The organism is Nocardiopsis lambiniae (assembly GCF_031845465.1).
Taxonomy (GTDB): domain Bacteria; phylum Actinomycetota; class Actinomycetes; order Streptosporangiales; family Streptosporangiaceae; genus Nocardiopsis; species Nocardiopsis lambiniae.
Map to the genome: position 1 here is coordinate 115,344 of NZ_JAVREP010000013.1, position 40,434 is coordinate 155,777.

Sequence of the window (40,434 nt, forward strand, 5' to 3'; positions counted from 1 at the left end):
GCCGCCGCGTCCCCGGGGGCGGGCGTCACCGCTCCGCCCCTCACCCGTGATCACCCCGTGCGCGGGCGACGGTGCGCGTCATCGTCGATGGTCCTCGAAACGTCGGTGGGATCCCGGGCCCCCGGTCCGGGGTCCCACCGACGTTAACCCGTCAAGGCCCGGCTGAGGGGCACGGAATGTGCCCCCCGCCAGGTAAAACTCAGGCCGGTAGGCCCACCCGGTCGGCCAGGGCGCCCGCCGCCGCACGGTGCTCGCGCGACCGCAGACCCTCGATGATCATGGCGCGGGCGTGGCCGTTGTAGCGGACGGTCTCCGGGGCGGTGGCGTGCGCCTGCGCCAGCAGCCGCAGTGCCTCGCCCTCCCGGCCGTCCGACCGGTGGGCGCGGGCCTGCTCGATCCGGTGCCGGGCGCGGCGCGGACGCGACGGGATGACGTGCGCCTCCGAGCGCATGGCCTGGCGCACCCCCTCGCCGCCGTTGCGCAGCTCTACGGCCACGGTGACCGCGTGCGCGCCCATGATCGCCTTCGAGAAGGAGGTCACCGGGTGGTAGAACCCGGCGGGGAGCCGTTCGGCGACCCGTCGTGCCGTGTCCCACCGCCGCCAGGCCGTACCGCTCTCGCCCCGGCGGGCCGCGGTGTACCCGGCCTCGAACTGGAGGGCGCCCCACAGCGACAGCAGCTCGTCGGAGTCCCGCTCGGTCATCAGGGCACCCAGGTGCGCCAGCGCGCCCTCGGCCACCGCGTCGGCGGCGTCCCAGTCGCCCGCGTCGCGGTGCGCCTGGGTCATCAGCCAGGCGGCGATGCCCAGGGCGCGCGGGTCGTCGGACTCCCGGGCCGTCACCACCGCGCGTTCGCACACCCGCCACAGCAGACTCTGCGCCGGCTGGTAGGCGATGAAGAACTGCGCCAGCGAGTACACCTCCGACAGCGCCGCGCGGGCGGCGCGCCGGTCGGACTCCCCGTCGGCCCCGTGCACGGCCGCCTGGGCGTCCTCGATCAGGCCGGGCAGCAGGGCGCCCAGCACCTCGCGGTGGTCGGGCGCCGCGTGCCGGGCCCGCCATGCTCCCCGCAGGCGGGACCGCAGGTGGGGGAGGGTGGGCGGGGGCCGGTCGGTGAGCGGTATGAACGCGTTGATCGCGGCCCGCACGGCGGGCAGCCGCGGGTGCCCGGGGCCGCTGAACGGTTCCACCGGGATCGATCGGGCCCCGGTCAGCGCGGCCAGGTCGCGTACCCGCAGCGCCTCGGCCAGTTTGAGCAGGAGCGGCAGCTTGGGGGTGCCCAACCGGCCGGTCTCCAGCGCCTTCACCCAGGAGGCGGACCGGCCCACCATCCCGCCCAGGACCTCGCGGGTCATGCCCCTGCGGGTGCGGTGCAGTCGCAGGCGGGTGCCGAAGGGGATCTCGGGGTCGACGGATTCCCCGACGCCGTCGAAGGTCACGTGTCGTCCTTCCCGGTGTGCCGCGCCCTCGGGGGCGGCGTCCCATGACACTCCCCCGTGGGGGAGGGCACCAGAGTAGGGGCGACGGGCACGCTCCGGGAGGGTTTCGGCACGATCCGTCGCCGGCGCATCGTTCCGCCGCCGCGCTCGCGCCCCCACGGGGGACGGTCGATCACCCCGGACCGGTCGGCGAAGGACGGTGGACACGGTTCGCGAGGTGGGGGCGCGAGCGCGGCGCGCACCGGCGGCGAGCGCCCCCGGGCACGGCGTCGGCCGTGTCCGGACACGGTGGCCCCGGCCGTACCGGTGCCCTCCGGTGAGGATCCGGTGACGGGTGTCGGTCGCGGTGAACGGGAGACCCTTGCCGGTCGTCCCGCCGCCGCGAAGGCGGGTCGATCGGCGCGGACGGGAGGGGCAGGGGTGCGGGGTCCGGCCCTCGTGCCGCGGTGACGGGCCCCTGGCCACAGGCGGCCACGGGGCACCGGGACCCCCGGTGTTCAAGGGGGAGAAGAGTAGAATGTCCGATTACCGTGTTGGCGGCCGGCGTACCCTGCGACCCTCGCGAAGAGCCGCGGAACTCCACACGGGCAAAGGTGCCGGTCGATGCGACGCCCCGCCGTCGGGCGGGTGGACCACCCCTGACCGAGGAGCCCGTGATGACCACGCAGACCACAGGGCAGGCGCTGGACCGGGACGCGGTGGAGGAGTTCTCCGGTCGGCTGATCGGCTTCATGGACTCCGGCAGCGCCGCCCTGTTGTGCGGTCTGGGACACCGGCTGGGTCTGTTCGACACGATGGCGGGCCGAGGCGCGATGACCGGCCCGGAGGTGGCGCACGAGGCCGGTCTGAACGAGCGCTACGTGCGCGAGTGGCTGGCCGGCGCGACCATGGCCGGGGTGATCGAGTACGACCCGCCGTCCGGTACCTACCTGCTGCCCCCCGAGCACGCCGCCTGTCTGACCCGCGCGGCCGGGCCCGACAACCTCGCCCGGCTCCTGACGGTCCTGTCGATGCTGGCGCGGGTGGACGAGCAGGTGGAGGAGGCGTTCCGCAAGGGCGGTGGCGTTCCCTACAGCGCCTATGAGCGGTTCCAGGAGATGATGGCCGAGGACAGCGGTGTACTGGTGGACGCCTCCCTCATCGACACGACACTGCCGTTGGTGGAGGGCCTGCCCGAACGGTTGGCCCTGGGCATCGACGTGGCCGATGTGGGCTGCGGGCGAGGCCGCGCCCTCAACGTGATGGGCCGGACCTATCCGCGCAGCCGGTTCGTCGGCTACGACTTCTCCCCGGAGGCCGTCGCGTTCGCCCGGGGGCAGGCCGACGCGATGGGGCTGTTCAACGTGCGGTTCGAGCTGCGCGACGTCTCCACGCTGGACATCGAGGACGGCTACGACCTCATCACGGCCTTCGACACCATCCACGACCAGGCGCACCCCGCCCGGGTGCTCGCCGGGGTCCACCGGGCGCTGCGGCCCGACGGAGTGTTCCTCATGGCGGACGTCAAGGCGTCCAGTGACCTGCACGAGAACGCGGGACTGCCGTGGGCGACGTTCCTCTACACGGTCTCCCTCATGCACTGCATGACGGTGTCCCTGGCCCTGGGCGGCGATGGCCTGGGCACGGCGTGGGGTGAGCAGAAGGCACGCGCCATGCTGGCCGAGGCGGGGTTCGGCCGGGTGCGGGTCGAGGAGAACGACGTCGACCCGTTCAACAACTACTACGTCTGTGCCCAGGGCTGACCCGGGCGGCCCTCGGTCTCGGCGGGCCGGGAAGTGCGGTAAGGTTCTACCTGTTGGCGACGTCGGAGACGACGGTCGTCCGGCGGACGGGACGTAGCGCAGCTTGGTAGCGCACTTGACTGGGGGTCAAGGGGTCGCAGGTTCAAATCCTGTCGTCCCGACAGAGGAAGGGCGTTCACCACGGTGAACGCCCTTTTCGCATGTCCGGGGCCTTTCACCCTCCGCTGGACAGGCCCGCCTCGGGCCGCGCGTGAGCGGTGGGCAGGGCGGCGAGGACGGCGCGGGTCCCTTCCAGGACGGTGTTGAGGACGCGCTCGGCGGCTGCGGTGTCGTCGGCGGACAGGCGCTCCCAGATCGGCTCCGTGAGTTCGGCGACGCGTTCCCCGGTCCGGCCGAGGAACACCCGGCCCGTGTCGGTGATCCTCCCGTCGGAGACCAGGCCGCGTGCGGTCAGGTCGGCCAGCAGGGAATCGGGGTCGGGGAAGTGGGTCTGGTCGCGGATGTGCGCGGACAGGTCGCCGGGCCCCTCGAAGTGCTCGGCGACGCGGAGCGCGACCCACTGCGGCTCGGAGAGTCCGCTGTCGGCGAGGACGGCGGTGAGGAGCGCGCTGAGGGCCTTCTCCGTGCGACCGATGAGTCGGGTTCCGAACGGGATCACGGCGACCTCCTTGATTGTTGGTCCGACCAACATTACATGAGTGTTGGTATCGCCAACAAGCGGCGGTATCGTGGGCGGCATGGTTCGGCGACTCGACGATCGGGCGACCTGGCTGGTGGGCCGGGCGCACCTGCGTTCCCACCGGCTCCTGCACGAGGCGTTCGCGGAGGCCGGTGCACGCCCGTACCACTACCGCGTGCTCGCCGCCCTGGAGGAGTCCGGCCCGCTGAGCCAGGCCGACCTGGGGCGGCTCACCGATCTCGACCGCAGTGACGTCACGACCTCGCTCGACGCCCTGGGCCGGAGCGGCTTCACCGTGCGCCGGCCCGATCCGGCCCACCGCCGGCGCAACCGCGTCTCCATCACGGAGGCGGGCCGCGCGGAACTGCTCCGGCTCGACGCCGTGCTCTCCGGCGTCCAGGACCGGTTCCTGGGCCCGCTCTCGGAACCGGAGCGCGCCGTGTTCCTCGACCTGGCCGCCCGGCTGGCGGGTGACGGCGCGCCCGGCGGTCCGGGACGGAGCGGGTAGACCGAGCTCGGACCGATCGGGCTCCGGGTTCCGAACCCCGTGGCACGCGGCGGGACGCGGCGGAGTCGTGACACCGGTCGGGGCACGATGTCGTGTTCGTCCACGTCACGCCGGTCAACGGGGCCCGGCGGCACCTGCGGTTCCCACGGCGGGCGGGCGGGTAGGTGGTCCGGCATGCTGGAAAGTCTCTTCGGTGTCGCCCTCGACGGACTGTTGCTGATCCTGTTCTCCGCGGTCGGCATCTTCGCCACCGTCATCACCTACACGCGTATCGCGGGGCTGCGCAGCTTCTCCAAGATGTCGAGCTTCGACTTCGCCATGACGGTCGCCGTCGGATCGCTCGTGGCGACGGTCGCGGTGGCGCAGGTGACGCTCGTGGAGGGCATGACGGCCCTGGCGGTGCTCTACCTTCTCCAGGTCGTCATCGCCCTGCTGCGCCGCTTCTCCCCGTTCCAGCGGGTGGTCGACAACGCCCCGCTGCTGCTCATGTCCGAGGGCACGATGCTCCAGGACAACATGAGGAGGTCACGGATCACCGAGGACGACCTGCGGTCGACACTGCGCGGAGCCGATGTCGGGAGCATGGACTCGGTGCGCGCGGTCGTGCTGGAGACGACCGGGGACATCAGCGTGCTCCGGGGGCGGGAGGTGGATCCGTGGCTGCTGGAGGGCGTACGGAAGGGCCGAGGGCGGTGACCGTCCGGAATTCCGGACGGTAGGCAGGTTCGGGTTTTCGGAAATCCCTTTTTCGTGGTGTGCGCATCTCTTTTTCGGGCGTCACCGTGTTCGAAAAAGGAGGGTCCCGCCGATATCGACGGGACCCTTTTCATGCGTATCGGGTCAGACCCGGCGCAGCCACAGGTAGACGGTGGCCCCGCCGTCGCAGAGATAGTCGGAGTATCGGGCGTTCTGCACCTGCTTGCGGCCCTCCGCGTGGCAGGCGGAGTAGGTCCAGTACCAGGAGTAGTACTCCCAGCAGGGGCTGACGTTGCCGTTGTGCTCGCACTGCGGCTGCGGTTCGACCGCGGCGGCGGGGGAGGCGAGGCCGAGGGTGACGACGGCCGTCATGGCGGCGACGGCGAGCGTCTTGGCGAACTTCACTGGACACCTCTTCTGTGTTCCCGTTGAAGGGCGTCCGGAATCGATCACCGTGGGGGCGATGGTGCGCGGTCGCGCTTTTCCGGATCGTGAGGATCATAGAATCCGTTGGGTCAAAGCAAGGGAAAAGCAAGAGCAAAGCGATGGTCAAGTGCATTCGCCTATGTGAATTCTGTGATTTCGTGCCGTTGTGTTCCCGCCGGGGGCCGACCGCGGCCGAGGAGGGCCTCGCCCGGCGGGGTGCGGGTGTGCGGGGTCCCGTTCCCTGCCGTCTCGCCTGCGCCAGGTGGGCCGGCACGGCGCCGCCGGGCGGTGGGAGGCCCTCGACACCGCCACCGGACGGCCGCGCATCATGCGCGCGCCTCCGACACCCCCGTCCAGGAGTGCGAGGACCCCTCCTGAACAGCGGGGAAGAAACCCGGGCGCGCGTTGTTGCCCTTGGACGGTGGACGACGCGAAGGGGGACACCATGACGGCTGACGCGCCGGTGGCGCCGGAGGAGACCGACGTGGTCGTGGTGGGCGCGGGCCAGGCCGGGCTCTCGGTGGCCTGGCACCTGCGCCGCCTGGGCCTGGTCCCCGGAACCGACGCGGTCGTGCTCGACCGGGGTCCCGCCCCCGGCGGGGCCTGGCAGTTCCGCTGGGAGGCGCTGCGCCTGGACGACGCCCACAAGGTCGACGACCTGCCGGGCATGCGGGACCTCGGTCTGAGCTTCGCCACCGCCGACGGCACCCGACCCGCCCGGGACGTCGTCCGCGAGTACTACGACCGCTACGAGCGCGCCTTCGACCTGCGGGTGCGCCGACCGACCACGGTGTCCCGGGTACGGGAGGCCGGGGACGGCCGACTCCTGGTGGAGACCGACCGGGGCGCGCTCCTCACCCGGGCGCTGGTCAACGCGAGCGGCACCTGGGCGCGGCCGTTCCGGCCCTCCTTCCCGGGGGCCGCGGACTTCCGGGGCGTGCAGGTGTCCACGCCGCACTACCGGGCGGCGGAGGACTTCTCGGGGCTGCGGGTGCTGGTCGTGGGCGGGGGCACCTCCGCCGTCGGATTCCTCCACGAACTGGAGGGGGTCGCCGCCGAGACGATCTGGGTCACCCGTCGCCCGGTCCGGTTCGTCGACGACCCCGGAGCCGGGATCGCCGCGGTGAACCGGGCCGACGAGGCCGCCCGCGCCGGACGACCGCTGCCCAGTATCTCCAGCGGTACGGGACTGCCCGCCACCGAGCGGAACCTGGCCGCCGTCGAACGCGGCCTGCTGGTGGCCCGCCCCCCGTTCACCGCGATCGAACCCCACGGGGTGCGCTGGGCCGACGGCTCCTTCTCGCCGGTGGACGCCATCATCTGGGCCACGGGCTTCCGCCCCGAGCTCACCCACCTGGCCCCGTTGGGGTTGCGCGAACCCGAGGGCGGGCTCAAGGTCGAGCGGGGCCGTTCGGTGCGCGACCCGCGCGTGTTCCTCGCCGGGTACGGACCCCAGGCCAGCACGATCGGCGCCAACCGGGCGGGACGGACCGTCGCCCGACAGGTCGTGGACCACCTGCGCGCCCCGGTCGCCGCCTGAGGTCCCGGTCGTGGAGCCCCCGACCTCCGCCCGGCTCCCCGCCGACTACATCGCCGTCAGGATCGCCGCCAACGGCTCCGGAACCCGGTCCGGGTCCAGCGCCCGGGCCATCGCACGGGCGTACCGTTCCTTCTCGTTGCTCATGAACCCGTGCAACTGCCGGTCGGCCGGTCGGCTCCGGTGCGCCGGCTGCCGACGGTAGGTCCACAAGGACCGTTCGCGGCCCTGTCCGGCGATCACCCGTTCCACCCCGGCGACGCCCAGGGCCCGGATCAGCTCGTCCTCCAGGTCGGCCACGCACACGTGGAAGTCCCGCCCCAGCCCCGCCTGCGCGAAGGCCCGGTCGAAGTGCCGTTCCTCTCCCGCGTCGCACAGTCCCACCAGGCGCGCCCCCGCGCCCCGCGGGCCCAGTCGGGTCACGAAGCGGCTGATGTTGGTGGCGCCGCCCATGGGCACGATCACGGCGCCCCGGGCCGCCGGGTCCACCCCGAGCCGCTCCGCCAGGGTGACCAGGGCCGCGCGATCGCTCTCGCCCTCGACGAGGATCGCGACGTCGAACCCGTTCAGCCCTTCCACGCGCGCCACCCTACGGCCTCGCGCCCGTCCGGGGGGAGTGCTTTTCCGGCACGGGGCATGTCCGGTCATGTGACGTCACGCTTGGACAACGGCCGAAGCGATCCCCGATCGACGCCGATGCCGCATCGCGCACCATGGAGGTGTGAGGTGGTGGGCGGCCCGGGGAGGCGCGACGGTGAGCAGGCAGGGCTTGGGCGGGTTATTGGAGGACGACCAATGGGACGCCCTCGTGCGGTCCGGATCCGTGCGGGTGCACCGCGCCTCGGAGCCGATCATGGGCCAGGGGGAGCGTGACGACACCGTCCACGTCCTCCAGGGCGGGGACGTCAAGATCTCCGTGCTGCTGCGCGACGGCACCGAGGCGCTGATGGCGATGCGCGGCCCCGGCGAGGTGCTGGGGGAGATGTCGGTGCTGTCGGGGCTGCCGCGCACCGCGACGGTACGGGCCGCCCGCGGGTCCTGCACCACGTACGTGATCGCCGGGGACCGGTTCCGGACCCTGGTGCGCAACATGGGCCTCGAACGCCTCCTGTGGGAGCACATCGTGCGCCGGCAGCAGGAGAGCGAGTCGCTGCGCACCGAGATGGCCAAGCTCACCTCGCGCGAGCGGCTGGCCGAGACCATGCTCCGGCTCGCGGGCCCCTCCGGAGGTGCGGGGCGGGGACCCATCGAGCTGCACCTGACCCAGCGCGAACTCGGTGAGGCCGTCGGCCGATCCCTCTCGTGGGTCCAGGGGGAACTCCGTCGGCTGCGCGAGGCCGGGGTCGTCTCCACCGACCGGGGAAGCCTGGTGATCCACGGCGCGGAGCGACTGCGCCGGGCCCTGTCGGACGGCGACGTGGGTGTATCGACCGAATCAGGGACACATCCGGGAAGAACGTCCCTCCGGATGCACAGTTCTGGGTAAAGGGACGGTCATCCCCGGGTGACAGTGGTGGCCATGCGGTCCGAGAGGGCCGTGTGCGTCCCTCATTCGTCACTCAGGAGTCAACAGACCATGGCGGAGACGTCTCGTCGTGCCCGTCGCACGAGCCTCACAATGCCGCCGCAGCGCGCCGTGCTGGCACTCGACGCCGAAGGGTTCTCCCGTACCCCCTCGCGCCACCAGGGGATCCTCAACACCACCGTGCGGGACGTGCTGGCTGAGGCGTTCGACCGCGCCGGCCTGGCCGACCTCTGGCGGGACTGCTCGTTCCCCCAGCACACCGGCGACGGGTACGTCGTCGGTGTCCCCTCGGAGTACCTGCCACTGCTCGTCCACCCGCTGATGGACGAACTCCACGGTGTCCTGACCGACACCCAGCCGCACCTGGCGTTCGAGGACCGCGGCCTCTGGTTGCGGCTGCGCGCCGCGATCGGTCTGGGGCCGCTGCCCGACAGCGGCGGCGTCCGGCCCGGCGACGGTGTCGGCAGCGCGATGACCGAGACCCACCGGCTGCTCGACGCCGCCCCGCTGAAGGCCGCCCTGGCCGACAGCGACCCGGAGATCACCCTGCTGGTCGTCGGGTTGACCGCGCGGGCCCACGAGGACGCGGTCCTGGGCGGGTACACCGCCCTGTCCCCGCGTGCCTTCCGTGACATCGAGGTGTCCCACCCGGCCAAGGGCTACCGGGCCACGGGGCACCTGTACGTGCCGCGCCCCTCCGCCCGCCCCCGCGCCGCCGCGACCGGGAACGCCGCGCACGAGGGCGATGCGACCGGGGCCGCCCGCCCCGCCGCCCGCCGCCCGGATCCGGGGACGGTCGTCTTCGAGGCGGTGCGGGATGTCTGAGGCGCCCACCCGGGCCCTTCCCGTCCCTGGGGAGGGACCCGACGGCCCGGACCGACCGGAGTTCGCCTACGAACCGCCCACCGGCACCTCCCCCGAGGTGACCCGGCTGATGTGCCTGGCCGCCTACCTCGACGCGGCGTTCCGCCGGGTCGTCCTGGCCCGGCTGGTGGACGACCCGCGTCGGGTCGTCGCCCCCTCCTACGGGTTCGACCTGGTGCCGGTGATCGCCCACTGCCTGCGCGCCCGCGACATCGACGAGGAGTTCTCCCGGAAGCTGACGTTCGCCCGGGGCGTGTGCCTCTTCACCCTGACGATCATCGCGGTCCTTCTGGTCGTCGGGTGGTTCGACATCGTCGTCCGAGGCAGGGAATCCGCCCTGCCCCTGGTCGTGATGGTGGTCGTCCTCCTCGCCCTCTGCGCGCGGGTCGGTGTCCACTTCCTGTCCGGCGATACGGGCCGGACCGCGGTGGAGTGGGCCCGAGAGGTCGATGTCCTCTTCCTGCCCTGGCTGGCGTGGCGCGACCACCGGGAGCGGATCAAGCGCATCCTGGCCCGGGAGCTGAGCGAGGAGACCTTCACGGGCGGTCCTCCCGTCCCACCGTCCACGAAGGACGGGTCACTGCTGCGCCGGGTCGCCCGAGAACAGCACTCCGCGCTGATCCCGTACCGGCTCGACTCCCCCTTCCGCGGCGCGGGTCTGGAACTGAACATGTGGTCCCTGGCCTTGGAGTTGCGCAGGCGCGGGGCCGGCACCCGGGAGGAGCCGGGGCGTCCGCTCGACGAACGCGCCATCGTCGACCTGATCCGGCCTCAACTGGAGTCCCTGACCCTGTCGGCGGCCGGGGGCGGTCGCGATCGGCTCGGGGCGCTGGAGATCTCCGAGTGCGTGTTCCTGCCGGGCACCCTGCCGCACGGGGCCCTCCGGAGCGGGCTCCCGGTGGGGGCACCCGACGACGCCCGGGTGGCCGGCCACCTCCGTGCCGCCGTCGCCGAGGGCGGCGAACAACGCCGGCACTTCCTGCGCATTCGGGTCGGCGGCTGGGACGAACAGGTGGTCGTCACCGTCTTCGTGCGGGTCCACACCCAGGGCGGCGTACTCCTGTTGGAGATCGTCCCCTATCTGTTGGCGCCCTTGAACGACGACTTCCATGTCGTGTCCGCCGTGGTGGAGGCGCTCACCTCCGGTGTGGACGTGGACGACGTCATCGACGAACTGATGTCCCGCAACGCCGGGATCCGGAAGGTCCTCGACGTCCTGTCGCGGACCTCGAAGCCGGGCGGGTCCGGCCGCAATTCCGACGACGAGGACCGGCGGATCCGGGGACCGGTGTTCTCGGTGCGCCAGTACGCGGCGGGCGGAGGTCTCTCCCACTTCCAGCGGATGGACGTCATCCGTTACGTCAAGACCATCGAACTGCGCATCGCCGAGGGCGTGAACCAGGCGCTCGAACAGGCCGGATACGAGACCGAGGAGTTCCGGCGGCGGGCCGTCCACCTGGGGAACGGGGCCGTCTTCATCGGCGGTTCGATGACCGGCGGCGCCATCTCCACCGGGTCCGGCTCCCACGCGGAGGACAACTCCACCGACGGGTCCGTTTCACAGAGTGAGAGGGGAAGCACATGACGCGACACCACGACGATCCCGAACCGGAGGAGACCGCCCCGGCCGGGGGCGGGCTCTACGTCGGAGGGTCCGTTACCGGCGGCGCGGTGGTGACCGGCGCCCGCGGCCGTGCCGAGGACCGTTCCCGTACCGAGGGGGCCGTGGCCCCGCTTCCCCCGGTCACCGCCCGACCGGTCAGCGCGCCACCGGGACAGGCGGTGATCGCCGGGCACATCACCGGCGGTGCCCTGGTCACCGGTGAGGACGGGGTGGCGGTGAACGCCTCCGTCCGCGTCGACGCGGTGACCGTCCAGGTCCTGGACGATCTGGCCGGGGTGCGCGCCGCCCTCGGCCGCCGGCCCCGGACCTTCGAGGTCGAGGCGGTCGACGACGCGCTGGCACGCGCCGAAGGGGAGATCACGGACACCGGCGAGGTCGGTCCCGGGCTCCTGCGGCGTCTCCTGGCCCTGGTGCGCGGAGGCAGCGCCGTGGTCAGCGAGGTGGCGCGCACCACCCGAGCGGTGGAGGACCTGCACTCCTCCCTGTGCGTGATCGAGGGACGCCATGGCGGCTGAACCGGACCCGCTCGTACGGACATGGACGGCCGGACCCGGTCGGAACAAGGAAGAGGGGACACGATGACGACGACACCGCGCTGGGACGACGAGCGCCAGCGCTGGGAACGACCGGCCGAGACACCGTTGCCCGAACCCGAGGAGGCCGGGGCTCCCTGGTTGCCCGCCGCGGGCCTGGCGGTGGTCGCGCTCGTGGGAGCCTCCCCGGCGCTGGCCGGCACCCAGGAGGACCCGGGGGCCTACCTGGCGGAGTCCACCGGAACGTACGGCGACGGCCCCCTGCTGGAGACCGCACCCCACGACGAACCGTCGGCGACCACGACCGACCCCCTGCCCCGGACCGACGGCGGTCTCCCCGACGGCTCCTCGTCCTCCGGTGACCACGGTGGCGGTGGGGGCGGCACGACCGGAGACGGTTCCGGTGGGGACGGCCCCGCGCGCGACCCCGAACCCGGCGGCTCCGGGGGCGACGCCCCCGAGGACACCGCGTCGGACGAGCCTGCCCCCTCCGACGAACCGTCCCCCGAACCCTCTCCCTCCCCCGACGTTCCGCCCTTCCTGGACCCGGACGTGTGGGAGCCGGTGGAGGACGGGGACGGGGACGGGGAGCGGGTCTTCACCCTCATCGAGGACGACGCCTTCGAGGCGGTCCTCACCTGGGACGACGGCGACGAGACCGACCTGGAGCGCGTCCTGGAGGACCGGGTCCGTGTGCCCGCCCGCGAGGAGGAGGGGTACGAGGAGATCTCCGCCCTCGCGGAGGGCGCGTGGGAGCAGGGCGAGCCCGCGTTCGAGTACCTCTACGGCACCGGATCCGACCGGCACGCCCTGGCCACGGCCCTGGTCGACGGCGACCGGGTGGTGACCCTGACCCTTCGCGGCCCCGCCGAGGAGGGGCGACAGGCCCTCGAAGGGCACCTGGTGGAGGTGCTCGATCCGCTCGGCGTGAGGGAAGGGGAGTGACCCTCGCCGAGGACGCCCCCGGGAGGGAGTGACCCGGGGGTCGGGCGGGCGCGTGTCCGAGGACGGAGGGAACGCGCCCGCCCCTGTGGCCGGACCCGAACGGATACGATGCGGCACTGAGCGCACCGTCACGTCCGGAAGGGGAACGGGATGCGGGGCAACAAGGTGCCCACCGAGGAGATCAAGCGGGATCCGGCGGCCTTCGCCGACCGGGTCACCGCCGACGGGAGGTTCGGCCGGTCGGCCGAGGCCGGGCGCTACCGGCTGGTGATCAACCGGGCCTGCCCCTGGGCGCACCGGACCGTCATCGTGCGCCGCCTCATGGGGCTGGAGGGGGCGATCTCGCTCGCCGTCACCGATCCCCGCCAGGAGATCATCGAGGGCGACCCGCACTGGGTGTTCACCGAGGAGACGGGGAGCCCCGGCGGCCTCGACCCGGTCTTGGGCATCCACGCCCTGCGGGAGGCCTACCTGGCCCGCGATCCCGGCTACGACGGCGGGGTGAGCGTGCCCGGCCTGGTCGACGTCACCACCGGCCACCTGGCCACCAACGACTACGACCGGCTCTGTCTGGACCTGGCCACCGAGTGGGGCCCGCTGACCCGCAAGGACGCCCCCGACCTGTACCCGGAGGCGCTCCGGGCGGAGATCGAGGAGGTCGGCGCGGAGGTCTACCGCGACCTCAACAACGGTGTCTACCGCGCCGGGTTCGCCCCCGACCAGGCACGCTACGACCGGGCGGTCGCCGGGGTGTTCGCCCGGCTGGACGACCTGGAGGCGCGCCTGTCCACCCGCCGCTACCTGGTGGGGGAGTCCCTGACCCTGGCGGACATCCGGCTGTTCACGACCCTGGTGCGGTTCGACCCCGTCTACCACGGCCACTTCAAGTGCAACATCGCCAAGCTCACCGAGTACCCGGCGCTGTGGGCCTACGCCCGCGACCTGTTCCAGACCCCCGGGTTCGGCGACACCACCCACTTCGACCACATCCGGGTCCACTACTACTGGGTCCACACCGCCATCAACCCGACGCGGATCGTCGCCGCCGGCCCCGACCCGCAGGGGTGGCTCACCCCCCACGGGCGCGAGGGACTCGGCGGGTCGCCCTTCGGGAAGGGCGCCGCGCCCGGTCCGGTCCCCGCCGACGAACGGGTCCCCGGGATCTCCTAGGAGCGCCGTCCCGGGATCCGGGTCGGGTCTTCAGAGCGCTCCGACGTGGGCGCGCAGGACGCGGACCGTCTCGGTGACGGCGGGGCGGCGGGAGGTGCCCTCGCGCCACAGCACCGCGATGCCGCGCACCGGCGTCGGATCCACGGGCCGCACCGCGACGTCGTCGGGGAGCGTCCCCCGGCCCAGCCGGGGGACCACGGCGATGCCCAGACCGGCGGCCACCAGCGCCACCTGCGTCTGGTACTCCGCCACGTAGTGGGCGATGTCGGGTTCGGTGCCGATGGCGCGCATCGTGCGGGTCAGCCAGTCGTGGCACACCGTGCCCGGGGGTTGGCAGATCCATCGCTCACCGGCCAGGTCGGCGCGGGTCAGTGTCGTGCGGGCGGTCAGCGGGTGGTCCGGCGGCAGCAGGACGTCGCACCGGTCCTCGCCGACGCGCTCCCTCACCACCCCCTCGGGGACGCTCATGGGGGCGATGTCCCAGTCGTGGACCACCGCCAGGTCCACGGTGCCCTGGGCGACCATGTGCGGGGTGGCGTGCGGGTCCTCCTCGAACAGCCGCACGTCCAGGGCCGGGTGGGCGGCGGCCAGCTCGGCCAGCACCCCGGGCAGCAGACCCCGCGCGGCGGTGGCGAACGAGGCGACGGTCAACCGGCCGTGGGGCCGCCCGCGCCGCTCCTCCAGGCACACCTCCGCCTCCTCGACCAGGGCCAGCACCCGTCCCGCGGTGCCCACGAGCATGGCGGCGGCGTCGGTGAGCACGACACCGCGCCCGCGCCGTTCCAGCAGCGGTGTGCCGGTCTCACGTTCGAGTTTGCCGACCTGCTGGGAGATCGCCGAGGGGGTGTAGCCCAGGGCCTTGGCGGCGGACGCGACGGAACCGTGGACGTGCACGGCGTGCAGGGCGCGCAGGCGGGACAGGTCGAGCACGGGGGCGCTCCTTCCGGGAGGACCCCACCATTATGAAGCAGACGTGAATCCAACGGTGTAGGAATCTTCGCTGGTGCTTAATCCGTTCGGCCGCCATCATCGAATCCATGCGTCCCCTCCACCTGTTCCTGGCCGTGCTCGTCGCGGCGATCTGGGGTGTCAACTTCGTCGTCATCGAGGTCGGCCTCGACCACTTCCCTCCCCTGCTGTTCACCGCCCTGCGCTTCCTCGTCGCGGCCGTCCCGGCGGTCTTCCTCGTCAAACGGCCCGAGGTCGCCCTGGGGTGGATCGTGCTGGTGGGGCTGACCCTGGGGGTGGCCAAGTTCGGCCTGGTCTTCACCGGCATGCACCTGGGCATGCCCGCCGGGCTCACCTCCCTGGTGCTCCAGGTGCAGGCGGTGTTCACGGCGGTCTTCGCGGTGGTGTTCCTGCGCGAACGACTGCGGCCGGTCCGCTATCTGGGCATGGCGGTGGCCCTGGTCGGGATCGGCGTCGCCGCCTGGGCCCAGGGCGCCTCGGGCCCGCTCACGGCGTTCTCGATGATCATCGCGGCGGCTGCGTTCTGGGGCCTGGCCAACGTCCTCACCCGCAGGGCCGCCCCGCCCGACGCCCTGGCGTGGACGGTGTGGGTGAGTCTGGTGCCGCCGCTGCCGTTGTTCGTGATGTCCCTGCTGGTGGAGGGCCCCCGGGCGGGCCTGGTCGCGATGCGCGACCTGGACCCGACCGGGGTGGCCGCGCTCCTCTTCGTCGCCTGGGTGGCGACCGTGTTCGGGTTCGGCGTATGGGGCTTCCTGCTGCGCGAGCACGACGCCTCGGCGGTCGCCCCGTTCACCCTGCTCGTCCCGGTGTTCGGGATGCTCTCCGCGTACGTGTTCCTGGGCGAGGAACTCACCCCGCTCAACCTGACGGCCGCCGTGCTGCTGGTGGGCGGTGTCGCCCTCACCGCGCTGGGTGGCGGCCGTTCCCGGGTCACCCGACCGGACCCGGGGGAGCGGGGCGACGGCGGGCGAACCCCGGAGCGTGCTCCGACCGCAACCCCAGACCGATGAGGCGGGCGGGGACGGCCGACAGGAACGGCAGGTGCTCCATGAGCGCCACCAGCGTCGCGGGCGGTCCCACCCTGCGGCCCTGGATCATCGGCTCCGCCATGACCTTCTCCATGGTCCGCTGGAGGCGCTGGACGACGGCGGTCGGCAGCAGCCTGCGGGCGCGCACCCGGGCCAGGTCCCGGTCCTGGACGGCGCCCGCGCGGAGGGGCTCGGCGAGCAGGGTCGCCGCCGCCACCGCGTCCTGCACGGCCAGGTTGATGCCGACCCCGCCCATCGGGGACATCGCGTGCGCGGCGTCGCCGATGCACAGCACCCCCGCGCCGTGCCAGCGGCGCAGCCGGTCGAGCCGGATGTCCAGGTGTTTGACGTCGTCCATGGACTCCAGGGAGTCCACCCCGTCGGCCAGTTCCGGGACCAGCGCGGCGATGTCGGCGCGGAACGCCTCGACGCCCCGGGCCCGCAGTTCGGCGTCGCTCCCCTTGCGGCCGATGTAGGCGATCTGGAGGTAGCCCTCGCGCGGGATGACGATGAGGAACCGGCCCCGCCCGCCCCGGGGGGTGAGCGCCATCTCCCGCCCCGTGGCGGCGGTCAGCCGGAACCACCAGGCGTCGATCCCGACCGGGAACTCCCGCGGGACCAGTCCCGCCTCGCGGCGGACCAGCGACCAGCGGCCGTCGCACCCCACGGTGAGGGCGGCGCGGATCTCGCCCTCGCCGTCGGGCCCCCGGTGGCGGACCCCCGTCACCCGGCCGTTCTCGCGCAGCAGGCCGGTGACCTCGGTGCCCATCCGCAGGGTGAACGACGGTTCCTCCCCGCCCGCTTCGGCGAGCAGGGTGAGCAGGTCCCATTGGGGGACCATGGCGATGTGCCGGTAGGGGCGGGGCAGGCGTCGGAAGTCCGCCATGGTCACGACCCGCGTCCCGCCGATGGGGAAGGCGACGTGGTCCAGGGGGGTCTGGGGCAGGGCGGCGAAGCGTTCGCCCAGGCCGAGTTCGTCGAGCAGACGGATGGTGGAGGGGTGCACGGTGTCGCCCCGGAAGTCGCGCAGGAAGTCGTCGTGCTTCTCCAGCACGGTCACCGCCACACCCGCGCGGGCGAGCAGCAGGCCGAGCACCATTCCGGCGGGGCCGCCACCGGCGATCAGGCAGGTCGTGCGTTCGGACATGGGGGTCCTCCCGTTCCCGGGACGGTCGGGGCCGTCCCCGTTCAGTGCGGCGGGTCGGTCGCCACGGCCCGGAGGAAGGCGTCGCGGAGCACGGCGCAGGTCTCCTCCACGTCGGGGAAGTCGATGCCCGGCACCCCGGTCAGGGCCGGGCGCAGGGCGAAGTGGACGAACACGGGCGCGATCAGCTGCTGGACGAGCAGGGGCAGGGGCAGGTCGCGGAGGCGTCCGGCCGCGACCTCCCGGGACAGCCAGCCGCCCAGGGCCGCCAGGGCCCGGGGGAAGAAGCGGGTGGCCAGCATGTCCCGGGTGGGGCCGGTGGGTCTGGCGAACACGTCCGCCAGGATCGCGGGCATCACCCGGGGTTCGCGGCCGAACGCCCGGGCCAGTCGCAGGTGGACGCCGTGGACGGTGGCGGCCAGGTCGTCACCGGTGTCGGCGAGGAACCCCTCCAGCTCGGGCAGCGGGCTGTGCCGTTCGAAGACCGCGGCCAGCAGGCCGTCGCGCGAACCGAAGACGGCGTACAGGCTGTGCACCGAGCAGTCGGCGGCGAGCGCCACCGCCTCCAGCGTGGTGGCGGCCAGGCCCAGGTCGCCCAGGAGGCGGGCCCCGGCCCCGATGGCCCGTTCCCGTACCGGTGGTCGCCCTCCGGGGTCCACCCCGGCCGCGCGCACCGCCTCGTCCAGCGCGCCGCGCGTACCCCCGAGGCGGCGCAGGAGGGTGCTGCGGGAGATTCCCGCCTCCCGCGCGATCTCGACCAGGGGCACGTCGGCCACATCCCTTCCCGTCCGCTCCGCCGCGCGGATCGCCGCGCCCACCAGATCGTCCGGCACCCGTACATGATCGATATTTGACATCATGAACAAGGTAACCCGTAACCGGGTTCCAGGCAAGGGTTCCGGTGACGGTGCGGTCACCGGGGGCAGGGGCGAAGGGGGCCGGTCAGGAGAGGAAGCCGCGCATGAGGGCCTCGCTGCCCTCCAGGTGCTCGCTCACCGCCCGCCGCGCCGCGCCCGGGTCCCCCGCGCGCACCGCGGCCACGATCGCCCGGTGCTGGGCGCTGCTGTGCTCCAGGTTCCTCACCAGCATCGGCATGGCGTCGAGCAGGTCGTTGATCCGCATCCGCACGTCGGTCAACGCCGCCGCCAGCGAGGGCGAGCCGGTCAGCTCGGCCAGGGTCAGGTGGAACACGGTGTCCAGCCGCCGGTAGTCGCCGACCTCCGCGCCGTCCACCGCCATCGAGCGCTCGGTGAGCAGCCGATCCTGCTCCTCGGTCAGCCCGCGCTCCGCGAGCAGCGTCGCCGCGCCGATCTCCAGGGCGCGCCGGAACGCGAACAGGTCGTCCAGGTCCACGTCCATCCCCTGGAACACCCGCCGGGCCTCGGCCCGACTCGGCCGCGGTCGCACGTAGGTGACGAAGGTGCCGCCGGTGCGGCCCCGCCGCGACTCCACGTACCCGGCCTCCTGGAGGGCGCGGATCGCCTCGCGCAGGGTGATGCGGCTGACGCCCAACCGGGCGGCCAGTTCGCGTTCGGCCGGGAAGCGCTCCCCGTGGGGGACCACGCCCAACCGGATCGCCGACAGCAACCGCTCCACGGTCTCCTCGAAGGCGTTGCCCGCCCGCACCGGCCGGAACACCGCCTCGGCCGCCGGTCCCGCGTCCTCGACGGTGGGCTCGGCGTTCGTCCTCACCACGGTCCTCTCCATCGTGCGCCCCGCGCGCTGGTACGACCAGCCTACGGGCGGGCGGGACCGGAGCCGGTGCGGCCCCGGTCCCGCCGCCTCACTTGAGCTCCGACTCCGCCTGTTCGATCAGCGCGAACTCCTCCTCGGGCGCGTTGGCGACCAGGTGGTGGCGCGAGTGGAACCAGAAGTAGGCCAGGAACACCGCGAAGATCCCCGCCGTGATCGCCGCCCCCACCATGTCCACGAAGAACGTGGCCACCACCGCGCACAGCGCCAGCACGAACGCGATCCCGGTGGTGACCGTCCCTCCCGGGGTGCGGTAGGGGCGCTCCAGGCCCGGTTCGCGGCGGCGCAGCACCATGTGCGACAGGGTCATGAGCACGTAGGAGACCGTCGCCCCGAACACCGCGATGTTGATGAGCCGGTCTCCGTCGGCCACCGTCACCGCCAGCGCGAACCCGATGGTGCCGGGCACGATGAGCGCCAGGTAGGGGGTGCGCCGACGTCCGGTCACCGACAGCCACCGGGGCAGGTACCCGGCCCGCGACAGGGCGAACAGCTGCCGCGAGTAGGCGTAGATGATGGAGAAGAACGACGCCACCAGCCCGGCCAGGCCCACGTAGTTGACGAAGTCGGCGAGCGGCGTGTTGCCGCCGTAGGCCTCGCGCAGCGCCTCGGGCAGCGGATTGGACGACTCCGCCATCACCGATGCGCCCGCCCCGCCCGGGGCCAGCAGCAGCATGCCGGTCGCGGTGAGCATGAGCACGATCATCGCGACGATGATGCCGCGCGGCATGTCGCGCCGGGGGTCGCGGGCCTCCTCGGCCGCCAGCGGCACGCCCTCCACCGCGAGGAAGAACCAGATGCCGAACACGAACGCGCCCAGGATCCCCACGTACCCGTAGGGCAGGAAGGAACTGGCCCCCAGGGCCGTGGTGGGCTCGATGTCGAACAGGTTGGCGGGGTCGAACCGGGGGACCATGCCCACGATGAACGCCACCAGGGCCACCATGGCCACGGCCGTGATCACGAACATCACCCGCAGCGCCTCACCCACGCCCCACAGGTGGATGCCGACGAAGATCAGGTAGCAGGCGAGGTAGACGGGCCAGGCCTGGGTGAGTCCGAACAGGCCCAGCGCCTCCACGTAACCGCCGATGAACACGGCGATCGCGGCGGGGGCGATGGCGTACTCGATGAGGATGGCGGTCCCGGTGGCGAAGCCGCCGAGCGGGCCCAGGGCGCGCCGGGCGAACCCGTACCCGGCACCGGCCGTGGGCAGGGCGGAGGCGAGTTCGGCCAGGCCCAGCACCATGCACAGGTACATGGTCCCCATGAGCAGGGTGGCGATGAGCAGACCACCCCAACCGCCCTCGGCCAGGCCGAAGTTCCACCCGGCGAAGTCGCCGGAGATGACGTAGGCGACGCCCAGGCCCGCGAGCAGGACCCATCCGGCCGCGCCCCGGCGCAGTCGGCGTCTCGCGAGGTAGTCGTCGTCGGCGCGGGAGAAGTCCGCGCCCTGGATGCGCAGGGGACTCTTGTCGGGATCGGGCATCGGTTGCTCCCCAGGGGGTCGGTGGGTGCGCCCGTCGGGACCGGCCGGTGGATCAAAGGTCTGAGTCCGGTCCTTTTGGGTTGTCGCAGATGCTCCGCTCTCGCCTACTTCCTTGTCAAGAGGGTTAACGCCCTATTGACACGTACTTAGGGTGCTGGTTATCTGGCCCTGGATAAGGTCTGATCTCGAACCAATAGTGGCCGCCCCGGCGCCTCTGCGGACAAGGAGCCCCCCAGGTGAGAGCGCACGACGCACCCCGCCGCCCCCCGCTGACCGTGGACGCCCTGCGCGCGGCCGTCGCCGAGGGCGACGTCGACACCGTCCTGGTCGCCTTCCCCGACATGCAGGGCCGACTCCAGGGCAAACGCCTGTCCGGCCGGTTCTTCCTGGAGGAGGTTCTCGAACACGGCACCGAGGGCTGCAACTACCTGCTCGCCGTGGACGTGGACATGAACACCGTCGACGGCTACGCCATGTCCTCGTGGGAGACCGGTTACGGCGACTTCGCGATGGTCCCCGACCTCGCCACCCTGCGCCCCACCCCCTGGGCGGAGGGCGCGGTCATGGTCATCGCCGACCTGACCTGGCACGACGGCACTCCCGTGGTGGCCTCGCCGCGCGCCGTCCTGGACCGCCAGCGCGCACGTCTCGCCGAACGCGGGTGGACGGCGATGGTCGGCACCGAACTGGAGTTCGTCGTCTACCGCGACAGCTACGAGCAGGCCTGGGACCGCGCCTACCGCGACCTGACCCCCGCCAACCGGTACAACGTCGACTACTCGGTGCTGGGCGGCGCCCGCGTCGAACCCCTGCTGCGGCGCGTCCGCAACGAGATGACCGGCGCCGGACTGTACGTGGAGTCGGCCAAGGGCGAGTGCAACCTCGGCCAGCACGAGATCGTCTTCCGCTTCGACGAGGCCCGCGCCAGCTGCGACAACCACGCGATCTACAAGAACGGCGCCAAGGAGATCGCCGCCCAGGAGGGTATGTCGATCACCTTCATGGCCAAACCCAACGACCGCGAGGGCAACTCCTGCCACATCCACATCTCCCTGCGCGACGACCACGGTGCACCCGTCCTGGCCGAGGGAGACGGGCTGTCGGAGGTCGGCCGGCACTTCCTGGGCGGACAGCTCGCCGCCCTGCGCGAGTTCACCCTGCTGCTGGCGCCCAACATCAACTCCTACAAGCGCTACGTGCCGGGCAGCTTCGCGCCCACCGCCGTCGCCTGGGGCCACGACAACCGCACCTGCGCCCTGCGCCTGGTCGGCCACGGGCCCTCCCTGCGGGTGGAGAACCGGGTGCCCGGCGGCGACGTCAACCCGCACCTGTCCGTGGCCGCCCTCATCGCCGCCGGGCTGTACGGCATCGAGAACCGGATCGAGCCCGGCGAGCCCTTCGGCGGCAACGCCTACTCCTCCGGGCTGCCCACCGTCCCCACCACCCTGCGCGAGGCGCTGGAGCTGTGGGAGGGCGGCGACCTCGCCAGGGAGGTCTTCGGCGAGGAGGTCGTGGCCCACTACGCCAACAACGCCCGGGTCGAACTGGCCGCCTTCGACGCCGCCGTCACCGACTGGGAGATGTTCCGGGGCTTCGAACGCCTCTGACCACCGGACCCGGGGCCACCGGGCCCGAGTCCGTCGCACGTCACCACCGCACACCGACAGGGGGAACCGTGGGCACCGCCACGCCACCGCCCGACGACGCACCGGTCGTCCACCCGGTCGTCGATCCGGCCACCGAGCGGGTCATCGCGACCGTCCCGCTCGCGACCATCGCCGACACCGACGCGGCCGTCGCCCGTGCCCGTGCCGCCTTCCCGGCCTGGCGGGCGACCGCCCCCGGCGAACGCGCCCGCCTGCTGCGCGCCGTAGCCGACGCCATCGACGCCCACCTGGACGAACTCGCGGACCTGGAGGTCGCCAACGCCGGCCACCCCATCGGCCAGGCCCGGTGGGAGGCCGGCAACGCCCGCGACGTGTTCCGTTACTACGCCGGCGCGCCCGAACGCGCCGGCGGACGGCAGATCCCCGTTCCCGGCGGGTGGAGCGTCACCTTCGCCGAACCCCTCGGCGTGGTCGGCGTCATCGTCCCGTGGAACTTCCCCATGCCCGTCCTGTCCTGGGGGGCCGCGCCCGCACTGGCCGCCGGCGACACCGTCATCGTCAAACCCGCCGAACTCACCCCCCTCACCGCCCTGCGCATCGGCGAACTGGCGCGCGGGGCCGGTCTGCCCGAGGGCGTGCTCCAGGTCCTGCCCGGCGCCGGACCGGTCGTCGGGGAGCGGCTGGTGCGCCACCCCGACGTCGCCAAGATCGTGTTCACCGGCTCCACCCGGGTCGGCAAGGGCGTCATGGCCGCCGCCGCCGACGACCTCACCAGGGTGACCCTCGAACTCGGCGGCAAGAACGCCAACATCGTCTTCGCCGACGCGGACCTGGACAAGGCCGCCGCCACCGCCCCCTACGCGGTGTTCGACAACGCCGGCCAGGACTGCTGCGCCCGCTCCCGGCTGCTGGTCCAGGCGAGCGTGTACGACCGTTTCCTGGAGCTGCTGCGACCCGCCGTGGAGGGCGTCGTGGTGGGCGACCCGCGCGACCCCGCCACCGAGGTGGGGCCGCTGATCTCCGCCGCCCAGCGCGATCGTGTCGCCGCCTACGTCGACGGCGCCACCGTCGCCTTCCGGGGCCGGGCGCCCGAGGGGCCCGGCTTCTGGTACCCGCCCACCGTGCTCACCACCACCGACCCCGCCGAACCCGCCTTCCGGGAGGAGATCTTCGGGCCGGTGGTGTCCGTCCTTCCCTTCGAGGACGAACAGGACGCCGTGCGCATCGCCAACGACACTCCGTTCGGACTGGCCGGATCGCTGTGGACCCGTGACATCGGTCGCGCCCTGCGGGTCTCCCGCGCGGTCCGCGCCGGGAACCTGTCGGTCAACTCGCACTCGGCGGTGCGCTTCTGGACCCCGTTCGGCGGCATGGGCCAGTCCGGCATCGGCCGTGAACTGGGTCCCGACGCCCTGGACGCCTTCACCGAGACCAAGACCGTCTTCGTCTCCGACGACACCTGATCCCCCGCACACCGGGGACCCCGACCACATCCGAGCAGGGAGCAGCCAGATGAACCGTTTCGAGGACCGCGTCGCGGTCATCACCGGGGCCGCCGGGGGCATCGGCCGGGCCACCGCGCGCCGGCTCGCCGCCGAGGGCGCCCGCGTCGTCGCCGCCGACCTCGACGAGGAGGCGGGCCGCGCGGTCGCCGAGGAGGTCGACGGGACCTTCGTGCGCGTCGACGTCACCGACGAGAAGGAGGTGGAGGCGCTCTTCGCCGCGGCGAGGGAGACGTACGGGAGCGTGGACGTCGCCTTCAACAACGCCGGGATCTCCCCGCCCGACGACGACTCCATCCTCACCACCGGCCTCGACGCCTGGCGCCGGGTCCAGGAGGTCAACCTGACCTCGGTCTACCTGTGCTGCAAGTACGCCCTGCCGTACATGCGCGAACAGGGGCGGGGGTCGATCGTCAACACCGCCTCCTTCGTCGCCACCATGGGCGCGGCCACCTCCCAGATCTCCTACACCGCCAGCAAGGGCGGCGTGCTGGCGCTCAGCCGTGAGCTGGGCGTGCAGTTCGCGCGCGAGGGCATCCGGGTCAACGCGCTCTCCCCGGGGCCGGTGAACACGCCGCTGCTGCGCGAGCTGTTCGCCAAGGACCCCGAGCGGGCCGCCCGCCGTCTGGTGCACGTGCCGTTGGGCCGGTTCGCCGAGGCCGAGGAGATCGCCGCCGCCGTGGCGTTCCTGGCCAGTGACGACGCCTCCTTCATCACCGCGTCCAACTTCCTGGTGGACGGCGGTATCTCCGGGGCCTACGTCACCCCGCTGTAACGGTCCGTCACGGAAGGGAGGGCGTCGTGACCGCGCCCGTCATCGGTATCTCCGCCTACGCCGACCACGCCCGGTGGGGGGTGTGGGACACCCGCGCCACCCTGCTGCCGCAGGAGTACGTGGACGCGGTCGCCGCCGCGGGCGCGGTGCCCGTCCTGCTGCCCCCGGTCGCGAACACGGCCGGGGCGGTCCCCGCCCTGGACGGACTGCTGCTGGCGGGCGGCGGCGACATCGCCCCCGCCCGCTACGGCGCTCCCGTCGGCGAGCGCACCGCCGGCGTCCAGGACTTCCGGGACGCCGCCGAGAGCGCGCTGCTGGCCGCCGCCCTGGGGCGGGGGATCCCCGTGCTGGGGATCTGCCGGGGCATGCAGCTGCTCAACGTGGCCCGCGGCGGCACCCTGCACCAGCACCTGCCCGACGTGGTCGGCCACGACGGACACCGGCTCCGCCTCGGCGTGTTCGACCCCCACCCGGTCACCGTCGCCGAGGGGTCGCGCACCGCCCGTGCGCTGGGCCGCACCCGGTTGGAGGTGCCCTCGTACCACCACCAGGCCGTCGCCGAACCGGGCGCGGGGGTGACGGCGACCGCCTGGGCCGACGACGGCACGGTCGAGGCCATCGAGTACGACGACACCGACGCGGTCCTGGGGGTGCAGTGGCACCCGGAGATGGGCGCCGACCCGAGCCTGTTCGCCTGGCTCACCGCGGGGGCGTCGGCCGGCGACCGGGTCCCGTCGCGCTGAACGGGGCCGATCGGGACGGGGGTCCGCCCGGCCGCCCTCGGCACGGGCCACCTCGCCCTCGGCCCGTGTCACCCTCGCCTTCGGCGTCGTGCCCCTCGCCCGGACCGTCGCCCGCGCCGTCCTCGGTCCGCCTCCGTAAGCAGGATCTCCATGACCGGATCCCGTGACGACGTCGTCGTGGTGGGCGGCACCGGCGTGGACACCCTCGTCCGCGTCCCCGACCTCGCCGTCCCCGAGGGCGACTCGGCGCAGGTCCCGCCGGTGCGCGGCCACGTGGGGCACACCGGCAACGGCGTCGCCCCGGGGCTGCGCCACCTGGGCCCGGCCACCGGGTTCGTCGACTTCCTCGGCGACGACGTCCAGGGCCGCGTGGTCCTGGACCGCTACGCCGAACCCGGCCCGGACTTCTCCCACGTGGTCTCCCCGCACGGCACGCCCCGCGGCGTCGACCTCGTCGACGACCGGGGCGGACGGTTCTCCTTCTACGACGCCCGCCACCCTGCCGACCTGCGCCTGCCCCGTGAATTCGCGCCGCCCTTCCTGGAACGGGCCCGCCACGTGCACCGGGCGATCTCCAGGCGGAACGCCGGGGTTCTCGGGTCCCGCGCGCCCAGGACCCGGGTGAGGTCGGGGAGCGGGAGCGGGGACTCCCACGGCGCGGCCCCGTGGTCACCGCGTTCGCTCAGCCGGTGGGAGATCTCGAACCGCCTGGTGAGGGTGTCGGGGGGATCGCGGCCCGGGACCCGGATCCGGTCGGGCGGCGACCGGCAATGTTCGGCCAGGGCCGCCCCGTGATCGCCCGGGCCGAAGAGGGGATGGGCGACGTTCTCCCGGGCGGTACGGGCACGGGCGGGGTCCTTCGGGCGTCGATCTCGGTCACTCCATGATCCCCGCCCCGGGCGCCCCCGGTGTCACCGATTTCACCGGGAATAAGGAAGATCGAAATACGTTCCGGTCGTTTCGCCGGGCAGAGTGTGAACCAGGGCGTGTTCGGCGGACGTGTACGCCGCCGCACGACGCCCCGGCACACCCGCCCGGCCACCCCTGGAAGGTCCGGCGGTCCACGGCCGCCCAGATCCCTTCCGCGGTGTTCCGGCCGACGGGGGGACACCGCCCCGACCCCCTCGCCGGCCTCGCGGTGAACACACCGGGACGCCGCTCGCGACGAGCGGCGTCCACCGAACACGATCTAGTCCAGCCCGCTGGGAGGATTCTTGAGCGACACCTGGTTCGACCATCGCACCTATCGGCACACCGACTGGACCGTGCAGCGGCTCGTCGACCTCAAACGACGCCGGGGCCTCACCGTCAGCCTGGTGATCCCCGCCCGCGACGAGCAGGCCACCGTCGGGGGCATCGTCTCCCGGGTCCGGGCCGACCTGATGGAACGCGCGCCCCTGCTCGACGAGATCGTCGTCATGGACTCCGATTCCACCGACGACACCGGGCGGGTGGCCCGGGAGGCCGGCGCCGTCGTCCACCGGGTCGTCGACGTCCGACCCGACCTGGGGCACCGCAGGGGCAAGGGGGAGGCGATGTGGAAGTCGCAGTTCGTCACCTCCGGGGACGTCATCGCCTTCCTCGACGCCGACCTCGTCGAATGGGGTCCCCACTTCGTCTCCGCCCTGCTGGGTCCGCTGCTCACCGAACCCGGCGTGCGGCTGGTCAAGGGCTTCTACGACCGGCTGCTCGACCTGCCGGGCGGCGGGCGCGTCAGCCACGAGGGCGGCCGTGTCACCGAACTGGTCGCCCGCCCCACGCTGGCCCTGCGCTGGCCCGCCCTGTCCGGGGTGGTGCAGCCGCTGTCCGGCGAGTGGGCGATCCGCCGGGACCTGTTCGCGCAACTGTCGGTGCCCTCCGGGTACGGCGTCGAGTTGGCCGTGCTGGTCGACACCCACCTGCGGTGCGGTGTGGACGCCATCGCTCAGGTGGACCTGGGCCGGCGCGCCCACCGGCACCAGTCGCTGCGCGGGCTGGGCGCCATGGCCACCGAACTGCTCGCGATCGCCGACCGCCGATCCGGCATCGACCACGGCTCTGAAGTGCCGATCCGCTGGTTCGACACCGCCGACGAGCAGGGACGTCCGCGCACCGGTACGGTCGGTATCGTGGAGCGCCCACCGGCCGTCGGGGTCGGCCCGGAGCGACCACGCGTGCTGGGAGGAGCTGTCGGTCGGTGATGAGACTGCGGGGTCGGGAGTACGGTGCGCACGAGACGCTGGTGATGGCGATCGTCAACCGGACCCCCGACTCCTTCTACGACAAGGGCGCCACCTGGGACGACGGCCCCGCCTTCGAGCGGGTGCGCAAGGTCGTCTCCGAGGGCGCCGACATCGTGGACATCGGGGGGATCAAGGCCGCGCCGGGTGAGGAGATCGACGCCGACGAGGAGAAGCGCCGGGTCGTCGACTTCGTCGCCGCCGTCCGCGCGGAGTTCCCCGACCTCGTCATCAGCGTCGACACCTGGCGGGCCTCGGTGGGGCGCGCCGCCTGCGAGGCCGGTGCCGACCTCCTCAACGACGCCTGGGGCGGATACGACCCGGAGTTGGCCGAGGTGGCCGCCGAGTACGACGCCGCCCTGGTGTGCACCCACACCGCGGGGGTGACCCCGCGCACCCGACCGCACCGGGTGCGCTACACCGACGTCGTGGCCGACGCCGTCTCCTACACCGTCGGCCTGGCCGAACGCGCCGTGTCCCTGGGGGTGGACCCGGCGTCGGTGCTCATCGACCCCGCCCACGACTTCGCCAAGAACACCTGGCACTCCCTGGAACTGACCCGGCGCCTGGACGAGATGACCGCCACGGGGTGGCCGGTGCTGGTGTCGCTGTCCAACAAGGACTTCGTCGGTGAGAGCCTGGACCTGCCGGTGGGGGAGCGGCTGACCGGGACGCTGGCGGCCACCGCCGTGTGCGCCTGGCAGGGCGCCCGGGTGTACCGGGTGCACGAGGTGCCCGAGACCCGGCAGGTACTGGACATGGTCGCCGCCATTCGCGGGGTCCGACCTCCCGCGCGGACCGTGCGGGGACTGGCGTGAGGAGGCCCCGTTGATCGTCGCCACCGCTGTGTGCCCACAGCCCCCGCTGCTGCTGCGGGAGTTGACCGGGGGCCGGGACGTGGCCGCCGACCTGCGCAAGGCGTGCGAGGAGGCGGTCGGCGTCCTGCTGGAGGCCGCCCCGGACGTCATCGTCGTGCTGGGCGCGGACATCCGTTCCGCCGACCGGGTCGAGGGGCGCATCGCGCTCTCGGCGTTCGGTGGCCCGGGGGAGCGGGTGCCCGGGGACGAGGCGCTGCCGACCTCCCTGGCGGTGGCCCGCCGCCTGCTGGACGACCTCGACGCGCGGGTGCCGGTGGAGATGGGCACGATCGCCGCCGACGCCGACCCCGCCGAGGTCGCCCTGCGGGGCCGGGCCCTGGCGGAGCGCCCCGAACGCGTGGGGCTGCTGGTCATGGCCGACGCCGGGGCCCGGCGCGGCCCGCGCGCCCCCGGGCACCTGGACGAGCGCACGTTCGCGGTGGACGACACGATCCGCGCGGCCCTGGCCGGCGCGGACCGGGCGTCCCTGCTGGCGCTGGACCCCGACCTGTGCGCGGAACTGCTCATCGGTGGCCGTGCCGCCCTCCAGGTGATGGCCCGGGCACTGGACGACTCCGTCGTCACCGCGCCCCGCCTGCTCTACGCCGACGATCCCTTCGGGGTGCTGTACCTGGTGGCGTCCTGGCCGGGGCAGGACGCGTGAGGGTACTGCTCAACGACCTGGTCCCCGAGGCGGCGGCCCCGGGCGCCACCGTCTCCGACGGGACGCTGGCCGCGCTGTACGCCCACCCCGAACACCGGACGCGCGCCAACATGGTCGCCACCCTCGACGGCGCGGGCGCGGGGACCGACGGGCTGACCGGGTCCATCAACACCTCGGCCGACCGCGAGGTCTACACGCTGCTGCGGGACCTGGCGGACGTGGTCCTGGTGGGCGCGGGCACCGCCCGCGCCGAGGACTACGGGAGGCCGGGCCCGCGGACCCGGCCGGGCCGCACCCGCTGCCCGGAGCTGGCGGTGGTCAGCCGTTCGGCCGCGGTGCCCCCGTCGCTGGCCGAGGCCGCGCCCGACCGCGGCGGGGTCCTGCTGATCACCCGCCGCGGCGCGGGGGAGGCCGCGCTGGTCCGCGCCCGCGACCTGCTCGGCGCCGACCGGGTGCTGGTCCACGGCGACGCCGAGGTCGACCTGGCGGCGGCCGTGGCCGACCTCGCCGCCCGAGGTCTGTCACGGGTGCTGTGCGAGGGCGGACCGTCGCTGCTGGCCGACATGGCCGCCGCCGGTCTGCTCGACGAGCTGTGTCTGACCACGGTCCCGTTGCTGGCGGGCGGGGACGCCCACCGGATCGCCGTCGGCGCCCCGGCCGGTCTGGAGCTGGTCCCGCGCCTGATCCTGGAGTCCGAGGGCACCCTCCTCCACCGTTTCACCCGACCCGCCTCCTGAGGAGCCCCCGCATGGACGTGCTGCGCGAACGGCTGATGGAGGTCGTGCTGAACCCGGGCCACGTCGACCTGCCGATGCTCGCCGCCGAGGCGTTGGCCCGGGGCCTGGACTCACCGAGCCTGCGGGAGGTGGCCTGGCTCGGTCGCACCGACCCGACCCTGGTCCTGTTCGATCGGGCCCTGGACGAGCTCGGTCTGGCCTGGCCGACCGGGGACGAGGCGCACCTGTACGCGGCCCGTCGGATCTGTGCCCGCCTCCTCGACGGCGATCCGGACGCGTCCGCGGCGGTCGGGGCCGCCGAGGACGTGTACCACCACCTGTGCGGGGCCGCCGCGGAAGGCGCGCGGACCCACGACCACCTGCTCTTCCTCCACGTGTTCCTGGAGTGGGACGCCGCCATGGCCCGCGGCGTCCCGCCCACCCCGGAGGAGGAGCGGTCCGTCGTCGCCCGGGTTCGGGAACTCGCCGGGCGACTCGCCCGGGAACCGCTCGACGCGAGCACCCCGGGACACGCGGAAGGGGCCGGGGAGCGGCTCTGATCCTCCCGGCCCCTCGGACACGGGTGCGTCAGTCGCCGTGGGTGAAGGCGCGGTCCTCGGCGACCTCCACCATCCGTTCCTGACGTTCGCCCACCTGGGCGCGTTCGTCCTCGGCCACCGAGTGCAGCGCCTTGCGACGCCCGTTCCGGCGGGCCAGGGCGATCGCCGCCGAACGGCGGATGCCCAGTTCCTCACCCTCCTCGGCCAGTGCCCGGCGTACCCGGCGGCGGTGGACGTCGCGCGCCACGAAGTACACGATCATGGCGATCGCGAAGTTGAACAGGACCTTGACCACGACGCCGCCCGAGCCGCCGAGCAGCGGCGCGTCGAACAGCCAGTGCATCGCCATCGCCGTCAGCACCAGCGCCAGCGCACCCAGCGCGCGGCGTCCGCTCGGCCGCCAACCGGCCGCGGCCACCAGGCCCACGGCGGTGCCCGCGACCGCCGACATCGCCCAGTGCGAGCCCGGACCCGTCAGGAGCAGTCGGACGAGGGTCGTCTGCGTCACGGCCTCCGCGCCGTTCACCCCGCCCGCCTGGAACACGGCGTTGATCGCGTAGATGAGGTTCTCGGTCACCTCGAAGCCCAGGCCGACCAGGGCGCCGATGACGAACCCGTCCACGGGTCCGCGCACGGCGCGCGGGAAGGCGATGGCCACCAGGACGATCCCCACGAGCTTCAGGAGCTCCTCGTTGACCGGCGCCGTCATCGCGGCGCCCCAGACCCCGCTGAACTCCAGACCCATGGTCTTGGACCAGATCCCGTTCAGCGACCCGTTGGCGAGCAGCGCGCCGCCGGTCGCCGCCGTGAGTCCCCAGGCCACCGCCACCAGCGAGGCGGGCAGCGCGGGGGCGCGCACCGGTCGGATCCGGCGGAACAGCCAGAACCCGAAGAGCAGGGTCGCCGTGGAGAACACCAGCCCCAGTGCGGCCTCGCCGAAGAAGATCCGCACGGCGCCCGCGAACCGGAGCGTCAGCGCGATCAGCCCGAGCAGACACGCCAGGCCGATGAGGAGCATCGAGACCAGCGCGGGCAGGTGGTACCCCAGGACGGTGCGCTCCTCCTCGCGCGGCATCGGCACCCGCCGGGGACCGGGCGCGTCGGCGTGGGAGCGGCGTTGGGACGGTACCGCTCCGGCCGTGGTGTCCGGGAGGCGGGGTTCGTTGGGTGCCTGGCTCATCGGCCGCCCTCCTCGGTGAAGGTGATGGCGCGGGCGACGTCGGCGACCGCCTCCAGGTCGGCGGGGGTCGCGTCCCGCCCGCCCAGGGTCATCTCCACGGCGAACACCCCGTCGGGGGAGGTGTACAGGGTGGCCGCGCCCTCCTCGGTCCGGCTCCGCAGGACACCGGTCAGCCCCTCGGAACCGTCCTCGGCGGTGATCACCGCGGGCTCTCCCAGCCGAGAGGTGGGGTCCCCGGCACGGGCGAGGTCGCCCATGCCCTCCCACAAGAGCTTCGCGTCGGGCAGGGGGTCGCCGACGGGCGTCACCGTGATGACGGTCAGGTCGACGGTCCCCCGGTGGAACCGGTAGGACTCTCCGAGCCGGCTGGATCCGACGTCGAGGGTCCATCCGTCCTGGGGCAGGGTCAGGGACGCCCGGTATCCGCCGCCCTCGCCGATGACGATCTCGTCTCCGGCGCGGACGCGCTCGGACCCCGGAACGAGGGCGTTGAGCAGGGACCAGCCCACGAGCAGCAGGACGGCCATCGCGGCGGCCAGCCCCAGCGGGATCCAGTGGTTCCGGGCCGTCCCCGGCGCCGTATCGATCGGCTGCGCCATGGCGCCCCTCTCGTCACTCATGGTGATGGCCTATCGGACAAGCGAAACACCGATGAGCGCGCATGGTGCGGAGAAAGGGGGTACTTGGCGCATTTTGGTCGAAATTTCACCGCCCCCTGGGGAGCGCGCGGCCCCTCCATCGCCCCGTCCCGGCCGGCCCGCCGGGGCGGGGAGGCCTCAGGGGTGCACCAGGATCTTCACGTGGCGGTCGCCGTGGGCGAGCAGCTCCTCGTACCCCCTCTCCCGTGCCTCCTCCAGGGAGATGCGGTCGGTGATCAGGGGTTTGGGGCTCAGGTTGCCGATCCGAATCGACTCGATGACGGCGGGGAAGTCCGGCCCGTCGTAGCCGAAGCTCCCGGTGAGGTCGATCTCGGCGAGCATCAGGACGGTGGGGTCGAACTCCACGGGGCGCCCCTGGGAGACCGTCACCGCCCGGCCGCCCTTGCGCAGGGATCCGATCATCGTGAGGAGGGCGGGGGTGCCCGCGCCCGAGGCCTCGAACGCCATGTCGACCCCGCCCGGGGCGCGTGCGCGCACCTTCGAGACCACGTCCACCTCCGTGGGGTCGAGCACCAGGTCGGCGCCGAAGTCGACGGCCTGTCGCCTGCGGGTCTCCGAGATCTCGCTGACGGTGATGTGACCGGCGCTCCACGCCCGGGCGACCATGAGCAGTTCCAGCCCGACGGGACCGGCCCCGACGATCAGCACCGACTCACCGGGGACCAGGCCCGCGCGGCGCACGGCGTGCCAGGCCACCGCCATCGGCTCCACCAGCGCCGCGACCGTGGGGGAGATGCCCTCCGGCATCCGGTGCACCCGGTCGGCGGGCACCACGGCGTACTCGGCCAGGCCTCCGGCTCCCCCCATCAGACCGATGAAGCCGAAGTTCTCGCACAGGTTGTACGCGCCGCGCCGACAGGCGGCGCAGGTGCCGTCGAACACCAGGGGCTCCACGACCACCACCGCGCCCTCGGGCAGGCCCTCGACGTCGGAGGCCGCCTCGACGATCCGTCCCGAGAACTCGTGCCCCTGCACGTGGGGACCGTGGGTGCGCAGCACGGGGTGCAGGTACTCGTCGGGCATGGCGGGGTGCAGGTAGTTGTTCAGGTCGGAGGCGCAGAGGCCGTTCCACTCGACCCGGATCTTCACCGACCCGGGGGCGAGTCGGGGTTCGGGCACCTCGTCCAGCCGAAGATCCCTCGCCCCGTGCAATCGCAACGCCCGCATGTCGCCCCCGCTCCGCCGGTCCCGCCCTTTCCCCTGGTTCCTGCCCATCCGCCCGCCCGTCCTTGGACGATCCCGCGTAAACACTTCCCCTGGCACGGGTGTGGCGGGGCACCGCGGGCGGGGCCCGGACGGCCCCCCTCACACTCGCCCGGCCGCCGCCAGCTCCGCCCGCCACACCTTCGGCACCGGACCCGAGCAGGTCACCGCCCCCGCCCCCGCGAATCCGGCCAGGTCGCCGACCGCCTCCGCGATCGCCGCGCCCGCGGAGTCGTCGACCACGTGCTCCTCGGCGTACACGCCCTCCAGGTCCAGCACCCCGCGTCGGCGGTCGACCCGGGCGGCGATCCGCCCCACCAGCCGGTCACCGTGCAGGATCGGCAGCACGTAGTACCCGTACCGCCGTCTCGCCCTGGGGGTGTACATCTCGTTGACGTAGGTGAAGTCCCACAGCAGCGCCGTGCGCTCCCGGTCGCACAGCAGGTTGTCGAACGGCGACAGCACCGTCGTCCGCCCGCCCCACTCCTCGCCGGCGACCTCCTCGACCAGCGGTAGGACGTCCACGTGCACGAACCACGGTTCGGCGTCCCCGAACCCCGCCACCCGGGCCCGCGCCACCCGGCCCGCCGACTCCAGGCGCGCCAGCACCCCCGCCGGGTCGGTGTGGCGTTCGCGCACGAAATGTCGGCGCACGTCCCGGGCCCGCCCCGCGCCCAACGCGCGCAGCGCGTGCTCCACCGACCGCTCCTCGATCTCGGCGTCGTCCCACTCACCCCGGTCCGCCCAGGGCGGCAGACACCGGTCGGTCAGGTCCCACATCCGGGTGCGGCCCCGCCGCCCGGCCACCATGATCCGCCCCTGGGTCCACAGCAGGTCGAGCATCCGCTCCACGTTGCGCCCGGCCGTCCAGCCGGTGGACTCCCACGCCACGACCGCCCGGTCCTCGAACCCGTCGGTGGGCAGCGGTCCGGCCTCCGCCAACCGGCACAGGACGTGCTCGTGCAGCTCCGCGTTGACCCGGGCCCACTCCGCGAGCCGCGAGTCCGCGCGCGGATACCGGCGCATCAGTCCCCGGTGCAGCGGCAGATCCTCGGTGAGCACCATCGACGCCGCGTGCGCCCAGTACTCGAACAACCACCGCTCCCGCCACCGCAGCGACTCCAGGTCGGCCGGATCGAACCGGCCCACCCGGCTCCACAGCACCAGCAGGTGGCTGGGGGCGACCACACCGATCGGGTCCATCTGGAGGCAGCGCAGATCGCGCAGCACCTCGCGCAGCCCGTCGGCGCCGGGCCCGGGGCGGGGACCGGCCAGGCGCTGACGGCGGACGGCCAGTCGGCGGACGGTGCGCGGATCCAGGTCGAGGGTGTCCACGGCGACTCCGGGGGACGAGGGAGGGTTCGGGGCCGTCAGTGAACCGCACCCCACCGACATTCCCCGCCCCGGGGCGCCACGGGAGCGGGATCGCACGAGCGCGTCCACCCCCGCCCGCGAACACCGGCGGTGCCGGCCCGCTCGTCCCGACGACCGTTCGTGGACCGCCGGGAAAACCGAACACGACCGTCGCGCGTCGTATGGTCGGCGCATCCGCGCCCGGGACGTGAGGAGACGCGCGTGGTCGAGGATCGGACGATCGTCGAGGACGCACGGACCACCTCCTCGCGCGGCCCGCTGGGCTGGTGCGGTGTCGGGCTGGTCCTGGGCGGGGCCACGCTGTCGCTGGCCCCCGGGGTGCCGTCCTGGGCCGGGCTGTCCGCCGCCGGGGCGGGCGTGCTCCTGGTCGTCGCCGGACTGCGCCGGATGCGGTCGCTCCCGGCGCGCCGCTCCCTGGTCCCGGCCGCCGCCGGACTGGCCTGCGCCCTGATCGCCGGATTCGGGGTGCGCGCCCTCACCCTGTCCCTGGCCGTGGAGCACACCCTCGCCGAGTCCGTCCCCGATACCGCGCCGCCGATCCCCGCCGAGGTCACCACCACGGCCTGGACCCGGACCCTTCCCGGGGACGACACCCTGGTGCGCGTCGTCCCCGGCACCCTCGGCCCGATCGTCGTCCTGGACGACGGGGTGGTGGCCCTGGACGGGATCACCGGCGACGAGCTGTGGCGTTACCGGCTGCGCGGCGCGGACGCCCGCGCCACCGTGTACGGCGGCGGCACCCGGATCCACATCGCGCACGGCGACCCCGACGACCCCGATCGCACCGGAGCGTCGACCTGGGTGGAACTCGACACCGCCCGAGGGGGCACGGTGGAGACGTTCACCGTTCCGCCCCCGCCCGCCGGGACCACGACCACGGTCCTGACGGTCGCCTCGGGCGTGCTCGTCCACTCCCGGACCGAGGACGACGACACCCCCCGGATCGTCGCCCACGACACCGCCACCCTCCGGGAGGCCTGGTCGTTCACCGTCCCCGAGGAGCCCGGCCGGGTCTGCGCGCCCTGGCAGGGGTGGAACGCCGACAACACCCTGCGCACGACCGACCTGTTCCTGCTCGCCTACGCCTGCGTTCCCGAGGGGCGGGCGCGCGACACCGACCCGGCGAGGATCGCCGACACCCCCGGCGCGCACCTGACCGGGGTGGTCACCGCCCTGGACCGGCGCGACGGTCGGGTGCGCTGGACCCGGGAACTGCCCGGTCTGGAGGAGTTCCCGGCCCTGCGCGTCGGCGGTCCGGTCATCGACGCCGACACACGCCCCGTGATCGTGGTCGATCCCCTCATGGGGGAGGACGCGCCGGTGATCCTGGACCCGCGGGACGGGTCGCACGCGGTGCGGATCACCGCCGAACCCTGGACCGACGGCCGGTCGGTGCTCGTGCGCGCCGACACCGGGGGAGCGGTCGTCACCGAGACGGCCGCCGACCGGCTGCTGGTCCACCGGGTGTCGCCGGAGGGCGGGATCGTCGTCACCGCCGCCCTGGACGCCGCCGACCTGCCCGGGTACGGTCCCGCGTCGGCCGTGGCGCTCTCCGACGCGGTCGTCGTCCCCCTCTCCGCTCCGGACGCGGACCGGGAGGTGCCGGCGGTGTGGTCGGTCCCCTTCGACGGCGACCCCCGGTTCTCCGTCCTCGATCCGGTGGGGGAGGCGGGGCCGCTGCCCCTGGGGAGCGGGGCCGACCACCACCGGGCCGTGGCCGTTCCCGGCGCGCTCGTCACGGTGGCGCGCGGTGCCGAGGCGGTCCGGTTGCACGGCCTGCTGCCCTGACCGGCCGGCCGAACCCGGGAAAACGCCTGCGCCCGGCCGGGCGCGCTGGTAACTTCGCCGCATGCGGGAACCGTTGACAGACCTCCACGAGGACCGCGTCGGCGAAGCCCTGGGCGCCTGGGGGATCCGTCCGGCCGCGTTCACCCATCTGCCCGTCGGTTTCGCCGACCACCACTGGAGTGTCACCGACACCTCGGGGCGGCGCTGGTTCGCGACCGTCGCCGACCTCGCCCACAAGGCCTACCTGGGCCCGACCCCGGCCGCCGCGCGGGAGCGGTTGGCGGCGGCCATGGACACCGCCGCCCGGTTGCACGACGAGGCCGGACTGGGGTTCGTCGTGGCCCCGCTGCGCACCCCCGAGGGGCGCACCATCCGGGCGGTGGGCCGCGACCGGGTGCTCAGTGTCTTCCCCTACGTGGAGGGCGCCTCGGGCGGTTTCGGCCGGCACGCGTCCCCGTACCTGCGCGGCCTGTTGTTGGACACCCTCGCCCGGCTGCACCGGCGCACACCGCCCCGGAGCGCGGCCCTGTCCCCGCCGGCGATCGCGCACCGCTTCCACCTGGACACGGTCCTGGAGGAACCCTCCCGGATGGGGGCCGGCGGACCTTTCGCCGAACCCGTCGCACACCTGCTGGCCGAGCACACCAAACGGGTGCGCGCCCGCCTGGAGGAGTACGACCGGCGGGCGGCCGAACTGGCGGGCGCCCCGGTCGTGGTGACCCACGGCGAACCCCACCCGGGCAACGTGGTCTGGCGGGGGCCGAACCCCCTGCTCGTGGACTGGGACACCGTGGGGCTCGCCGTCCCCGAACGCGACCTGTGGCTGGTGGTGGAGGACGACGCCGACCTCGAACGCTACGCCGACGCCTCCGGACACACCGTCGATCCGGCCCGGCTGGAGCTGTACCGGTCGAGGTGGGACCTCCAGGACGTCGCGGAGTTCACGGAGGCGTTCGCGCGACCGCACATCCGCGACCGCGACACCGAGGAGGCCTGGCACGCGCTGGTGGAGATCGTCGACCGGCTGTGACCCCGGCGGGTCGTCCCCGCCTCCACATGGTGACCCTGGGTAGCATTCACATTGCCCGGAGTCATCTATCGGTTCGGTTCACGGAGACGACATGCGACTGCCCCTGAGCATCGGCGACCTTCCCCTGCGCGTGGCCACCGGCGCGTTCATCCTCAACTCGGGGCTGGACAAGTACGACGTCGACGAGGACACCGCCCGCGGACTGCACGGGATGGCGGTGGGCACCTATCCCTTCCTCAAGGACGTCGACCCCGTCACCTTCGTCAAGCTCCTCTCCGCGGGGGAGATCGCCCTGGGCAGCGCCCTGCTGGTGCCGCTGGTGCCCGGCAGGCTCGCGGGCGCCGGACTCACCGCGTTCGGCGCCGGCCTCCTCGGCATGTACCTGCGCACCCCCGGCCTGCGCCGTCCCGGGAGTCTGCGGCCCACCCCCGAGGGCCTGCCCATCGCCAAGGACTCCTGGCTGGTCGGCGCCGGCCTGACCCTCCTCATCGGCGGCCGTGCCCGCGGACGCCGATGACATCGGTCAGGGCCGCTCGGTCCTGGGGACGAACACCCGCAGCGCCCCCGGCCGCTTGGTGAACCGCACCGTTCGCGACGCCTCCATCACCTCGCCGTCCACCGCCAGCAGCCGCGGCTCCTCGGGGAGCGTCAGGACCAGCTCCCGTGCGGTCCTCTCCCGGTAGCCCTCGCCCCGCTGGTGGCGGCCGAACAGCACGTCCCGGACGGCGCGCAGCCGCGGGAACGGGCTGCGCGCGCCCAGCACCCGCACGTCCAGCCGACCGTCCACCAGGCTCTCGCGCAGCGCCGGGACCCGGGCGTGCGTGCGGTAGCGGCAGTTGCCCACGAACGCCCACCACACCTTCGTCGGTCGGCCGTCCACCACGGCCGGGGTGGGGGCGACCTCCCGCAGGTCGTGCCACAGGGCCCAGGCGAACGCCGGCCACTTGCCGATCCGGGGCGCCCACCGGTCGCGCCGCTCCACCATGCGCGGGTAGGAGCCGAACGAGGCGGTGTTGAGGAACAGGTGTCCGTCCACCTCGCCCACGTCCACCCGGGCCAGCCGACCGTCGGAGAACGCGCGCAGCGCCACGTCCACCGACGTCAGTCCGAGGGTCCGGGCGAAGTTGTTGAGGGTGCCGTCGGGGATCACCAGCAGCGGCCTGTCGTTGTCGATGGCGGCGCGCGCCCCCGCGTTGACGGTGCCGTCGCCGCCGGCCACCGCCAGCACCTCGCCGGCCTTGGCCGCCCGGTCCATCACCTCGACGATGTCGTCGTCCTCCGAGAGGGAGACGATCGTGGCACCCGGTAGCGCCCGTGCGATCCGGGAGGGGGTGCCGATGGCGTTCGACGCGGTCGCCCCCTCGGCCACCGCGGCCGGGAGCACGTCGGCGGAGCGGGGATTGCACACCACCGTCACCCCCGTTCCGGGCAGGGTCCCGGTGGCGAGAGCCTCTCCGCCGGCCTCCCCGGGGTGGTGGACGTCCTCGGGCAGGGTCGTGGCCCCGTGGGTCAGCTCCGGACGGGGCGGCACCATGGCGCGGGCCGCCAACGAGGCGCCCAGGCCGATGAGGGCCCCGCCCAGCACGTCGCCCGGGTAGTGGACGCCGCTGTGCACCCGGGACACCGCCACCGTCCCGGCCAGGGCCGCGACCAGGGCCGCGAGCGGGCGCGGGGCGTCGGCGGCGATCCCGGCCGCGTAGCCGACGGCGGCGGCCGTGTGCCCGGAGGGGAACGAGGAGCTGCCGTAGTCGCGGTAGGGGAGCCGGGACCGGGGCACCCCGGACACGTCCGGGCGGGGGCGGTCGGTCAGGTGTTTGACGCCCGCCGAGATCGCGTTGGCGCCGGCGGCGGCGATCATGGCGCGCAGGGCCGTGCGCCGGGCCCGGGGCCCGCCGGTGGCGGCCATCGTCGCCGATATCAGGAACCACGGCGCCATGTTGTCCGTGGCCTGGACGAACTTGGGCGTATAGGGGTCCAGGACGGGCGCCCCCAGGCCCGTCACGAGACGGTGGAGTCGTCGGTCCAGCCGGTCGATCGGTCGTAGTACACGCATTCGTCCACCGTGCTGTGTCCACGGCCGGATGTCCAGAACCCACGGGATCTTCCCCTGCTCCTCACCACCCTTGGTGACTCACATCACAGGCCGGTCGGGCGATCGCACCCATCCGCGCGCCCACCTGATCCGAATACCCGATATCAGCCCCCAGGGAAGGGACATCCGTGGTCCAGGACAGGCACATCCCCCGACGCAGACGCGTCGCCGTCATCGGTTCCGGCGTCTCCGGACTGACCGCCGCGCACATCCTGCGAGAACGGGCCGAGGTGACGCTGCTGGAGGCGGACGACCGCCTGGGTGGGCACGCCCACACTCATCGGATCACCGACGAACACGGCGCCGAACTCCTCGTGGACAGCGGGTTCATCGTCCACAACCGCCGCACCTACCCGAACCTGATCCGCCTCTTCGACGAACTGGGCGTGGACACCCGCCCCACCGAGATGAGCCTGTCCGTGGCCTGCGACGGCTGCGGCCTGGAGTACGCCGGCTCCCGGGGGCCGCGCGCCCTGCTGCCCACCGGCCCCCGGGCCACCGGCGCCCACGTGCGCATGCTCACCGAGATCCCCCGCTTCCACCGGGCCGCCCGCGCCCTGCTCGACGCACCCGACGCCGACCCCGGGCCCACCCTGGGGGAGTTCGCCGCGCAGAGCGCCCTGAGCCCCTACACCGTGGCGCACTTCGTCGTCCCCCTGGTCTCGGCGGTCTGGTCGTGCCCCCCGGGCACCGCCCTGGACTACCCCGCCCGCTACCTGTTCGCCTTCCTGGCCAACCACGGCATGCTCGGGATCTGGGGCTCGCCCCGATGGCGCACCGTCGTGGGCGGATCCCGGTCCTACGTCGAACGCGTCGCCAAGAACCTCGACGTCGTGCGCACCGGGACCCCCGTGCGCTCGGTGGAGCGCGTCCCCGACGGGGTCCGCCTGCGCCTCGACGGCCGTGAGGAGGACTTCGACGCCGCCGTCATCGCGGTCCACGCCGATCAGGCCCTGGCCCTGCTGCCCCGGCCCACCCCCGCCGAGCGCGAGGTGCTGGGCGCGTTCCGCTACTCCCGCAACCGCACCCTGTTGCACACCGACGCCTCGGTGCTGCCCCGTGACCCGGCGGCGCGGGCGAGCTGGAACCACCGACTGCCCTCCTGCGACCCCGACGCCGGACCCGTGCGGGTCAGCTACGACATGAACCGGCTCCAGCACCTGCCCGGCCGCCGACGCCACCTCGTCACCCTCAACGACGACGGGCGCGTCCGCCCGGACGACGTCCTGGCCGAGATGGACTACGAGCACCCGGTGTACACCCCCGCGGCACTGGCCGCGCAACGCCGGATCGCCGACCTGGACGACGGCGTCATCGCGTTCGCCGGCGCCCACCACGGATGGGGCTTCCACGAGGACGGGTGCGCCTCGGGGGTGCGCGCGGCGGAGAGCCTGGG

The 40,434-nt window shown here is 73.4% G+C and carries 40 protein-coding genes and 1 tRNA gene (1 of these 41 cut by a window edge); 26 read left to right on the forward strand and 15 right to left on the reverse strand.

Annotated elements, in window-relative coordinates; translation table 11 throughout:
* Together RM479_RS19175 and RM479_RS19180 are read right to left on the reverse strand one after the other, a co-directional pair.
* On the reverse strand, positions 1-29 hold the start of the coding sequence (locus tag RM479_RS19175; protein ID WP_311513088.1) for a hypothetical protein. Its footprint begins 478 nt before the window's first position; the window shows 29 of its 507 coding nt (coding positions 1-29); it begins with the start codon at positions 27-29; its stop codon lies beyond the left edge, outside the window.
* Positions 30-199: 170 nt separating this feature from the next.
* Positions 200-1,438 carry a helix-turn-helix domain-containing protein gene (locus RM479_RS19180; protein ID WP_311513089.1) on the reverse strand — a complete coding sequence of 413 codons (1,239 nt, stop codon included), beginning with the start codon at positions 1,436-1,438 and terminating at the stop codon, positions 200-202.
* A gap of 656 nt (positions 1,439-2,094) precedes the next feature.
* On the opposite strand from RM479_RS19180, the gene RM479_RS19185 reads away from it, so the two are divergent.
* Together RM479_RS19185 and RM479_RS19190 are read left to right on the forward strand one after the other, a co-directional pair.
* Positions 2,095-3,180 (forward strand): class I SAM-dependent methyltransferase, encoded by a 1,086-nt coding sequence (locus RM479_RS19185; RefSeq protein WP_311513090.1) that lies wholly within the window; start codon positions 2,095-2,097, stop codon positions 3,178-3,180.
* A gap of 87 nt (positions 3,181-3,267) precedes the next feature.
* A tRNA-Pro gene (locus RM479_RS19190) sits at positions 3,268-3,341 on the forward strand.
* Positions 3,342-3,394: 53 nt separating this feature from the next.
* On the opposite strand, the gene RM479_RS19195 is transcribed toward RM479_RS19190, so the two are convergent.
* Entirely contained in the window at positions 3,395-3,838 is a 444-nt protein-coding gene (locus RM479_RS19195; protein WP_311513091.1) for a helix-turn-helix domain-containing protein, read from the reverse strand.
* A gap of 79 nt (positions 3,839-3,917) precedes the next feature.
* On the opposite strand from RM479_RS19195, the gene RM479_RS19200 reads away from it, so the two are divergent.
* Positions 3,918-4,367 (forward strand): MarR family winged helix-turn-helix transcriptional regulator, encoded by a 450-nt coding sequence (locus RM479_RS19200; protein ID WP_311513092.1) that lies wholly within the window; start codon positions 3,918-3,920, stop codon positions 4,365-4,367.
* Positions 4,368-4,541: 174 nt separating this feature from the next.
* Entirely contained in the window at positions 4,542-5,063 is a 522-nt protein-coding gene (locus RM479_RS19205) for a DUF421 domain-containing protein (RefSeq protein WP_311513093.1), read from the forward strand.
* A gap of 144 nt (positions 5,064-5,207) precedes the next feature.
* On the opposite strand, the gene RM479_RS19210 is transcribed toward RM479_RS19205, so the two are convergent.
* The gene (locus RM479_RS19210) at positions 5,208-5,468 is read right to left on the reverse strand and encodes a hypothetical protein (RefSeq protein ID WP_311513094.1); all 261 of its coding nucleotides are present in this window, start codon (positions 5,466-5,468) and stop codon (positions 5,208-5,210) included.
* A gap of 466 nt (positions 5,469-5,934) precedes the next feature.
* On the opposite strand from RM479_RS19210, the gene RM479_RS19215 reads away from it, so the two are divergent.
* On the forward strand, positions 5,935-7,029 hold the full coding sequence (locus RM479_RS19215; protein ID WP_311513095.1) for an FAD-dependent oxidoreductase: 1,095 nt from the start codon (positions 5,935-5,937) through the stop codon (positions 7,027-7,029).
* Positions 7,030-7,074: 45 nt separating this feature from the next.
* Here the strand turns inward: RM479_RS19215 and RM479_RS19220 are convergent, their stop codons facing one another.
* Complete coding sequence (locus tag RM479_RS19220; protein ID WP_311513096.1) at positions 7,075-7,605, reverse strand: TOPRIM nucleotidyl transferase/hydrolase domain-containing protein; 531 nt, start codon at positions 7,603-7,605, stop codon at positions 7,075-7,077.
* 175 nt (positions 7,606-7,780) lie between these two features.
* Here RM479_RS19220 and RM479_RS19225 point away from each other — a divergent pair, with 175 nt between their 5' ends.
* From RM479_RS19225 to RM479_RS19250, 6 genes are all read left to right on the forward strand, one after another.
* Positions 7,781-8,512, forward strand: a complete 732-nt coding sequence (locus tag RM479_RS19225; protein ID WP_311513097.1) for a Crp/Fnr family transcriptional regulator — start codon at positions 7,781-7,783, stop codon at positions 8,510-8,512.
* Between the two features lie 90 nt (positions 8,513-8,602).
* Positions 8,603-9,376 (forward strand): hypothetical protein, encoded by a 774-nt coding sequence (locus RM479_RS19230; RefSeq protein ID WP_311513098.1) that lies wholly within the window; start codon positions 8,603-8,605, stop codon positions 9,374-9,376.
* Positions 9,369-11,000, forward strand: coding sequence for a hypothetical protein (locus RM479_RS19235; RefSeq protein ID WP_311513099.1), 1,632 nt, complete (start codon positions 9,369-9,371; stop codon positions 10,998-11,000). The genes RM479_RS19230 and RM479_RS19235 overlap by 8 nt, the downstream gene beginning before the upstream one ends.
* Positions 10,997-11,554 carry a hypothetical protein gene (locus RM479_RS19240; RefSeq protein WP_311513100.1) on the forward strand — a complete coding sequence of 186 codons (558 nt, stop codon included), beginning with the start codon at positions 10,997-10,999 and terminating at the stop codon, positions 11,552-11,554. The genes RM479_RS19235 and RM479_RS19240 overlap by 4 nt, the downstream gene beginning before the upstream one ends.
* A gap of 63 nt (positions 11,555-11,617) precedes the next feature.
* The gene (locus RM479_RS19245) at positions 11,618-12,517 is read left to right on the forward strand and encodes a hypothetical protein (protein WP_311513101.1); all 900 of its coding nucleotides are present in this window, start codon (positions 11,618-11,620) and stop codon (positions 12,515-12,517) included.
* A gap of 150 nt (positions 12,518-12,667) precedes the next feature.
* A complete protein-coding gene (locus tag RM479_RS19250) occupies positions 12,668-13,687 on the forward strand; it encodes a glutathione S-transferase family protein (RefSeq protein WP_311513102.1) in 1,020 nt (339 codons plus the stop codon).
* 30 nt (positions 13,688-13,717) lie between these two features.
* Here the strand turns inward: RM479_RS19250 and RM479_RS19255 are convergent, their stop codons facing one another.
* Positions 13,718-14,617, reverse strand: a complete 900-nt coding sequence (locus RM479_RS19255) for a LysR family transcriptional regulator (protein WP_311513103.1) — start codon at positions 14,615-14,617, stop codon at positions 13,718-13,720.
* A gap of 107 nt (positions 14,618-14,724) precedes the next feature.
* Here RM479_RS19255 and RM479_RS19260 point away from each other — a divergent pair, with 107 nt between their 5' ends.
* Entirely contained in the window at positions 14,725-15,666 is a 942-nt protein-coding gene (locus RM479_RS19260; protein ID WP_311513104.1) for an EamA family transporter, read from the forward strand.
* Here RM479_RS19260 and RM479_RS19265 read toward each other — a convergent pair.
* The 4 genes from RM479_RS19265 to eat all read right to left on the reverse strand — a co-directional run bounded on the left by RM479_RS19265 (position 15,587) and on the right by eat (position 20,069).
* Positions 15,587-16,831, reverse strand: coding sequence for an FAD-dependent oxidoreductase (locus RM479_RS19265; RefSeq protein ID WP_311513105.1), 1,245 nt, complete (start codon positions 16,829-16,831; stop codon positions 15,587-15,589). The genes RM479_RS19260 and RM479_RS19265 overlap by 80 nt on opposite strands.
* 41 nt (positions 16,832-16,872) lie before the next feature.
* Positions 16,873-17,688: a TetR/AcrR family transcriptional regulator gene (locus tag RM479_RS19270; RefSeq protein ID WP_397222605.1), complete on the reverse strand. Its 816-nt coding sequence runs from the start codon at positions 17,686-17,688 to the stop codon at positions 16,873-16,875.
* Between the two features lie 82 nt (positions 17,689-17,770).
* Positions 17,771-18,535 carry a FadR/GntR family transcriptional regulator gene (locus tag RM479_RS19275; RefSeq protein ID WP_397222606.1) on the reverse strand — a complete coding sequence of 255 codons (765 nt, stop codon included), beginning with the start codon at positions 18,533-18,535 and terminating at the stop codon, positions 17,771-17,773.
* Positions 18,536-18,611: 76 nt separating this feature from the next.
* Positions 18,612-20,069 carry an ethanolamine permease gene (gene eat / locus RM479_RS19280; protein ID WP_311513108.1) on the reverse strand — a complete coding sequence of 486 codons (1,458 nt, stop codon included), beginning with the start codon at positions 20,067-20,069 and terminating at the stop codon, positions 18,612-18,614.
* Between the two features lie 236 nt (positions 20,070-20,305).
* Here eat and RM479_RS19285 point away from each other — a divergent pair, with 236 nt between their 5' ends.
* The 10 genes from RM479_RS19285 to RM479_RS19330 all read left to right on the forward strand — a co-directional run bounded on the left by RM479_RS19285 (position 20,306) and on the right by RM479_RS19330 (position 29,712).
* Positions 20,306-21,676 (forward strand): glutamine synthetase family protein, encoded by a 1,371-nt coding sequence (locus RM479_RS19285; RefSeq protein ID WP_311513109.1) that lies wholly within the window; start codon positions 20,306-20,308, stop codon positions 21,674-21,676.
* 68 nt (positions 21,677-21,744) lie between these two features.
* On the forward strand, positions 21,745-23,139 hold the full coding sequence (locus RM479_RS19290) for an aldehyde dehydrogenase family protein (protein WP_311513110.1): 1,395 nt from the start codon (positions 21,745-21,747) through the stop codon (positions 23,137-23,139).
* Positions 23,140-23,188: 49 nt separating this feature from the next.
* A complete protein-coding gene (locus RM479_RS19295; protein WP_311513111.1) occupies positions 23,189-23,953 on the forward strand; it encodes a 3-oxoacyl-ACP reductase in 765 nt (254 codons plus the stop codon).
* Between the two features lie 26 nt (positions 23,954-23,979).
* On the forward strand, positions 23,980-24,696 hold the full coding sequence (locus tag RM479_RS19300) for a gamma-glutamyl-gamma-aminobutyrate hydrolase family protein (RefSeq protein WP_311513112.1): 717 nt from the start codon (positions 23,980-23,982) through the stop codon (positions 24,694-24,696).
* Positions 24,697-24,846: 150 nt separating this feature from the next.
* On the forward strand, positions 24,847-25,491 hold the full coding sequence (locus tag RM479_RS19305) for a carbohydrate kinase family protein (protein ID WP_311513113.1): 645 nt from the start codon (positions 24,847-24,849) through the stop codon (positions 25,489-25,491).
* A 419-nt stretch (positions 25,492-25,910) separates the two neighbouring features.
* Complete coding sequence (locus RM479_RS19310; protein WP_311513114.1) at positions 25,911-26,876, forward strand: glucosyl-3-phosphoglycerate synthase; 966 nt, start codon at positions 25,911-25,913, stop codon at positions 26,874-26,876.
* The gene (gene folP / locus RM479_RS19315; protein WP_274807958.1) at positions 26,873-27,733 is read left to right on the forward strand and encodes a dihydropteroate synthase; all 861 of its coding nucleotides are present in this window, start codon (positions 26,873-26,875) and stop codon (positions 27,731-27,733) included. Before RM479_RS19310 ends, folP begins: the two co-directional genes overlap by 4 nt.
* 10 nt (positions 27,734-27,743) lie before the next feature.
* On the forward strand, positions 27,744-28,436 hold the full coding sequence (locus RM479_RS19320) for a class III extradiol ring-cleavage dioxygenase family protein (RefSeq protein WP_311513115.1): 693 nt from the start codon (positions 27,744-27,746) through the stop codon (positions 28,434-28,436).
* The gene (locus RM479_RS19325; RefSeq protein ID WP_311513116.1) at positions 28,433-29,173 is read left to right on the forward strand and encodes a dihydrofolate reductase family protein; all 741 of its coding nucleotides are present in this window, start codon (positions 28,433-28,435) and stop codon (positions 29,171-29,173) included. Before RM479_RS19320 ends, RM479_RS19325 begins: the two co-directional genes overlap by 4 nt.
* A gap of 11 nt (positions 29,174-29,184) precedes the next feature.
* Complete coding sequence (locus RM479_RS19330; protein ID WP_311513117.1) at positions 29,185-29,712, forward strand: hypothetical protein; 528 nt, start codon at positions 29,185-29,187, stop codon at positions 29,710-29,712.
* Positions 29,713-29,740: 28 nt separating this feature from the next.
* Here RM479_RS19330 and RM479_RS19335 read toward each other — a convergent pair whose 3' ends face one another.
* From RM479_RS19335 to RM479_RS19350, 4 genes are all read right to left on the reverse strand, one after another.
* The gene (locus tag RM479_RS19335; RefSeq protein WP_311513118.1) at positions 29,741-30,892 is read right to left on the reverse strand and encodes a PrsW family intramembrane metalloprotease; all 1,152 of its coding nucleotides are present in this window, start codon (positions 30,890-30,892) and stop codon (positions 29,741-29,743) included.
* A complete protein-coding gene (locus RM479_RS19340) occupies positions 30,889-31,512 on the reverse strand; it encodes a hypothetical protein (RefSeq protein ID WP_311513119.1) in 624 nt (207 codons plus the stop codon). The genes RM479_RS19335 and RM479_RS19340 overlap by 4 nt, the downstream gene beginning before the upstream one ends.
* Positions 31,513-31,668: 156 nt before the next feature.
* Positions 31,669-32,766: a 2,3-butanediol dehydrogenase gene (locus tag RM479_RS19345; RefSeq protein WP_311513120.1), complete on the reverse strand. Its 1,098-nt coding sequence runs from the start codon at positions 32,764-32,766 to the stop codon at positions 31,669-31,671.
* A gap of 90 nt (positions 32,767-32,856) precedes the next feature.
* A complete protein-coding gene (locus RM479_RS19350; protein ID WP_311513121.1) occupies positions 32,857-34,089 on the reverse strand; it encodes a winged helix-turn-helix domain-containing protein in 1,233 nt (410 codons plus the stop codon).
* A gap of 240 nt (positions 34,090-34,329) precedes the next feature.
* Between RM479_RS19350 and RM479_RS19355 the strand changes: the two genes are divergently transcribed.
* From RM479_RS19355 to RM479_RS19365, 3 genes are all read left to right on the forward strand, one after another.
* Positions 34,330-35,916, forward strand: a complete 1,587-nt coding sequence (locus RM479_RS19355; RefSeq protein WP_311513122.1) for a hypothetical protein — start codon at positions 34,330-34,332, stop codon at positions 35,914-35,916.
* Between the two features lie 61 nt (positions 35,917-35,977).
* Positions 35,978-36,946 (forward strand): phosphotransferase, encoded by a 969-nt coding sequence (locus RM479_RS19360; RefSeq protein ID WP_274807967.1) that lies wholly within the window; start codon positions 35,978-35,980, stop codon positions 36,944-36,946.
* 91 nt (positions 36,947-37,037) lie between these two features.
* A complete protein-coding gene (locus RM479_RS19365) occupies positions 37,038-37,463 on the forward strand; it encodes a hypothetical protein (protein ID WP_311513123.1) in 426 nt (141 codons plus the stop codon).
* 6 nt (positions 37,464-37,469) lie between these two features.
* On the opposite strand, the gene RM479_RS19370 is transcribed toward RM479_RS19365, so the two are convergent.
* Complete coding sequence (locus tag RM479_RS19370; protein WP_311513124.1) at positions 37,470-38,999, reverse strand: bifunctional phosphatase PAP2/diacylglycerol kinase family protein; 1,530 nt, start codon at positions 38,997-38,999, stop codon at positions 37,470-37,472.
* Between the two features lie 167 nt (positions 39,000-39,166).
* Between RM479_RS19370 and RM479_RS19375 the strand changes: the two genes are divergently transcribed.
* Positions 39,167-40,434: NAD(P)/FAD-dependent oxidoreductase (locus RM479_RS19375; protein ID WP_311513125.1), on the forward strand; the 1,268-nt coding region annotated here is incomplete at its 3' end.

Bases quoted from the DNA above. Each gene is read 5' to 3' on its own strand.
- RM479_RS19185 (WP_311513090.1), top strand. From the start codon at position 2,095: ATGACCACGCAGACCACAGGGCAGGCGCTGGACCGGGACGCGGTGGAG.
- RM479_RS19200 (WP_311513092.1), top strand. From the start codon at position 3,918: ATGGTTCGGCGACTCGACGATCGGGCGACCTGGCTGGTGGGCCGGGCG.
- RM479_RS19205 (WP_311513093.1), top strand. From the start codon at position 4,542: ATGCTGGAAAGTCTCTTCGGTGTCGCCCTCGACGGACTGTTGCTGATC.
- RM479_RS19215 (WP_311513095.1), top strand. From the start codon at position 5,935: ATGACGGCTGACGCGCCGGTGGCGCCGGAGGAGACCGACGTGGTCGTG.
- RM479_RS19230 (WP_311513098.1), top strand. From the start codon at position 8,603: ATGGCGGAGACGTCTCGTCGTGCCCGTCGCACGAGCCTCACAATGCCG.
- RM479_RS19235 (WP_311513099.1), top strand. From the start codon at position 9,369: ATGTCTGAGGCGCCCACCCGGGCCCTTCCCGTCCCTGGGGAGGGACCC.
- RM479_RS19240 (WP_311513100.1), top strand. From the start codon at position 10,997: ATGACGCGACACCACGACGATCCCGAACCGGAGGAGACCGCCCCGGCC.
- RM479_RS19245 (WP_311513101.1), top strand. From the start codon at position 11,618: ATGACGACGACACCGCGCTGGGACGACGAGCGCCAGCGCTGGGAACGA.
- RM479_RS19250 (WP_311513102.1), top strand. From the start codon at position 12,668: ATGCGGGGCAACAAGGTGCCCACCGAGGAGATCAAGCGGGATCCGGCG.
- RM479_RS19260 (WP_311513104.1), top strand. From the start codon at position 14,725: ATGCGTCCCCTCCACCTGTTCCTGGCCGTGCTCGTCGCGGCGATCTGG.
- RM479_RS19265 (WP_311513105.1), bottom strand. From the start codon at position 16,831: ATGTCCGAACGCACGACCTGCCTGATCGCCGGTGGCGGCCCCGCCGGA.
- RM479_RS19270 (WP_397222605.1), bottom strand. From the start codon at position 17,688: ATGATGTCAAATATCGATCATGTACGGGTGCCGGACGATCTGGTGGGC.
- RM479_RS19275 (WP_397222606.1), bottom strand. From the start codon at position 18,535: ATGGAGAGGACCGTGGTGAGGACGAACGCCGAGCCCACCGTCGAGGAC.
- eat (WP_311513108.1), bottom strand. From the start codon at position 20,069: ATGCCCGATCCCGACAAGAGTCCCCTGCGCATCCAGGGCGCGGACTTC.
- RM479_RS19295 (WP_311513111.1), top strand. From the start codon at position 23,189: ATGAACCGTTTCGAGGACCGCGTCGCGGTCATCACCGGGGCCGCCGGG.
- RM479_RS19305 (WP_311513113.1), top strand. From the start codon at position 24,847: ATGACCGGATCCCGTGACGACGTCGTCGTGGTGGGCGGCACCGGCGTG.
- RM479_RS19330 (WP_311513117.1), top strand. From the start codon at position 29,185: ATGGACGTGCTGCGCGAACGGCTGATGGAGGTCGTGCTGAACCCGGGC.
- RM479_RS19335 (WP_311513118.1), bottom strand. From the start codon at position 30,892: ATGAGCCAGGCACCCAACGAACCCCGCCTCCCGGACACCACGGCCGGA.
- RM479_RS19340 (WP_311513119.1), bottom strand. From the start codon at position 31,512: ATGAGTGACGAGAGGGGCGCCATGGCGCAGCCGATCGATACGGCGCCG.
- RM479_RS19345 (WP_311513120.1), bottom strand. From the start codon at position 32,766: ATGGGCAGGAACCAGGGGAAAGGGCGGGACCGGCGGAGCGGGGGCGAC.
- RM479_RS19360 (WP_274807967.1), top strand. From the start codon at position 35,978: ATGCGGGAACCGTTGACAGACCTCCACGAGGACCGCGTCGGCGAAGCC.
- RM479_RS19365 (WP_311513123.1), top strand. From the start codon at position 37,038: ATGCGACTGCCCCTGAGCATCGGCGACCTTCCCCTGCGCGTGGCCACC.
- RM479_RS19370 (WP_311513124.1), bottom strand. From the start codon at position 38,999: ATGCGTGTACTACGACCGATCGACCGGCTGGACCGACGACTCCACCGT.